At 40.1% G+C, this 57,671-nt stretch carries 41 protein-coding genes (2 of these 41 running past the window's edge); 20 read left to right on the forward strand and 21 right to left on the reverse strand.

Going from position 1 to position 57,671, the window contains the following annotated elements:
• The 3 genes from AACZ87_RS11035 to AACZ87_RS11045 all read right to left on the reverse strand — a co-directional run.
• Positions 1–211 carry the beginning of a TonB-dependent receptor gene (locus AACZ87_RS11035; RefSeq protein ID WP_339867146.1) on the reverse strand. It extends 3,308 nt beyond the left edge of the window, so only the first 211 of its 3,519 coding nucleotides appear in the window; its start codon is at positions 209–211; its stop codon lies beyond the left edge, outside the window.
• A 117-nt stretch (positions 212–328) separates the two neighbouring features.
• A complete protein-coding gene (locus AACZ87_RS11040) occupies positions 329–1,297 on the reverse strand; it encodes a FecR domain-containing protein (protein ID WP_339867148.1) in 969 nt (322 codons plus the stop codon).
• A gap of 109 nt (positions 1,298–1,406) precedes the next feature.
• Positions 1,407–1,994 carry a sigma-70 family RNA polymerase sigma factor gene (locus AACZ87_RS11045; protein WP_339867150.1) on the reverse strand — a complete coding sequence of 196 codons (588 nt, stop codon included), beginning with the start codon at positions 1,992–1,994 and terminating at the stop codon, positions 1,407–1,409.
• A gap of 723 nt (positions 1,995–2,717) precedes the next feature.
• On the opposite strand from AACZ87_RS11045, the gene AACZ87_RS11050 reads away from it, so the two are divergent.
• Entirely contained in the window at positions 2,718–2,888 is a 171-nt protein-coding gene (locus AACZ87_RS11050; RefSeq protein WP_339867152.1) for a hypothetical protein, read from the forward strand.
• 126 nt (positions 2,889–3,014) lie between these two features.
• Positions 3,015–4,310, forward strand: a complete 1,296-nt coding sequence (locus AACZ87_RS11055) for an erythromycin esterase family protein (RefSeq protein WP_339867153.1) — start codon at positions 3,015–3,017, stop codon at positions 4,308–4,310.
• Positions 4,311–4,537: 227 nt separating this feature from the next.
• Here the strand turns inward: AACZ87_RS11055 and AACZ87_RS11060 are convergent, their stop codons facing one another.
• Genes AACZ87_RS11060 through AACZ87_RS11070 form a run of 3 tightly spaced genes read right to left on the reverse strand, consistent with a single transcriptional unit; the run spans position 4,538 to position 10,979 of the window.
• Positions 4,538–6,121, reverse strand: coding sequence for a glycoside hydrolase (locus AACZ87_RS11060; protein ID WP_339867154.1), 1,584 nt, complete (start codon positions 6,119–6,121; stop codon positions 4,538–4,540).
• Between the two features lie 50 nt (positions 6,122–6,171).
• On the reverse strand, positions 6,172–7,869 hold the full coding sequence (locus AACZ87_RS11065) for a RagB/SusD family nutrient uptake outer membrane protein (protein ID WP_339867155.1): 1,698 nt from the start codon (positions 7,867–7,869) through the stop codon (positions 6,172–6,174).
• 11 nt (positions 7,870–7,880) lie between these two features.
• Complete coding sequence (locus tag AACZ87_RS11070) at positions 7,881–10,979, reverse strand: TonB-dependent receptor (protein WP_339867157.1); 3,099 nt, start codon at positions 10,977–10,979, stop codon at positions 7,881–7,883.
• A gap of 200 nt (positions 10,980–11,179) precedes the next feature.
• Between AACZ87_RS11070 and AACZ87_RS11075 the strand changes: the two genes are divergently transcribed.
• On the forward strand, positions 11,180–15,253 hold the full coding sequence (locus tag AACZ87_RS11075; RefSeq protein ID WP_339867159.1) for a two-component regulator propeller domain-containing protein: 4,074 nt from the start codon (positions 11,180–11,182) through the stop codon (positions 15,251–15,253).
• Between the two features lie 157 nt (positions 15,254–15,410).
• On the opposite strand, the gene AACZ87_RS11080 is transcribed toward AACZ87_RS11075, so the two are convergent.
• From AACZ87_RS11080 to AACZ87_RS11095, 4 genes are all read right to left on the reverse strand, one after another.
• Complete coding sequence (locus tag AACZ87_RS11080; protein WP_339867161.1) at positions 15,411–15,707, reverse strand: Dabb family protein; 297 nt, start codon at positions 15,705–15,707, stop codon at positions 15,411–15,413.
• Between the two features lie 16 nt (positions 15,708–15,723).
• A complete protein-coding gene (locus AACZ87_RS11085) occupies positions 15,724–16,587 on the reverse strand; it encodes a TIM barrel protein (protein WP_339867162.1) in 864 nt (287 codons plus the stop codon).
• A 69-nt stretch (positions 16,588–16,656) separates the two neighbouring features.
• Positions 16,657–18,351, reverse strand: a complete 1,695-nt coding sequence (locus AACZ87_RS11090; protein WP_339867163.1) for a GMC family oxidoreductase — start codon at positions 18,349–18,351, stop codon at positions 16,657–16,659.
• Positions 18,352–18,357: 6 nt separating this feature from the next.
• A complete protein-coding gene (locus AACZ87_RS11095; RefSeq protein ID WP_339867165.1) occupies positions 18,358–18,894 on the reverse strand; it encodes a gluconate 2-dehydrogenase subunit 3 family protein in 537 nt (178 codons plus the stop codon).
• A gap of 283 nt (positions 18,895–19,177) precedes the next feature.
• Between AACZ87_RS11095 and AACZ87_RS11100 the strand changes: the two genes are divergently transcribed.
• The gene (locus tag AACZ87_RS11100; RefSeq protein ID WP_339867167.1) at positions 19,178–20,278 is read left to right on the forward strand and encodes a glycoside hydrolase family 43 protein; all 1,101 of its coding nucleotides are present in this window, start codon (positions 19,178–19,180) and stop codon (positions 20,276–20,278) included.
• Positions 20,279–20,395: 117 nt separating this feature from the next.
• A complete protein-coding gene (locus AACZ87_RS11105) occupies positions 20,396–22,840 on the forward strand; it encodes a zinc-dependent metalloprotease (RefSeq protein WP_339867168.1) in 2,445 nt (814 codons plus the stop codon).
• A gap of 103 nt (positions 22,841–22,943) precedes the next feature.
• Here AACZ87_RS11105 and AACZ87_RS11110 read toward each other — a convergent pair whose 3' ends face one another.
• Entirely contained in the window at positions 22,944–25,292 is a 2,349-nt protein-coding gene (locus AACZ87_RS11110) for a patatin-like phospholipase family protein (RefSeq protein ID WP_339867170.1), read from the reverse strand.
• A 319-nt stretch (positions 25,293–25,611) separates the two neighbouring features.
• Here AACZ87_RS11110 and AACZ87_RS11115 point away from each other — a divergent pair, with 319 nt between their 5' ends.
• The 4 genes from AACZ87_RS11115 to AACZ87_RS11130 all read left to right on the forward strand — a co-directional run bounded on the left by AACZ87_RS11115 (position 25,612) and on the right by AACZ87_RS11130 (position 29,721).
• Entirely contained in the window at positions 25,612–26,607 is a 996-nt protein-coding gene (locus AACZ87_RS11115) for a c-type cytochrome (protein ID WP_339867172.1), read from the forward strand.
• 120 nt (positions 26,608–26,727) lie between these two features.
• Positions 26,728–27,081, forward strand: a complete 354-nt coding sequence (locus tag AACZ87_RS11120; RefSeq protein WP_339867173.1) for a hypothetical protein — start codon at positions 26,728–26,730, stop codon at positions 27,079–27,081.
• 62 nt (positions 27,082–27,143) lie between these two features.
• A complete protein-coding gene (locus AACZ87_RS11125) occupies positions 27,144–29,357 on the forward strand; it encodes a TonB-dependent receptor (protein WP_339867175.1) in 2,214 nt (737 codons plus the stop codon).
• 7 nt (positions 29,358–29,364) lie between these two features.
• Positions 29,365–29,721 (forward strand): heavy metal-associated domain-containing protein, encoded by a 357-nt coding sequence (locus AACZ87_RS11130; RefSeq protein ID WP_339867177.1) that lies wholly within the window; start codon positions 29,365–29,367, stop codon positions 29,719–29,721.
• 202 nt (positions 29,722–29,923) lie between these two features.
• Here the strand turns inward: AACZ87_RS11130 and AACZ87_RS11135 are convergent, their stop codons facing one another.
• Positions 29,924–30,673 carry a DeoR/GlpR family DNA-binding transcription regulator gene (locus AACZ87_RS11135; RefSeq protein ID WP_339867179.1) on the reverse strand — a complete coding sequence of 250 codons (750 nt, stop codon included), beginning with the start codon at positions 30,671–30,673 and terminating at the stop codon, positions 29,924–29,926.
• 188 nt (positions 30,674–30,861) lie between these two features.
• On the opposite strand from AACZ87_RS11135, the gene AACZ87_RS11140 reads away from it, so the two are divergent.
• The 5 genes from AACZ87_RS11140 to AACZ87_RS11160 all read left to right on the forward strand — a co-directional run bounded on the left by AACZ87_RS11140 (position 30,862) and on the right by AACZ87_RS11160 (position 36,588).
• Positions 30,862–31,545, forward strand: a complete 684-nt coding sequence (locus AACZ87_RS11140) for a peptidoglycan recognition family protein (protein WP_339867180.1) — start codon at positions 30,862–30,864, stop codon at positions 31,543–31,545.
• A 10-nt stretch (positions 31,546–31,555) separates the two neighbouring features.
• Positions 31,556–33,190 carry a family 10 glycosylhydrolase gene (locus AACZ87_RS11145; protein ID WP_339867181.1) on the forward strand — a complete coding sequence of 545 codons (1,635 nt, stop codon included), beginning with the start codon at positions 31,556–31,558 and terminating at the stop codon, positions 33,188–33,190.
• 10 nt (positions 33,191–33,200) lie between these two features.
• Positions 33,201–33,680, forward strand: coding sequence for a GNAT family N-acetyltransferase (locus AACZ87_RS11150; RefSeq protein WP_339867183.1), 480 nt, complete (start codon positions 33,201–33,203; stop codon positions 33,678–33,680).
• Positions 33,677–34,942 carry an MFS transporter gene (locus tag AACZ87_RS11155; protein WP_339867184.1) on the forward strand — a complete coding sequence of 422 codons (1,266 nt, stop codon included), beginning with the start codon at positions 33,677–33,679 and terminating at the stop codon, positions 34,940–34,942. Before AACZ87_RS11150 ends, AACZ87_RS11155 begins: the two co-directional genes overlap by 4 nt.
• A gap of 137 nt (positions 34,943–35,079) precedes the next feature.
• Positions 35,080–36,588, forward strand: coding sequence for a glycoside hydrolase family 3 N-terminal domain-containing protein (locus tag AACZ87_RS11160; protein ID WP_339867185.1), 1,509 nt, complete (start codon positions 35,080–35,082; stop codon positions 36,586–36,588).
• 286 nt (positions 36,589–36,874) lie between these two features.
• On the opposite strand, the gene AACZ87_RS11165 is transcribed toward AACZ87_RS11160, so the two are convergent.
• From AACZ87_RS11165 to AACZ87_RS11185, 5 genes are all read right to left on the reverse strand, one after another.
• On the reverse strand, positions 36,875–37,465 hold the full coding sequence (locus AACZ87_RS11165; protein WP_339867187.1) for a DUF4142 domain-containing protein: 591 nt from the start codon (positions 37,463–37,465) through the stop codon (positions 36,875–36,877).
• Between the two features lie 151 nt (positions 37,466–37,616).
• Positions 37,617–38,753, reverse strand: a complete 1,137-nt coding sequence (locus tag AACZ87_RS11170) for a hypothetical protein (RefSeq protein WP_339867189.1) — start codon at positions 38,751–38,753, stop codon at positions 37,617–37,619.
• Between the two features lie 64 nt (positions 38,754–38,817).
• On the reverse strand, positions 38,818–39,951 hold the full coding sequence (locus tag AACZ87_RS11175) for an aldose epimerase family protein (RefSeq protein WP_339867190.1): 1,134 nt from the start codon (positions 39,949–39,951) through the stop codon (positions 38,818–38,820).
• Between the two features lie 101 nt (positions 39,952–40,052).
• Complete coding sequence (locus AACZ87_RS11180; RefSeq protein WP_339867191.1) at positions 40,053–41,420, reverse strand: amidohydrolase family protein; 1,368 nt, start codon at positions 41,418–41,420, stop codon at positions 40,053–40,055.
• Between the two features lie 115 nt (positions 41,421–41,535).
• Positions 41,536–42,033, reverse strand: a complete 498-nt coding sequence (locus AACZ87_RS11185) for a gluconokinase (RefSeq protein ID WP_339867193.1) — start codon at positions 42,031–42,033, stop codon at positions 41,536–41,538.
• A 403-nt stretch (positions 42,034–42,436) separates the two neighbouring features.
• Between AACZ87_RS11185 and AACZ87_RS11190 the strand changes: the two genes are divergently transcribed.
• Both AACZ87_RS11190 and AACZ87_RS11195 read left to right on the forward strand, forming a co-directional pair.
• Positions 42,437–44,764 (forward strand): glucosamine-6-phosphate isomerase, encoded by a 2,328-nt coding sequence (locus AACZ87_RS11190; RefSeq protein ID WP_339867194.1) that lies wholly within the window; start codon positions 42,437–42,439, stop codon positions 44,762–44,764.
• A gap of 85 nt (positions 44,765–44,849) precedes the next feature.
• Positions 44,850–45,716 (forward strand): ROK family protein, encoded by an 867-nt coding sequence (locus AACZ87_RS11195; RefSeq protein WP_339867196.1) that lies wholly within the window; start codon positions 44,850–44,852, stop codon positions 45,714–45,716.
• A gap of 59 nt (positions 45,717–45,775) precedes the next feature.
• Here AACZ87_RS11195 and AACZ87_RS11200 read toward each other — a convergent pair whose 3' ends face one another.
• Both AACZ87_RS11200 and AACZ87_RS11205 read right to left on the reverse strand, forming a co-directional pair.
• The gene (locus AACZ87_RS11200) at positions 45,776–46,426 is read right to left on the reverse strand and encodes a bifunctional 4-hydroxy-2-oxoglutarate aldolase/2-dehydro-3-deoxy-phosphogluconate aldolase (protein WP_339867198.1); all 651 of its coding nucleotides are present in this window, start codon (positions 46,424–46,426) and stop codon (positions 45,776–45,778) included.
• A 225-nt stretch (positions 46,427–46,651) separates the two neighbouring features.
• Positions 46,652–49,129 carry a DPP IV N-terminal domain-containing protein gene (locus AACZ87_RS11205; RefSeq protein ID WP_339867199.1) on the reverse strand — a complete coding sequence of 826 codons (2,478 nt, stop codon included), beginning with the start codon at positions 49,127–49,129 and terminating at the stop codon, positions 46,652–46,654.
• 265 nt (positions 49,130–49,394) lie between these two features.
• On the opposite strand from AACZ87_RS11205, the gene AACZ87_RS11210 reads away from it, so the two are divergent.
• Both AACZ87_RS11210 and AACZ87_RS11215 read left to right on the forward strand, forming a co-directional pair.
• Positions 49,395–50,270 (forward strand): UDP-2,3-diacylglucosamine diphosphatase, encoded by an 876-nt coding sequence (locus AACZ87_RS11210; RefSeq protein WP_339867200.1) that lies wholly within the window; start codon positions 49,395–49,397, stop codon positions 50,268–50,270.
• A complete protein-coding gene (locus tag AACZ87_RS11215; RefSeq protein ID WP_339867202.1) occupies positions 50,267–51,382 on the forward strand; it encodes a glycosyltransferase family protein in 1,116 nt (371 codons plus the stop codon). The genes AACZ87_RS11210 and AACZ87_RS11215 overlap by 4 nt, the downstream gene beginning before the upstream one ends.
• Before the next feature lie 172 nt (positions 51,383–51,554).
• Here AACZ87_RS11215 and AACZ87_RS11220 read toward each other — a convergent pair whose 3' ends face one another.
• Together AACZ87_RS11220 and AACZ87_RS11225 are read right to left on the reverse strand one after the other, a co-directional pair.
• Positions 51,555–53,924, reverse strand: coding sequence for a M56 family metallopeptidase (locus AACZ87_RS11220; protein ID WP_339867204.1), 2,370 nt, complete (start codon positions 53,922–53,924; stop codon positions 51,555–51,557).
• A complete protein-coding gene (locus AACZ87_RS11225; RefSeq protein WP_339867206.1) occupies positions 53,921–54,289 on the reverse strand; it encodes a BlaI/MecI/CopY family transcriptional regulator in 369 nt (122 codons plus the stop codon). The genes AACZ87_RS11220 and AACZ87_RS11225 overlap by 4 nt, the downstream gene beginning before the upstream one ends.
• A gap of 306 nt (positions 54,290–54,595) precedes the next feature.
• Between AACZ87_RS11225 and AACZ87_RS11230 the strand changes: the two genes are divergently transcribed.
• Complete coding sequence (locus tag AACZ87_RS11230; protein WP_339867208.1) at positions 54,596–57,271, forward strand: glucosidase; 2,676 nt, start codon at positions 54,596–54,598, stop codon at positions 57,269–57,271.
• A protein-coding gene (locus tag AACZ87_RS11235) for a ribonuclease HII (RefSeq protein WP_339867209.1) crosses the window boundary here: on the forward strand, positions 57,243–57,671 show its 5' portion. Its footprint extends 174 nt past the window's final position; 429 of the gene's 603 nt are visible here — the first part of the coding sequence; the start codon lies at positions 57,243–57,245; its stop codon lies off the right edge, out of view. The genes AACZ87_RS11230 and AACZ87_RS11235 overlap by 29 nt, the downstream gene beginning before the upstream one ends.

Raw genomic sequence — 57,671 nt, forward strand, 5'->3', positions numbered from 1 at the left:
AATGAAATCTGAACTCTGTCTGCTTTTCCACGAGTCTGAAAAACTCCAACACTGAAGTTTTTTTCGACTGGATTGTAATCTGTGTCTTATTGAGCTGTTGCCCATAGGTGTTATTCGCTACAGCTAGACCACTGAAGCAATAACTCATCAAGAAGACTACCATGAGGCACTTGGATGTATCCCACATGAGTTGTAGTAATTTTTTTTTCATAATTTTGATAAGTAAAAGGTTGAGACCTGAAGTTGCCGCATCGCCAAAATTGTACAGCTTCAAGTCAGTTAAATCATTCGATCTTTCATCCGGTGGTTTTAGGAATCACCGGATTTTTTATTCACAGGAGTTAGCATGGATTGTTACATCGGCATCATCAATTTTATAGGTTAGGTTTAAGGTATAGCTGATTGTTTCTAGAATTTCATCCAAACTAGCTTGTGTAAATTCTCCACTGTAATGACAATTTTCCGCATTGCCTTCAACTTCGATATCTACTTTATACCATCTTTTCAGAGTTGATTTTATCACATCAATAGAAGCATTGTTAAAAGTTATTTTGCCTTGACGCCAACCAGGTAGTTGGTTGAGATCGAAAAGCTCAATTTCGGAAAGTCCCTCTTCGGCGGTCCAGCTGATCCGCTCACCTTTTAGTAGGTCTTCGGAATGGATGTGCGATCGATGATCGGCAAACCTCACCCTACCGGAATAAACAGACAGTTCAACACGTGTTTGATCATAAGATTTCAGGTTGAAGGATGTCCCAAGGACTTCCGTAGTAATAGAACCTGTGGTAATTTTAAAAGGTGACTTAGGATTAGGGATAACCTCAAAAAATGCCTCTCCAAATAGATTCACTTGACGATTTCTAGGAAAGTCTTCTGCGAACTCAACTGTAGAACCAGTACTCAACCAAACCTTAGAACCATCCGGAAGCAAAAAAGTGGACACTTTCCCTACCTCATTGGTGTAGAACCCAGATGCTATTTTGACTTTGTCAGCTTTTTCAGGCAGTACAGAATACAATCCATACCCTGCCCCACAAATACAAAGGAAGATTGCAGCTTTCCACATCCAGCTTCCAAAAAATGATTTGCTCCTTTTCGCATTTTTACTCTGAGGAATCTTTATTTCACTTTTGATCCTTTCCCAGGAATTGGACTTGATTTGGGCTAAATCAGTAGGCTTCGACAAAGTCTCTTGCAGGGACTCGTACCAGTGATTCAATTCCCCAATTTCTTGTTGGTTCTTCGCTTCTTTAGAAAAAAGATTCCTTAACTGATCTTTGATTTTTTGTGAATTCATAAACTGTCTCTTCCTACTAAAGAGACCCGATTCATTACTTTCATCTAGTAGAAACCAGTTATAGAATCATGAATTAAAAATTCTACTTGATAACAAAACGATAATAAAGTCAATGGATAATTGTGGCAAGGATTGCTAAAGCCATAAGGTTATTTTCAAGCTGAGCCTGGAGTTTAGAATTAGCTTGACTCAAATGATTTCTCACTGTAGACTCAGCAATGCTGTAAGTCTCTGCAAGCTCTTTAACCGTTTTATTTTCAAATCTATTCTGGATAAAAATCTGCCTACTTCTCACAGGTAATTCGTCAATTTTATCCATTAGAAAAGTATAGAGCTCATTAAACTCCATGATTTTGAACCCATCTGAATGATCAATACTAACAGAGTTTGGTACAACAGAATCAAGCTCGTCAAATACAATTTTCTCCTGATCAATCCACTTAAAAAATTGATACTTCATCATGGTAATCAAGTAGCTCCGTAGATTCTGAATCTCTCCAAGACTTTTTCTGTATTTCCAAAAATTAATAAATGTCTCCTGCGCCAGATCCTGAGCCAAGTCCTGAGATTTTGTCTTTTTGAGGGCATGAAGAAACAGCATTTCCCAGTAGCCATCAAATAGTACTTTGAAGGATGAATCATCATCCTCATTCTGGATTTTCAGGAGAAGCAGCTGTTCGTTTAGGAGAGCATTCATGCACTTGTGTTTGTAGTAAAGTTACCCTTAGATATGTTGACCTGAGAAATAATGATGTTAAGAATAGATTATCAATCAAAATCAGAAAACGATTGTTTTCAAATTAAAAGGCTCAGGTAAAGTGTAGGAAAATTTAAAAACGCAGAGGAAAAGCTGCCTTTAAAATCATCCTTATCCATTTATAAATACACCTTTACTCATTTGCACTTTTAGGCGCAACAATTTTGAACCCTACTTGTAAATGAGTATGTAAGTTTTTTACAAAACCATCTGATTATGTGGTCAGTAATAAAATTTCAAGGGACGGTTTTCATCAGCTTTTTTGCCATGATTGGCGCTTTGGGAGCAGAAAACCTCTTTTTGCTGTGGCATGGGGAATTTGGAGTATCTATATCGCCAACCTGCGGTCAAAAAAAAAAATAAAAGAGCTGGATAAAGAGCAACTTATCCTGTAAATATTGAACAAACTCTAAAATCCAAAAAGGAACTTCAAAGACGCGAAAGATCCCAATAGGAAAAAGAATATCGAATTAACGCTAACCATTGTAAAGCCCATTCTGGAGAGAAATGGCTTTTTCATGTGTGCGCTCTGGATGAGAGAAAGTGAAAATCCAGCACCAAGGAAAATGATTACTATAATTAGAGGTTCCAGCATAACGCATCAGCTTTACCCGAGGTTAACTCTTAAATGGTCAATGATTATTTCTATTATCATTATCCGCAATGATGCCAGACACCTTTGATACTTTGCTAATCAGGTTGGAAGACCGAAGACCGAAGACTCCCGCAGTGGCGGGACAGGCAGAAGTGGCCTCAAATCTTAAGTTTAACAGATCTTACATTGCTTTTGCCACCTTACTGGTAGAAAAGCGGATATACATAATTTCTATTTAATCCTAAATAACTAGCAGCAAACAATTATTGCTTGCTTATTCTTACAATTAGCCTATAAACTGAAAGTCGAAATTTCCAATACAATTATAACTTGCAATCATCGTTTCAACTTTTTAACTAAATTATATGAAGATAAAAAAATTATTTCTCATCCTATTTTTCCTGGGTCTAGGAATTTGGGGTGCGTATCGATTTTTTCAGATTGACATCTTATATCCTTATGACAAGGAATTTAAAAAATTCGTCATTGAATCGTCCTCACCAATAGAAAACATTGACCCTGGAAATGAAAACTATAATGGATTCGAGAAAATAGCTGCTGCCATAGGTGATTCAAAAGTGGTATTCCTCGGTGAACAAGATCATGGAGACGCTCCAACATTTTTAGCAAAAACCAAAATAATCAAATACTTACATGAAAAAATGGGTTTCAATGTACTTGTTTTTGAAAGTAACTTTTTAGGATTAAATAGGTCATTAGCTAATGCTGAGGAATTACTATTTTCAACAAGTGCTCAGTATAAAGACTTTATTTTTCCTATTTGGACTAATTGTAGAGAGTGTAGCGATTTATTTACTTATATAGACTCCAAAAAATCAACAGACAACCCAATTCTAATTTCTGGAATGGACCCACAAGTTTATTCTTCTGAAGAAGGACCTTTTCCTATAGACTACTTAATTTCTGACTTGGCCAGAAATAATGTTTTTAGGGATAGTACGGAGTGGAAAAATATAACAAGATTTCTTAAAACATTGGTACAAGACGATTATCAGGCTGCACTTAATTCTTCAGCAATAGATTCGCTGGAGAATTTCTTTCAAATAGCAGAAAGTAAATTTAAACCTGACTCTTATTTGCACCAGTCATTGCGAAGTCTTAGAGGATTCGCACTTTCAGCACTAGATACATCTAAGAGTAATAATGCCAGAGATGCACAAATGAGTGATAATTTTTTGTGGTTAAAAGACAATGTGTTCTCTGAGGAAAAAATAATTGTCTGGGCCAGCAACTCACACCTATTTAAAGGTTATAGAGATTTGACCTACTCCATTCACCCTAGCGACTCCATTAATGCAGGAACATTGATTGCAGACAAAATTGAGGATGAATTATATGTTCTGGGATTCACTTCAAATAGAGGGAAGGCAGGTAGGTTGTATAAAGAAAAATATGATCTACGCCCAACAAATAGAAATAGCTTTGAAGCATTTATGGAAGAAACTGATGCGGAGTATGCATTTATCGATTTTAGAGGAAATAGCTTTGATGGAAACCAAAACCCAAGGTTTTGGATGAAAAGTTTAATTCATACACCAAACAAATTCAATTGGACAAAAATGTTCGATGGCATCTTTTATATCGAGGAAATGTACCCGTGCACAGATGTTTTAGGCATTGATCAATTCGCAATTGAATAGATCACATTTAGCTGTTTGTATTTACGGTTTCGCTAGCTTGAAAGTCAAAAAGCTGGAATGATTGAATTTCTTGCAGATAGTCACACAAGCCAACCAAAGCGAATTGAACCCCAAATAAGGACGGTCTGAAGCTTGATTTTTAGGAGCATTTTTTGGATTCCAGACCTGTTATATAACGTGAAAATGGATGGAAGTGTAATTAGTTGCTTAAATCATCCAAGAGTCTTCTAATTCTTAATTACCGCAGTGACAATTGATCTAGCGGGTATTGTCACTTTCTCTGCGGGCGATTCTAACTCTAGTGATTGCAAATCCATATTTTTGGAAGTGATGTAAAGATTATCAATAGTATTTCCCCTGCCATCCTTAGACAGATTTACTTGCACCTCTTTTATTCCAGAATTCACTAAAATCACCACCATATCACCCTGATCTACAGATTGATAAGCAGAAACCAACAGGTCTGGGAATTGCTCTTTTTGGTCACCTATCTCTACTTCAACACGCTCATATCCAGGTCGGATAAACTTACTGTAATTCCCCAACGCCCAAAGCATTTTGCTCTCATAGAAATTACCATCTGCCTTTTCCTTGTCAATATAAATCAAGCCATCCTTATAATTATAAGGTGAAATGGCAATCCACCAATGCCATGCACTTGCATTGGAGATGGTCAGATCATTGTGGATCACCCTAGCCATATAAAGCGCTGGATCAATACCCAAATCTCTTCCACCGCCGTTTATTTCACCTCCGTTATCTCCCAAAATACAGTACTCACTCATCCAGTAACTTAAACCATCTATTGTATTTATGGCCGAATTGAGGTTAGTACGAAGTTGTACAGCCGATTCAAAAGGCGAAGTAGTAAAATAACTATGTGCGGAAATTGACCTACTTACATGCTTCAAATCCCCAATGAAATTTGACGATACAGGGCTGAAAAAATCCGCAATTTGTTGCCCTCTGCCTTCTTTATCAGCTTGCTCAAAAAGGTAATTTATTTTACCTGCTTCGGCTACATCAATTTTGGTAGTCAAATTATTTCTTTCCAATGCATCATCTACTGACTTAACTATTCCCGCTATTTCATTATTCCAAAACGGCGTTCCCTCCTGGCCCCCATCTGACCAATCCCACTGAGGCTCATTCACAGGGCTTACATAATCCACATGCAGTCCTTTCTCTCCCAATCCTTTTATAACCCGTGCTAGATACTCTCCAAAAGCGCCATAGTTTTCATCGGAAAGATTTGATTTTCCCTCATTAGCATATGCTTTTCCAGTCTTAGTCAAAGACACCGGTGGACTATTTGGGAAAACCAGTAATTTACCTACTCCAAATTCCTGAGCCGCTTTCGCAAACCAAACTTGACCGGCCTGCTTCGACCAATCATATGAACCATCAGCGTTCAAAAACGACTCAGCTCTCCTCCACTCATCCTTAATTCCACTTTGCTCCCCTTGCTCGGCGCTTCCTGCTCCTACGTTAAATCTCCATAGGGACAATCCTATACCTTTTGGATTTCCCTCAGTATCTAACTCGTTGCTAAAAAGCAGCTCGGCAATTGCATGTTTTTTTTGATCAGGCCAAAGTCCTACGAACTGGGTGGACCAAGCATCCGATGCGCCAAAATGCTCTATGGTCTGAAAGGTCTTATCAGTAAGGATATTTATTTGTATAGCTTCTTCAGTAATTGTATCGACTTGACTTTCCTGTCCTGAGGTCTGACATGCAAAGAGAAGTGCAAAAGATGAAAATAGACAAGACTTGAAAAAGAGTGATTTCCCTATCATTATTCTAGTTGTCATAAATTGAAATTTATAAAAAAGGGGAAGTTTTTGACTTCCCCTATAGTTGATTAATAGCCAGGGTTCTGCTCCAGCTGATTATTTGAAGCTAATATTTCAGCTCTAGGAATTGGCAACCAGTAATTCTGAGTTTCAAATTTCTTTCCGCTCAAAGATACTTTTCTCGTATAAGTCAAGCTACCATCGGCTGCTTTCACAATTTCAATACCATAAGCAGGTGTATTTTCCACTTCATCTGCCGTCATCCATCTTCTCACATCATAGTAGCGATGCTCTTCAAAAGCTAGTTCAATTCTGCGCTCATGATGGATCCTTTCTCTCATTTCATCTTGGCTCAAGCCAGTTGGTAAATCTGGCATTTCCACACCGTTTCTACTTCTAATTGAATTGATAGCATCATAAACACTTCCTTCAGGGCCCACAGCCTCATTTTGAGCTTCGGCATAATTCAGCAAAATCTCAGCATATCGGAAGTAAATCCAATTTTGAGTACCTGCTACCTCCCAAGGATTTCTAATAGGCAGATCTTCATTGATAAATTTCCTTAAATAATATCCTGTTTTACTCGTATTCCAATTAGATGGTCCACCTTGGCTATCTCTTCCATTCGGAAGAAAAGTCTCAACTTCTCTATCTCTGTAAGGAGCTCCGTTATACAAGATGCTTTCGTAAAATCTCGGATCTCTATTTTCATAGGGAGCACTTGCTTGCTCTTCATTATTCCAGTCGAACGGCGTGCCATCCATCATTTCATAATCATCGATCAGGTTTTGAAGCGGTACATTTCCTCCCCAACCGTCATATCCATTGGGACCATTGGCGATTTCCAGCGCAGTATGTCGCGCATTGATATTATAATATCTGGCGAAAATAATTTCAGAATTGCTCTGAGGAGTCAAGAATAAATCTCCATAACCACTCTGGTACAGACTATACTGACCAAGATCCATGACCGCTTTTGCCGCTTGGGCGGCTTCTTGCCATTTCTGCGCATCGCTACCGCCGTCGTTATACAAAGGACTTGCTGCATAAAGTAACAATCTGGACTTTAGCGCCAGTGCAGCTCCTTTGGTAGCTCTACCTTCTAGCCATGTACCACTATTCGTTTGGGGCAAAACCGCTTCAGCCTCATTCAATTGCTGTACAACATAGGTGATTGCTTCCTCTTTTGGCATTTTGTTGTAAAACGAGGGATCTGTAAAATCATCACCTAGTTGCGCTACGTTATCTCCCATGAAGACAATATCTCCATAGTTTTTGATCAAATCAAAGTAGCGGAATGCTCGAATAAACTTTAGCTCAGCGATCAACAGCTCTTTGCCTGACTCACTCATTTCAAGCTCACCGATATTTTCCAATGCATAATTGACCTCTCTGATACTTCTGTAAGATCTACCCCAAAAAGTCCCAGCTATCCCAGTATTTTGAGGAGAAAGCTGACCTTGCTGGATAAACCAGGTATTGTCATCGTTATTGTAAATGGACTCATCAGTAAGGGAGCTCCACATAGCGTACTCAAAACCACGCCCAAATCCTGGCTGGTAAGCATCTCCTTCTTTGTTGGTCAATCTCACACCTAAGTATCTATTGATGACATAAGCTTCAAATAGTGTAGAATCTGAAAGTATAGAAGCATCAGATACACGGTCAGTCGGCACTACATCGAGAAAATCCTCTTGACAACTGACCAGCAAAACGCTGCTTAACGCCAGCCCAATGAATGGTTTAAATATATTTTTAGTAGTCATTTTGGTTGGGTTTAGAATTGAATATTAACGCCAAGATTGATAATCTTCTGCTGCGGATAGAACTGACCGCTTTCGCTGGAACCTTCTGGATCATAGTCTTTCACACCAGTCAACGTGAAGAGGTTGAAGGCATTTGCATAGATCTTCAAGCTACTGATTGATAGCTTTTCCAATATCGGCTGAGGTACATTGTAGCCTAGCTGAATATTCTTCAATCTGGCAAAAGTGGCATCGTTCAACCAGAAATTATTGCGATATAGTCCGCCACTTACTGCTGAAGATGCTCTTTCGCTCACTCTTGGGTAAGTGCCGTCTGGGTTGGATGGAGAATACCTGTTATCAGCCCAGCTGCTATAGAAATTACCAACAGTTCCTGATTCAGGTAATACGTATTGATTCACTTGGGATTGTCCGGAAATAACGGCTGAGAAATCCCAATTTTTCCATGCTGCATTCAATGTGACACCAAAAGTGATCTGAGGGATATTACCATATTTCGTTCTGGTCATATCGTCTGCATTGATCTCTCCGTCTCCGTTAAAATCTTCATATATCAGATCTCCGACGATTGCACCCGGCACATGTGGCGTGTTATCAAGTTCTTCCTGGCTTCTGAAAATTCCAATTGCATTGTAGAGCAAATAGGTATTGAGAGAATTTCCTGTCTGGCGCTGGTAGTCCAACACGCCTGGAGCTTCATCTATGTAAACAATTTCATTTTTGGCATACGTAAAATTCCCCGCTACCCCAAAACTGAAATTGCCTTCATGCTGGTAACCTAAAGTGGATTCAAAACCATGGCTTTTCACTTCGCCGATATTTTCCGCTGGCACCAAAGACTCTGCATCGTATGGATTTACAATACCAGAAGATCCAGGAATTGAAGCATTTCTGATTGTCAAAATCTTGCTTCTATCCTGTTGGAAATAAATAAACTCAGTAGTGAATTTTTGTAACCAAACCGCATTGAATCCAATGTCAGTTTTGGTAGCGACTTCCCAAGTAATATTTGGGTTTGCCAAGCGGGTAAGATCTATACCTGTACGAACCACATCTCCAAGTACGTATCGGTTATTGAAAGAATAATTGTCAAAATATTGGAATTGACCTACGTTGTCATTACCAAGCTTACCGTAAGACGCTCTGAATTTCAAATCATCAAAAAAGCTTACTTTCTCTCTAAACCAAGTTTCCTCTGAGATTCTATAGCCTAGAGAAAGAGATGGAAAAAAACCATATCTGTTATCCGATGGGAAGTTAGAGGATCCATCAACTCTCATCTGTAGCTCCGCTAAGTACTTCTCATTATAATTGTAGGCAAACTTACCTAGGTAACTTTTTCTTGTGTAATTGTAGCTACTTCCCCAGTTGTCATAATCTGACGCAGCTGCACCACCCTGGGATAGTTCAGGAGTTTCTGCGGTAGGAAAATGAAGTCGGGAAGCACCCAAGGTATGAGTTCTATTTTCACTTTGCTCATAGCCCACAAACGCATCGATAAAGTGATCTCCAATATAATGCTTGAAGTTCAACCTGATATTCGATACCATCATAGACTGAGAATAGTGCTGTTCAGAAAGTGTCGGCTGCTGATCTGGCCCTCCTCCTACTACTACAGGATTATAGGAATCTGCCGTGCGATCATAATTATACAAGGTATAAGGCTTACTAAAGTTTCTTGATCTATCCGAACTTTCATCAACAGAGAAAAACCCCTCTGCAGAAAGTCCATCCAAGAACCCAAATTCATACTTACCTCTTAGGATACCATTAAAGACGTACTTAGGATTTTGATTTAATCCTCCTTGATCTGTGGCCATGATTACAGGATTGGAATTTTCTATACCTGTGGAAGGTAGGCCATTTGGATAGATTGCTGATGCTGTAGGGTAAGCTCTATAGATTGAACGAAAAATATCTCCTGCACCTGAGGTCGGATATTGTCTATCTTCTTTTCTACCAGCCAGAGACAATCCCACACTCAAACGCTCAGTAATATCCGCATCTACATTTGACCGGAAGCTGTATTGATCATATCGGGTGGCTCCATCATTGTACAAGCCATCCTGACCCGTTTTTCCCAAGGATAGGAAATAGGTCACATTATCCGAACCACCTCTGATGCTCAGATCATGTTGACTTTGCAAAGCTGTATTATTCAGTGCAGCAGCAGCCCAATCGGTATTTGGGTAGTTAAGCGGGTCAGATCCATCGCTGAACTTCGTCAATTCCTCATCACTATACACCTGATTCAATCCTCCTTGTGGATTATTATAGTAAGCTATTTCATTTCGAATCTGAGCGTACGTATTGGCATTAGCCATTTCCGGCAATCTTGTAGGAGAAGAGAACCCTTGATTAAAGCTGTACGATATCACCGGTTTTCCGGACTTTCCGCGTTTCGTAGTTACCAGAATCACACCGTTTGCAGCTCTGGCACCATAGATAGCCGCCGAGGCATCTTTCAACACCGAAATACTTTCAATATCGTTAGGGTTGAGACGCTCGAGACCGCCGATCTGTCCAGGCACTCCATCCACTACGACTAGTACATCATTATTTCCAGTGGTCGCAAGACCACGTATGCTGATACTAGACCCGTCGTATCCAGGTTCACCTCCACGGTTATTGGCGATCACGCCGGAAAATCTTCCGGAAAGGGAATTGGAAATATTAGGTTGGGGACTGCTCTGAATATCTTTGCCGTCAACTTGGGACACAGAGCCAGTAAGAGTTGCCTTTTTCTGTTCACCATACCCGACAACTACCACTTCATTAAGCGATTGGGAATCTGGTTCAAGTTCAATAGTGATAATGCTCTCACCTCCCTGGATGATATATTCCTGAGTGACGTATCCGATGAAGGATATACTTAAAATAGCATTTTCTTTGGAAGCATAGGACAAAGTAAAATTGCCATCCAAATCTGTCACAGCACCTGTAGTGGTGCCTTTCAGCAAAACGGAGGCTCCTGGGAGTCCTGTTCCGGTTTCGTCAAGTATTTGGCCCGAAATTTTCTCCTGTCCAAATGCATTGGGCACACTGCATATCATTAGTAGCATAAATGACATACAATACAGCCATGCCCTGGCTGGTAATTGTGTTAGCATGTTTTTTAGGTTTATTGTAAACTATTCACTCAATAGAAAAATAAGTGAGACGTATCACTTAGATCCTGCAACAATGTTCAAAAAAATACGATTGAACTAAGGGGCACAAATCAGCAATTTTAGGGGTATAAAATGAGCAAAACGCCTTCCCTTGGAATAATACTGGTATTTATGAATACATTTTTCGTCATTGTGAACTGATGAAACCCATCTATATAGCCATCACTCTTCTTTGTATTTCCCTTACGGGCTATGCACAAAAACTTAATTCGGAATCCATATTTTCGGATCAAAGCCATCTTACATTTTTCTTGCTGGATGTAGAAAACGGACTTTCCAATAACTACATCAACCACATCGAGCAAGATTCATTGGGCTTTATTTGGATCGCTACCATAGATGGGTTAAACCGCTACGATGGACATGATTTTTTAGTTTACAGGAAAAGCAATCTCAACCCTACCTCCGGACCCGCGAACAACTATATAGAACATATAAACCTTAGCCAAAACCAAAATCTTCAATTAGCCACCAACAAAGGCTTGAGCGAATACGATCCTAAGAAAGATTTTTTTCGTCATTTAGAAGGATCATCCCAAAATTCAATAAGTCATGTAATCAATCATCCCAATGGTGCACAAATCATAGCTAATTATGAAGGAGGCGTCGCGATCACAAAGTCTGACAGCATCATTGCGTTCTATCAGCATTCACCCGGCAATCCTAATTCACTTTCTTCTGCCCGAGTTTCATCATTGGCCCTTCAAGGCGATTCGATTTTGTGGGTAGGCCATTTTGACAAAGGGCTGGACAAAATTGATTTGCAGCAAAAATCACTAAGTAATGTATCTAGCACAAACCCTAAGTTCCCTGCAAACATAAACTCACTTTACACGGATGAAACCGGAAACCTCTGGATAGGATCAAACGAAGGGATCCATGTCATTACCAACAGTTCAGACACCTTGCAAATTAACTCAGCAAACTCACCTGAAAATGGATTGAGTGATGGTAATGTGCTTTGCTTCGAAAAAGACCAGCAGGGAAACCTATGGATTGGCACCCGAAATGGCGGTTTGAATATTCTGAATCCGACTCAATTCCTACAGGATCAATCACTACAACTTAAATGGTTTGAATCAAGGCAAGATGGATCTGGCGTATTTAACAGGACTGTATCTGCGCTTAAGCTCACAGCTGATGGCTATATGTGGATAGGAACAAGCACTGGATTAAACTTTGTAAACCCGCAAGGAGACCCGATAAAACTGATCCATAGAAACCTCTCCAAAAACCAAACTATTTCGCATGATAGAATCGGTTCATTAGCCGAAGCTAACAATGGAAGCATATGGATAGGAACAGATGGTGGCGGACTGGATCATTACTTCCCCAACACTGAAAAAGTACATAGCTACGTTCATGATCCAGCCAACCCGCAAAGTCTTTCCAACAATTACATCATCTCTGTATTGGAAGACAGTAAAAAAAATCTCTGGGTGGGAACTTACCAAGGCGGCCTGAACTTGCTAGACCCTGAATCAGGTAAAAGCAAGCACTACCTTCAGGGTAATCAGGAAGATGGGAATGATGTGCGCAAAATTTTTGAGGGAAAAAATGGCCAGATCTGGGTAGGCACGAATCGAGGTGGATTATATCGCTACCATCCTCCAATTGATGATTTTGACTACGTAAAGCAACTTGGGAAAATTGATATAAGAGATATCGCTGAAGATGAATTGGGCAACCTCTGGCTGGCAACATTCGGTGAAGGTATAATCCGATACAATTACCTCACAGGCGAGCAGGAGCTCTTCAATGAAAAAACTATTCCCGGATTTCCTGTGGAAGTAGTTTTTGGAATTGAGGTTCTAGATGATGGCGACGTGCTGGCCGGAAGTAGGTATGAAGGATTGATCAGATTAAACCCAAAAAGTAAAAAATTCACTCTTTTTACAGATGAAGATGGGCTCAGCAATAATTCTATCAACAGTCTGACAAAAGGAAAAGATGGTCAAATCTGGCTTGGAACCTATCGCGGCATCAGCTATTTCGATCCGAAGACGAATACAATTGGAAATCTCAATCCTTACAATAACATTCAACAAAGTGAATTTAACATCGGCGCTTCCTTGGTCACTCAGTCAGGAGAAGTATACATGGGAGGGAATAAAGGCATTAATGTCTTCAATCCCGTGACTTTGGAAAACCAACTAAAAACCTCCTACCCACTTATTTTCACAGATTTAAGGTTATTAAACAAAAAGGTGCCAGTAAAAAGCAATGCTGAAAACTTTCAGCTCAGTAGAAGCCTCCCTTACCTTAAAGAACTGAAACTAGACCATGATCAAAGTTTGATTTCTATTGACTTTGTAGCGCTCAAATTCCCAGTTGGAAAGGATGTGAGCTATGCTTATAAACTTGAGCCATTTCACAGTCAGTGGATAGAGACTAACCATACTGGCACGGCAAATCTAAGTAATATACCGCCTGGAGACTATGTTTTGAAAGTGAAGGCAAGTTCTGGCACCAGAGACATATCCGAAAATCAACTAGCAATCGTCATTGCACCACCTTTTTGGAAAACATGGCCAGCGTATTTACTCTACATTATTTTGCTTGTATCCTTGATCTCCATCGGAATGCGGTACTACGCGGAAAGATTAAGACTGAAAAATTCGCTCCTTTTCGAAAAAAAGCAAAGACTGTTAGAGCATGAACTTAATGAAGAAAGGGTGCAGTTTTTTACTGGTTTTTCACACGAGCTAAAAACACCACTAACACTTATCATCGCTCCGATAGAAGATTTGCTATTGGAAATCAAAAATTCAAAGCATCTCAAAGGCCTGAAATTGGTGCAAAAAAACGCGAAGTATCTTCATGAGATGATTTCCAAACTACTGGAATTCAGAAATGCTGAACTCAATGTAAATGAAATTAACCTTAAGCCCCAATCTATCGTCAGGCCATTAAAACAGTGGATTGAGCAATACCAACCACTTGCCCGTCATAAAGGAATAAAACTTAGTCATGAACTGCCGAAGACCGATTTTCTGGCAACTGTTGACCTTCAAAAACTTCACATCATTTTCAATAATCTGCTTTCAAACGCATTAAAATATTGCCAGGCAAAAGATCAAATCCTCGTCACAATTCAAGAAAAAACTGACCATTTCGAATTAAGTGTTAGTGACAATGGTCCAGGAATCCCAATTGAAGATCAAGAAAGAATATTCAACTGGTATTATCAAAGTGGAGAAAACACAAAAGAGCAGGGAGCTGGAATAGGCTTAGCACTTACCAAAAGGTTGGTAGAGGATCACAAAGGATCAATCAGCTTACTTAGCGACCCTGGAAAGGGTAGTACTTTTTCGATTTTGATTCCAAAAAAAGCAAATGAAATCATTTCTATTACTGCTGAGAAATCGGGGAATCATGAATGGATACCAGAGCAGGAGCCAGCAGAACTACACTCCACCGTCAATTTTGATCTGAAAGAAGACAAAGAGGTACTTTTGATCATAGATGACAACCCGCAGATACTTAACTATCTGAACAACTTACTGGGCGAGGAATATGATATCATCTATGCGAATGACGGTCAGAAAGGGCTTGATAAAGCGACCCAATTCATACCGGACCTGATCATCACGGATATTATGATGCCTGAGAAAAATGGGATTGATCTATGTGGGGTTTTGAAAGAAAGGCAGGGAACTACCCACATTCCTGTAATCTTACTTTCTGCAAAAGACAGCACCGAAAGCATTACTTCAGGTTTTGGAAAAGGAGCAGATGACTACATTACTAAACCATTTAATGGCCAAATTCTAAAATCCAGAATTAGAAATCTGCTTGACTCAAAAATCAGAATCCGATCCTATTATTTGGGCAAAGACCAGCAGGATACTAATCTTAGTCCTTCAGAAAAATTCGCTATTAATAGGGAAAAGACATTCTTAAAAGAACTGGAGAAGCATATACTAGCCGGGATCTCCCAGCATACCACCGATGTAGATACCATCTCGCAAGCAATGGGAATGAGCAGAACCTCACTTTTTAGAAAACTAAAGGCGCTTACCGGTCAAAATATCAATCAATACATCCGCACAGTGAAACTCTCAAAAGCTGCCTTACTGATAAAAGAGGAAAATCTTGGAGTAGCTCAAGCTGCCTATGAAGTCGGCTTTACCAGCACCAAGCATTTCAGGAAGTTGTTTAAGGAGCAGTTTGGCTATTTGCCTTCTGAAGTCAAAGAAAATGAAGTACTCTAAACTCAATAATTAATTCGATTTTACAATTTCAGGACACCAATTAAATCTCGGATACTACTCCTCGACTAGAGAAGGCATGCCATATCGCCTAAGACCAACTAAGTCTTTTCAAAACACCGAATTTACACCAGCAAAATCAGAAAGCACTTTTTATTATTCACCTAACCATTTCCTCGTAATCTATCTCCATAAAATTAGCTACACATTTTCCCCAATTGGCATTTACAAATTCCCTATGTTCAGGGTGCTGGTTATAACTATCATACTCTTCCTGACCGTCAAAATCCATAGTCAAGCCATAATCAAAGTCATTTTTGGAACTAAGCTGACGTAAAGGCCTGAAATTCTGAACACCCGGTATTTTCTCTAGCTTAGCAGCTGCACGAAGAAATTCAAGTTCTTCCGAAGATCCCTTGGGGAATTTAAGTTTGAAGAAAACTGAGTGAGTTAACATGATCCAATACTAGTCATTAGTAGGTTAAGCTTTTCAAATAAGCGATACTCCTAGGCAAATTCTCCAGCTCTTCGTCACTTTCATCTTCTATAAACATGTGCTTGATGCCAATCTTATTGGACTCCCGAAGGATGCCAGGAAGATCCAATTCGCCAGTTCCGAGCACCACGTCATTCTCTGGTCCAGTCAATCCTGTCATATCTTTTGGAGCCCCTTTTCTGAAGTCTTTCAGGTGTAGTGAAACCCACCTCTTGCCATATTTTTTCAACAAAGCAACTGGATCACCTCCACCAAAATGAGTCCACATTACATCCATTTGGTAGGAAACGTATTTCGGGTCAGTATTTTTCACGATATAATCGAACAACGTTCCTTTTTCGTAAGGCTGGAATTCATAGCCATGGACATGGTACATAAACGTGATTCCATTTTCTGCTAAGACTTTACCTCCCTCATTGAAAGCTTTGATAGCTCGATCTGCGTTTGCTTTGGTGAAATCTCCATTATGAGGCAGCCAAGCCACCATCACGTATTTGGCACCCAATTCTTTTACTTGGTCAGCAACTTTCTGAGGATCTAATTCCAAGGCTTCAAAACTGGTTCCTGTAGAAGGAATACTGATGCCCCTGGCTGAGCAAAGGGTAAGAAACTCCGCTGTCGAAGTTCCTCTTGGCGCTCCACCTTCCAGTTCAGTAAAACCCATTTCCTGAATAATATCCAAAGTAGATTCCACTCCATTAGCCCAGTGATTCCGGAAAGAGTAAGACTGTACACCTAGGGGCACCTGCAGAAGTGGATCTCCTTTTTTCTGTCCAAAACATGCTAAAGGAGCTATTCCCAGCATCAAAAGGACAAGTGGAATTAGTATAAGTTTTTTCATTTTAATTATAGAATTGGATAATTGAAATATTGGAAGATTAGCTTGAAACCTAGAATTCATGAATTCTTTTTATAGGTTCTGTCGATTCAACTCATCCACAGCAAAATTAGCAGCACGAGCTGTCAATGCCATAAAAGTCAAGGTTGGGTTCTGAGTACTCGTACTCGTCATACACGCTCCGTCAGTCACGAAGACATTTTTGCATTCATGCAGCTGGTTGTATTTATTCAAAAGTGAAGTTTTGGGATCATGTCCCATCCGAACTCCGCCCATTTCATGAATATCGGAACCTGGATCTGAATGTGAATCTTCAACTTTAATATTGGTAAATCCAGCTTTCTCATACATCAGTGTCTGTTGCTCCACGAAATCTGCCACCATCTTATCATCATTTTCTTTCCACTCTACAGAAAGTATAATTTGTGGAATTCCGTATTTATCTACCATATCAGTGCTTAGTCGCACGTGATTATCCTCGACCGGAACCGTCTCTCCTTGCATCCATGCAGCCATGTGCCAGATTCCGTACTTTTGATTGAGAAGATTATCGCGAAGTTCATCCCCAATCATGCTGGTATCCGAGCCTAAACCTCTCCCTCCAGACATGCCAATCGAATAACCCCGAAGGAAATCAGTGTCTTGCTTAAATACATTTCTGAATCTCGGCACATAGGCATGACCAGGATTTCTGCCATCATTGAATTTATCAGCAAAGCCTTCGAAGCTTGCATTTCCTTTTCCACGATAGTTATGACAAGCGAGGAATTTCCCCATCAGACCGTTTGCATTTCCTATCCCTTCTGAAAATGTGGAAGATTTAGAATTGAGTAAAATAGCATTTGAGGCTATTGTAGAGGCATTTACAAAAATGATTTTTGCATAAAACTCAATTGCCTCCTTGGTATTTCTATCTATTATTCTAACTCCTGTGGCTTTGCCTTTGGCATCGTCATAAATAATGGATTCCACCACTGCGTCAGGACGCACCGTAAGATTTCCGGTCTTTTCTGCCCAAGGCAACGTAGAAGCATTAGCAGAGAAATAGCCTCCATAGACGCAACCGCGATTACACATCGCTTGATGCTGGCATTTGTTTCGACCTTGTTGTCTATGGATTTCCTGCGGATCAGTCAAATGGGCACAGCGACCTTGAATCAAATAGCGATTGTCGAAATTGGAAGCCAGTTGCTCTTTGTAGTAATTCTCAATGCAACTCAGCTCGAAGCCTGGCATCACCTCCGAATCAGGAAGCTCGGCAAGCCCATCCTTGCTGCCCGCTATTCCTGCGAATTTCTCCACATAGGTATACCAAGATTCCAAGTCTTTATATCGAATCGGCCAATCCACTGCAAAACCATCACGAACGGGACCTTCATAATCAAAATCGCTCCATCGCTGTGTAGCTCTAGCCCATAGTAGGGACTTCCCTCCTACGTGATATCCACGAAACCAGCGAAATGGCTTCTCTTGAATAATCGGTTGCTCATCGTCAGCCAATGCCCAATGTGCGGTTTCCTCTCGCAACCAGCGTCCGCCACCCATTCCAGCGCGTTTTTCAACAGGAATTGCTCCTCGAAACTCAAAGTCATACGGAGCTTTGGATGCGGTGGGATAATCCTCAATATGCTTGACCATTCTTCCTCGTTCAAGCACGAGCGTTTTCAGGCCTTTTTCTGTAAGTTCTTTAGCAGCCCAGCCACCGCTAGCGCCTGATCCTATGACGATTGCATCGTAGGTTCTTTTCTCTTTTGAATCTTGTAACATCACAGGTTAGGTTTGGGCAGGTAAATCAACGCATCCATGGTAGTATCCAGGTGCCACTTTATAGTTTCTATAGTCAACCAATACTTCTTTCACTGTGGTAAAACCTGTGATCGTCTCTCGTTTCATCAACTCAAAAAACTCACTTTCAGCTTCACTTTCTGATGAATTCAACGCCATTAAAATGGCTTCCCGCTCTTCTTTATTAGCTTTCAAAAATCCCTTCTCATCCAGAGATGCTAGCTGAAGCTTGATTTTATCCTGATCTTCCTTTTCATAGCAATGCTCAAACACCTGCATCAGGTAAATATCAGTTCCTGTGCTTAACGCACCAATTGGCTTGGAATCTGGAGTGGGTATATTAGCGGGAAGTCCTTCCGGGATGATGGTATCAGCGATGCTGGATATCAGCTTTTCTTCTTTTGCTGTGAAAAAGCCTTCGTGACTCAAGCCATCGAGCAGCTGCCACTTCCAGTCAGCCAGCACAAGTCCAGCAATCCCAATGGCGGTACCGCCCAGGATTTTTAGGGTGTTTCTTCTATTCATAGGTTTGATTGGGTTATTATCGTTCTAATATAGGATTTTACATTTCATCCTACCAATCAAATCCATCAAAGGCATGAGTTAGACATCAGTGGAAATTTTTCCCAAGAATATTCCGTCATCACTTATGCTTCAGCATAATATTGCTCAAAACCGAATTTTTCACTCTATATTCAAAGTCAATTCAACAATCAAACCTATTTATGAAATCGAGCAGAACCTACTACTCCTTCCGGATTAACGAGTACTAATGCGAGATTCCATCTGACCATTAAAAAACAAACACATGAAAAACCTATTGATGTATTTACCTGTATACTGCACCCTATTTGCAGTTGCATCTTGTAGCAAACCTACAGAAACCACCGAAATCGCTACAGCAGCAGATGTGGTGGATACCACATCCAACTACCTCTCCCAACCCTTAATTTCTGATCACTACACAGCAGATCCTTCTGCCCATGTTTTTGATGGAAAAATCTACATCTATCCATCTCATGATGTGGAATCAGATGTACCCGAAGATGATCTTGGCGCACATTTCAACATGATGGATTACCATGTTTATTCTATGGATTCTCCTTCAGGTAAAATCATTGACCATGGAAAAGTATTGGGAGCAGATGATATTCCTTGGGCCAAAAGACAACTTTGGGCACCGGATGCAGCAGAGAAAGATGGTAAATACTACCTCTACTTTCCTGCAAAAGATGATAAGGATATTTTCAAAATTGGTGTGGCAGTAGGCGATTCTCCAATAGGTCCATTCACCGCTCAGCCTGAATCTATCAAAGGAAGTTACAGCATTGACCCCTCGGTATTCGAGGATTCCGATGGATCTTATTACATGTACTTTGGAGGAATCTGGGGCGGACAATTACAGAAATATAGAAACAATAAGTTCGATGATAAAGGAGCTGCCCCTACGGACGGACTTCCTGCAGATAACGAACCGGCTTTAGGACCTATCGTGGCAAAAATGAGTGGCGATATGCTGCAGTTTGCAGAGACTCCAAAGGAAATTAAGATTTTGGATGAGAACGGAAATCCACTGTTGAATGGCGACAATGACAGAAGATTCTTCGAAGCTGCATGGATTCATAAGTACATGGATAAGTACTATTTATCTTATTCTACAGGTGATACACACTTTATTGCCTATGCCACTTCAGATGATCCATACGGACCATTTACCTACCAAGGAGTAGTCCTAAATCCAGTCGACGGCTGGACAAATCACCATTCTATAGTAGAAGTGGACGGTAGTTGGTTTATCTATTACCATGACACCCAGCTTTCTGGAAAAACTCACCTTAGAAACATTAAAGTTGCGCCACTGACTCATTTGGCAGATGGCAGTATTCAGACAATAAGTCCAATGAAGTAGGGAAAGTAAAACCAAGATCTAACCCTTCATCCTATGAAAAGGGAGTCACCGAAAATGACTCCTTTTATTTTTTTGAGCCTTCCCCTACTTTGTTTCTGAAAACCAATTCAGAGATAAATGAGAAAAACCACTACACTACTCACTGCCATTCTTATGATGCTAAGCATAGCTAGCTTTGCACAGAAAAAGAATAAGAGGAATCCGAAGGAGGAACCTGCTCCACAAAATCAATCTGCTAAGTCTAGCAAAAAAAGTCCTTTCAAAAAGTATAGTGAAATCATATCTGATGACGCTATTTCTGATGATGGTCTTTTTAAGTCTCATATCATAGACAATAAACACTATTTCGAAGTACCCTTTGATTTATTTGATAAGGACATGCTACTCGTAAGCCGGATATCCAAACTAGCAGATGGTCTTGGGGGCGGATATACTACGGCTGGTTCTAAGTCTAATGAACAGGTGATTCATTGGACTAGACTTCAAAACAGTATTATCCTTAGATCTATCTCTTTTGACAATGTAGCTGCGGACTCTTTGCCGATTTTTTTGTCTGTCGAAGCCAATAATTATAATCCGATTTTGGCATCCTTCAAGATTGAAGCCTTCAATAATGACTCTACTGCTGCACTTATAGAAGTGACGGATTTGTTTCTTTCTGATATTCCTGCCCTCAGTGGACTTTCTTCCTCGATGCGGAAAGAATATCAAGTCAGAAATCTGGACAGAGAAAGAAGTTTTATCACCCGGATGGCCAGCTATCCTGAAAACATAGAGGTGCGTCATGATATGACATACAACGCTTCAACTCCCCCATCCAACTCTAGATCAGGCACTATTTCTATGGAAATGAGTCAATCCATGTACCTTCTTCCTGAGAATCCAATGCAGGCAAGATTGTATGATCAGCGTGTGGGATGGTTTACAATTCGCCAGATTGATTATGGTTCCGAAGCTCTAAAATCGGATGAAAAGACTTACATCAGAAGGTGGAGACTGGAGCCAAAAGATCCCGAAGCGTATGCAAAAGGAGAATTAGTAGAACCTGTAAAACCAATCGTATACTATTTGGATCCAGCAACTCCTGAGAAATGGAGACCATATTTCCGCCAAGGTATCGAAGACTGGCAGGTAGCATTTGAAGCGGCAGGTTTCAAAAACGCAATAATTGCAAAAGATGCTCCAACAAAAGAGGAAGATCCAGATTGGAGTGCAGAAGATGCGCGTTACTCTACTGTTCGCTACGTAGCTACAACCACCCGAAATGCCATGGGACCAAGCGTCTCTGATCCTCGCTCCGGGGAAATCATCGAAAGTGATATCGTTTGGTATCACAACCACTTGCGCTCGTATAGAAACCGCTACATGCTGGAAACCGGAGCTGCAAATCCTGCAGCAAGAACTCTCGATACACCAGAGGAAGAAATCGGTGAAATGATGAGAAGAGTAATTTCCCATGAGATCGGTCACGCACTAGGATTGCCACATAATATGAAAGCATCCTATGCCTATCCTACTGATTCTTTACGTTCTGCTACCTTCACCCAAAAATGGGGATTGGCAACAACCATCATGGATTATACCAGATATAATTACGTTGCTCAGCCGGGTGATGAAGGTGTGCGCTGGGTAAGAATGCTCGGCCCATATGACAATTATGCGATTAATTGGGGCTATAGATATATTCCAAATGCAAATTCCCCAGAAGCTGAGAAACCAATATTGAATAGCTGGATTAGAGAAAAAGCTGGTGACCCGATGTACCTTTTTAGTGGAGGTAATTCTTATGATCCAAGTTCTCAAACTGAATCCGTGGGTGATGATGCGATCAAAGCCAGTACTTATGGTTTGGCAAACTTGAAAATTGTTGCTCCAAATCTTGCAAAATGGACAGCTACAGATGGCGAAGGCTATGGTGATTTGGAAGAATTGTATGGAGAAATGATAGGTGTCTGGAGTCGATTTGCAAATCATGTGGTAACCAATATTGGTGGTGTGTATGAGCAATTAAAAACTACAGATCAATCAGGAGTTACTTATACCCCAACTCCCAAAGCTGAACAGGTAAATGCAATGAAGTTTTTGAATGAAAATGTATTTACTACACCTGATTGGTTACTTCAAAAAGAAATTTTGAATAACATAGAGCCTAGCGGTGCAATCTCCGCAATCGGAAGTCTTCAATCAAGATTGCTCAGCAGTGTATTGAGAATGGACAGACTGGAGCGTATGATAGAAAATGAGGCTTTGAATGGTTCTTCTGCCTATTCTATGACTCAAATGTTAGCTGATTTGAGAAAAGGCATCTGGTCAGAGCTTTCTGGCTCAAAAGAAATTGATGCTTTCCGAAGAAATCTCCAGCGTGCTCATGTGGAGCGTCTAGCTTCACTAATGTCTCAGGATGCAAGAAGTCGATCTGACGTCAGTGCAGCCGTTCGCGCAGAATTAAAAACCATTCAACGTTCTGCTAGAGCAGCCAGTTCTAGATACAGCGCTGGTATTGTTCAAAATCACCTTCGTGACATTGATGCCTTAGTGGACTCTTTGCTGGAGGCTGAATAAATTAATTTGTCATTGCCTTTCTCAGGAAAGGCAATGACATTTTTTATCCTTCTTTCTATTTTTTAACTCACCAGAGTATTAAATTCTATAAAAATTTTTAAATCTACCGATCCGAATAATTAAAGGAGAAGCCAATCGATATATAACTGCGGAGAGCACTATCCTTATTATTACCTCCTATGCCTGCACCGATTGGTCCTAAAATCGATTGGTAGGAAATATCTACTCCAAAACCTAGATAACTTTCCTGCTGAAATACATCGCTCAGAAATTTAGATTCATTAAATGGAATCTGGTCGCTGTATCCTAAAAAATTAGCACCAACTCTAACATAGATTTTATTAAATGGTATGTACTGGAATTCCGCGCCAAGCTTCATGAAATTTGCTGTCTGAACTTCTGCATAATTTAACCCCCAAAAACGTGTATCATTAAATCGCACATTTTGATACCCACCAATAAAGAAATCTGTGAACACTTTGCTAGCATCTTCTGAAGATAGAGTTAATCCTGCTGCAAATTCTGGATGAAATTGCACTTTAGAACTTACCCTTAGAAATTTTGAATATTTCCCATAAACTGAGAGGTAGGAATTGGGAACCAACCCATCGACATACTGCTCAAATTCATCTTTTGGAAATGGTATTTTCCCTATATCTGAATCAAGAAATAATGTATCAGTTCCTGGAGTTAGATTGATAGCCAACCAATCTTTAAAATGGAGTGTAGTTTCCAATAATGCCTCAGCACCTCTAGTAGGGTAATTCCTATCGTTTTGAGAGTTTCTGTAATATTTGAATCTGGTACCAAAATAGCTTTGTCTGCCATTTTTCAACCCCTCAGGAGAGCTTGATAAAAATCTAAATTTAGAAGTGAAGGAATCAAAAATCCCTCCAAAATAGAATGCTTGTTTGAGGGAATTAGTGGAAATCATCTGAGCTTCAATACGAGAATTTCGACTTATTTGAACCTCATCCTCTATGCCTTCAACGTAAGTAGGAAGTTCTTGCCGGAGGTAATTCATTCGCAGATTAAATGCAAATTTTTTCTTTACACCTGTATACTTATAATAATCCACCCGGAATTTAGGATTCTCCGAAATATCCGCCAGAATTACCGCACGGGAATTATGTCCGACAACCTCTCTAGCAGTGAAATTCAACAGGATTCCCGCAGAAAATTGATTGTCGTAATGAATAGACGTACTCAATAAATTGCTTGGTTTTTCTTTGATTCGTACCTGCATAGAATATCTATTCAGCGCCAACTGAGATAGTCTATAGTCCACCTTATAAAACCCATTCATTCCATAAATACTACGGACGGCAATCTCCATTTCTTCCCTGGTGACAAAATCTCCCTCATCAATATTCATCTTCGATCTGATCAGATCGGTGGAAAAAAGAGTATTACCCAAAATTTCAATTTTGTCAATTTGAATTGAGTCTGTTTCAAATGTCAAACCGGCTACAATATCATTTCTTCCTAGGCTGTCAGATAGGAAGGTAAACTGATCAAAGTACTTCTCACCTGTCTTTTTCCCAAGTTCCAAAATCTCATTATAAGAACTAAAGCTCCCCATAGAATATATACCAAGATCTGGCTTTATGTAAATATCAGTCGCTTCTATATTCTCCTTTGTGATTCTCAAGGAAGGCGCCATAGCGATCTGCATCAAAATCCCTCCGAATCCGCTCAGGTCTGCCGCATCCTTAAAATCCTCATCACTCACATTTATCCCAATAACAATGTCAGCCCCCATCTCCCGTACCAAATCCACAGGAAAATTATTGACCACCCCACCGTCCACCACCGAGGTGCTGTCCAGCTCGAAAGCTGAGAAAACAGTAGGAATAGCTATACTGGATCGCAAGGCATCTTGTAAATACCCTCGATCAAAAATGATAGCTTTACCTGTACTAATATCAGTAGCTACACATCGAAATGGGATAGGAAAATCATCAAAAGTATCGTAGGCATTTGCCTGCCAAGTATAATAATGTAATACGTCAGATAGTACTTGCCCTTGAATCAAACCTGAAGGAAAAGCTATTCTACCATTAACAATCGGGAATTCAACTAAATACCTATTGTAATACTCCTTTTCCTCAAAAGCAATTCCTTTGAAATTTACTCTATTGGAAATAAGCAAATCCCAATCAATACCTTTAATAATTTCCTCCAATTCATCGGCACTGTAGCCCAAGGAATAAAGTCCTCCTACAACAGCCCCCATACTCGTTCCAGTGATGTAATCCGGCCGGATTCCTGCCTCTTCCATTGCTTTGAGCACACCTACATGTGCTATACCTTTAGCACCACCACCACTAAGCACCAACCCGATTTTTGGACGATCATTTTTCGATGCTCCAGATTTAAGAGACTGAGCAAATGCATGATTAAAAGCTATACTTAAAAAAATCAGATAGAGTGTGAGAGGGATTCTAATCATACAGGCATTGATAAATGCAGATTAAAGCTGTGACTATTTATTCAAAACGTTCTTCAATTTCTCGAAAATTTGTCATTCAAATTTCATTTTAAACTCGCCAATTCCAAGGAAAATGGCCTAAGTTTATCGCTTAATGAGGATTTCAATATTTTCAAAAAAACACCTGCATTTACACAACCAATAAGAAATGATTAAATAACTTTTAAAAATATATCAAGATTTTTTTGAATAATTCCTTCTTAAAAAAAATTTTTTAACTGCTTTATAATCAGGTTACTAGAATAAACAGTAAATTTTCATATACCAAATACATTTTTATATGAAAAAGATTTTTAAAGTAGTAGCTTATTTGCTTGGAGTGGTTCTTATTTTGATTGTTTGTGGAGTAGCATTTGTAAACTTCACCTTTCCTAAAGTAAGTCCTGCCCAAGATTTAACCATTAACCACAGTCCCGACCGAGTAGCAAGAGGAGCTTATCTCGCTAATCACGTGACGGTCTGTGTAGACTGCCATTCTACAAGAGACTTTTCTTTACTATCTGGTCCAATTCAGCCGGGAACAATTGGATCAGGTGGAGACAGGTTCGATCAAAGTATGGGATTTCCAGGAGTGTTCTATGCAAGGAATATTACACCATTCGGAATTTCTGATTACACAGATGGAGAATTATACCGCCTCATCACCACAGGAGTGACTAATGAAGGTAGGGCCATGTTTCCCTTAATGCCATATCCATATTATGGCAAAATGGATCCTGAAGACATTTATGACATTATCGCTTATATCAGAAGTTTGGATCCAATCGAAAATGAAATCCCAGACTCAAAAGCTGACTTCCCGGTAAGCATCATTCTAAAAACAATTCCAAAAGACGCTGATCCTCAACCTAAGCCAGCAACGACTGACCAGTTGGCCTATGGCAAGTATCTAACAAATGCTGCTGCTTGCATGGAGTGTCATAGTCCTGTGGACGCTCAAGGGACTATTCTTGCTGGAAAAGAATTCTCTGGAGGTAGGGAATTTGCTTTTCCTGATGGATCTACAGTTAGATCTGCTAATCTAACACAGAATCAACAAAGCGGTATTGGAAGTTGGTCTGAGGATATGTTTGTTGGTAAATTCAAGCAGTATTTGGATTCTGGATATCATTTGCCAAAAGTTCAGCCTGGAGAATTCAATACAATAATGCCTTGGGTGATGTATGCCGGAATGAAAGAAGCAGATCTGAAAGCTATCTATGCCTACCTAAAGACAATAGACCCTATATCGAATCAAGTCGTGAAGTTCTCACCTCCAAGCGTATCTTCAGAATAAGTACCTATTTCAAAATAATTGAAACCTACCTCCTCACTTATCGTACAGGAGGTAGGTTTTTCTTTTTAGACAGAATTACCGATCTTTGCCCACAGTATGAAATTACTCATCTCATCATTAATGCTTCTATTTTTCCTGACTGGTCAGATCAATCTGACTTTGGCGGCGCATTATTGTGGCGATGAACTAAAAAGTACAGAGGTTTCTATCGCACCTGAAAAAACCGATTGTTGCGGAGCCAAAATGAACCAGGATCCTGATTGCTGTACGGATGAATATGCATCATCAGATTCAGATGATTACTTTGGCAAAGCTCAATTCCAGATTCAGTTATCTCCTGAATTTGTTTTGGCCTATGTACTTACAGTACCTGGAGTCCAACTGGAAACTATTCAGCTTTCCAATCCAGAATACCTATTCCCGGATCGACCAATTCCCGATCTGAATATCCTTCACCAATCCTTCTTAATTTAAGATCTGCTTGATTTTTATTCGCCTCCGGCGAACTGTAATTTCTTTACACACAAGCAATCTTTATGAACAAAATAATTCTATTTATAGGATGTCTCCTTGCACCAGCACTTCTATTTGCTCAAAGTAGCATCAAGGGTCAGGTACAATCGGCATCCAAGGAACCTCTCATCGGGGCAAGCATCAAGCTTCTTGACAAAGAACAAGGTTCTATTACTGATTTGGATGGTAACTTCTATTTAGAAAATATAGTACCTGCTGACCGATTGGTCGTCACCTATATTGGCTACGAACCAGACACCTTAGCACCTGTTTTCAACCAAATAATGCTCATCACTCTTCAAGAAAGTGGCGAAGCACTTGAAGGTGTGACCGTTCGTGCAAGATCCGAATCGGTGGTAGATGAAGCACCTTTTCTCAACATATTAATTACGGAAAATGAACTCCAGAAAGCTGCCTGCTGCAATCTTTCTGAGAGTTTTGAGACCAATGCCTCGGTGGATGTATCCTATGCAGATGCAGTCACTGGTACCAAAATGATCCAGATGATGGGCTTGGATGGCCGCTACGTCCTTATTAGCAGAGAAGGGATCCCGAATATCCGTGGTTTAAACTCCAGACTTGGAATGAATTTCGTCCCTGGCACCTGGATTCAATCTATCGATGTAGGAAAAGGAGCAGGCACAGTAATCAACGGCTACGAATCCATGACTGGGCAGATCAACGTGGATCTTTTCAAACCAGAATCCATGGATACTTGGTACCTCAATGGCTACCTAAATTCCTTTGGCAGAATGGAAATCAATGCAAATCATCAGATTCCTATCTCGGAAAAATGGAGCTCAGGTGTCATGTTTCATGCAAGTAATTTGAGCTCAGAAATCGATGGAAATGACGACGGTTTTATGGATCTTCCAAAAGCTAGACAGCTAAACTTTCTGAATCGCTACAAATATGAAGGTGATAGATTAATGGCTCAAATCGGCGTCAATTTATTTATGTCAGATAATGCAGGTGGACAAAAAGGCTTTGATTTCAATAGCGATTTATCCACTAGTAGTATGTATGGCTATGAGATGGACACAAGAAAAGCTGAGGTTTTTGGGAAATTGGGAATGATCTATCCCGATAAACCGACCCAGAGTTGGGGATTTCAATACTCCCTTTCTTATCAGGATTTTAATGGCGGAGCAGGAAGAAGAATCTACCAAGGCATAGAAAAGACAGCCTATGGAAACTTCATTTATCAAAATGTACTTGGATCAAGCTTTCATCAATACAAAACCGGAGCAAGTTTTCTATACGATGATTTTGAAGAAACCTTTGATTCCAATTCTCTGACGGGACTTGATACTGCCATGTACAGAACTGAAAAAGTACCGGGTCTTTTCTTCGAATATAACTTCATTCCAAACGATCGTATCACTGTAGTAGCCGGCGCGAGAACTGACTTTCATAATCTCTTTGGCACATACTTCACTCCTAGAGTTCATGCCAGGTGGGAGTTTATCCCAAACTGGACTCTGAGAGGGTCTGTAGGAAAAGGATACCGTACGCCGAATGCTTTAATGGAGAACAGTTCGGTATGGATATCAGCAAGAGAATTGGTTTTCAATGCTGAATTGAAACCCGAAGAATCCTGGAATACAGGCGTGAGTGTGGCAGGTAGTTTTATGATCGATGATCGGCCCCTGGGAATTGTTGCAGATTATTTCTACACAGATTTCATCAATCAACTGGTCTATGATCGAGATGTCAGTTCAGAATTACTTGTGATTAATAACCTGCATAGAGGTTCTTATGCCAATAGTTTCCAGATAGAAGCTAACTATCCAATCACCGAAAGGCTTGAAGCAAAAGCTGCCTACAAGCATTATGAAATGATGATGACCACAAATGGGGTATTGCAGCAAATGCCTCTTACTAGTCGTGACCGGGTATTTGCTAACTTATCTTATGCGACTTTGTATGACAAATGGAAAGCTGACATGACCGTGAACTGGAATGGTCCGATGCGGATACCAAATACAAGCGAAAGTCCTGTAGAATTTCAGCAGCCCAGTGAATCTCCGGATTTCTTTATGCTAAATGCCCAAATCAGCCGAGGTTTTCGCTGGGGTAGCATCTATCTAGGCGGAGAAAATATATTAAACTTCAAACAATCAAATCCTATAATAGATCCTGAAAATCCATTTGGCCAGAACTTCGATGCTTCCATGACCTGGGGGCCAATCGCTGGCCGGGTTATATATACAGGTATCAGATATAAAATAAACTAACGAAATAATGAAAAAGCTAATCTTAATCTTCTTTATCGCTGCTTTTGCATTTGCTGCACAAGCTCAAGTAAAAACTATTGGTATCAAAACATCTGCTATCTGCGAGATGTGTAAGGAAACATTGGAAAAGGATTTAACCTTCGAAAAAGGAGTTAAATCTGTGAACTTAGATTTGGAAACCAAGGTGCTGAACATTGCCTACCTGGATTCGAAGACAGATCCGGACAAGCTTAGAAAACGCATAACAATGGTTGGGTACAATGCAGACTCACTAAAGCGCGACCCAAAAGCATATGCTAAGCTTGACGAATGCTGCAAAGACGGCGCACATGATGACGACATCCCTCATAAAAAAGATAATTAAGTAATCGAAAGCTTCTCAGAAATGGGAAGCTTTTTTTGTGGTTTTTAACCGCTCAAGTTCACGGAGAATCCTTGGAAGACTCAATAGGATATCACTCTTTCAGGGTTTTTGAAAAAATCTGTAAGGGTTAACTATCTAAAATCACATCAACTCTTCGAGGTTGTTTATAAAACAACAATTTATTCTTAGACAAACTAAATACTCAAACCAGCACCAACTCAAATGGCCTAAACGAATCCAATAATGGATCTGAAGGATCGAGTTCAGTGACCAAAGTATGAACGGCACTCATATCGCAAGTCTTGTATTTCTGAACAGAATGGAGCTTGTCTGAAACTGTTAAAATTATTGTCTTTTTCGCGGCTCGGATCATCGCCTGCTTCACTTGTATCACTTCCCAGTCAAATTCCGTCAGGCCAAATTTCGCATCCAAATAGCCGGTACCAAGAATACACAAATCCACGCGAAGTTGAGAAAGCGCATTTACGACTGTACCTCCCACTGCAAATTTTGCATCGTGCAATAATTTACCACCAAGAAAAATCACCTCCACATTCTCGTGATCCAGCAAAGCCATGGCCACATGTAGACTAGGAGTAAAAACCGTCAGAACCAACTTTTTAGGAATTAACTTAGCTACTTCCATATTAGTCGTTCCTCCGCTCATTAAAATCACCTGCCCATCAGAAAGTAAGGAAACAGTTTTCTCAGCAATCGATATTTTCTTCGACTTCAAATAGATATTTCCGTCATCCTTGGTAAAAGTCATAAAGCCAAATGAAGTAGCCCCACCGTGAACTTTCTTAAGCTTTTTCTCTGCATCCAACTCTTTCACATCACGCCTCACCGTGTCAATTGACACATTTAACGAGTCTGACAAATCGTTTAATAAAACCCGATGATGCAGGTGCACCTGATCCAAAATATATTTCTGTCTTTCTTCTTTCAGCATGGAATAAATTCTTTCAGTTTGGGAAACTAATGAAAACAGCAAAAACTTGCAAAATTTTATAGAAATTAGAAAATACTTGCAAAAAAATGCGCTCAATCCTTGACTATCCTGCAATTTTCTGGGTAGTTTAGCTGTGAAAAGCAATGCTATTCTTCATTGAATTCGAATATCCTTTACACAAGAAAACCATGAAGTTCAATTCATTAAATACTATTTTCATTCTAGCTGGAGTCTGCATTCTTTCACTTTTTCAGAGTTCCTGCAGTCCAAAATCAACCTTCAGGATCCTAGACAAACCCATCACTTGGAACCAAGAACGAGAAGAACTTTCTCTTAAGTACCTCAAAGATCGTCATGGTTTGCAAAAGGAAACTGCATCCATAGACCCCAAGATGGTGGTAGTTCACTGGACTGCAATCAACAATATAGAAGTGACTTTTGATGTTTTTGACCCAGCAACATTGGGCGGAAGAGCAGATTTGACTGGGGCAAGCAATCTTAATGTTTCCAGTCAGTTTCTAATCGATCGGGACGGCACGATTTTTCGACTATTGCCGGACACTACTTTTGCCAGACATACTATCGGATTGAATTATCTGGCTATTGGAATAGAAAATATCGGAAGTGACGACATGCCACTTAACAAGAAGCAGCTGAAAGCCAACGAAGAACTAATTAGATATCTAGAAAGAAAACATGCAATAGACTATGTCATCGGCCACCATGAATATCAGAATTTTCAGTCCACCGATTTATGGAAGGAAGCTGATCCAGACTACCGAACTGTCAAAACAGATCCTGGAGATGCCTTTATGAAAAAACTCCGAAAAAACCTTTCTGACTTAAACTTGAAACCTGTACCAACGCTCTGATTACCCATTTATGAAATTCATATCGAGGCATCTCTTTATCATTTTGGCCTTTGGCCTCCTATTTTCTGCCTGTAAAACTCAAAAACCTACATCTACTGGAACCAGACCCTCAGGTACAATTGGCGGTTCACCGAACTCCCCAACAAATGGAGGAAACCTTCCAGTAAAATCCTTGCCCATGGCACCTGTGGCATTACAGCCATTGACTTTTCAAATGCCGGAAATGCCTCGGGAATTCCGTGGAGTTTGGATTGCTACGGTAGCGAATATCGATTGGCCAATTTCTCCTGATGATTCTTACGAAAAGCAAAAGCTTGATTTCCTGAATCTCTTGGACTATTACAAAAACCTGAATTTCAACGCTGTAATCGTTCAAGTTAGAACTGCTGGCGATGCTTTTTACCCAAGTAATCTAGCTCCTTGGTCTAAATACCTGACAGGTAAACAAGGTCAGGCTCCCAAAACTGCTGAGAACCCGCTTACCTGGATGATCAAAGAATCCCACGCTCGTGGTTTGGAATTTCACGCTTGGTTGAATCCTTACAGGGCTACCATGAATCTAAACACGGCAGACCTTAGCCCTGATCACGATTATAATTTGCATCGTGACTGGATGCTGAAATACGACACCAAGTATTATTACAATCCTGGTTTGCCTGAAGTAAAAAATCACCTTTTGGCTGTCATTAAAGAAATCGTAGATAACTACGATATCGATGCGATTCACTTTGATGATTACTTCTACCCATATAAGGTTGCTAAGCTGGACTTTCCGGATAAAACCACTTACAACAAGTACAAGAAGCCAGGACAATCCCAGGATGATTGGAGGAGGGACAATGTAAACCAATTGATTCTTGCTTTGAATCAAACCATCAAGCAAAGTAAGCCTTGGGTGCAATTTGGGATTTCCCCATTTGGCGTTTGGAGAAATCAAAGTATGGATCCCAAAGGCTCGCCTACTCGCGCTGGACAGACAAACTACGACGATCTATATGCTGATGTGTTACTTTGGATGAAAAATGGCTGGGTGGATTACATGATCCCACAACTCTATTGGAGCATGGACCATAAGCTGGCTTCACATAGAATTCTGAATGACTGGTGGGCAAAAAACCATTTCAATACCAACATTTACATAGGAAATGGCCCCTACAAAATCCGGGATGACTCCGACGCTGCATGGGACAATCCTCGTGAAATAAACAATCAAATTTCATACACTCGTACGCTTCCAACTATTCAGGGAAATGCTTTTTTCTCGGCAAAGTCCATGAAAATCAAAAATCAGGATGTTGCTCAATTACTGAAAAGTGAATTGTATAACGAGCCTACTTTGCCTCCATCATTCCAACCTAAAAGTCCATCAATTATAGATAAGCCGGTTGTATTCAGCGTGGAAGCAAATTCAGAGCTAACTTCGATCCGAATGGCAAATCCACTTGACCCTGCAATTCGCTATGCATTGATCCAAGGTGCAAACGATCTAAACCAGCTAGCTGATTCAGAAATTCACCCTGTCTGGGTAGGTGGAATGCGAGCTAGAACTTTGGAAGTAAAAAGTTTGAATACTGAATACCTGGCCATTCGATGGATAGACCATTACGGTAGAATCGTCCAAACACAAGTTTACCAAATCCCCTAAATCAACTCTTATGAAAGACATGCTTGTCCGATTGATCGGTTTGCCGGATGTTTCTCTTGAAGAAGCACGCCTGTTGAAAAAGGAGAAAGTTGTCTTTCGCAGAGCAATAGCGCCCGAGAAACACTTCGTGAGCACTTGGGTATTGGAGCATTTTGGTGAGTATTGGCAATCTGAGGTAGAAGTAGCGTTTAGTAGACAGCCTGTCGCATGCTGGCTTGCGCAAAGAGGAAATGAAATTCTAGGATTTGCCTGCTATGAGAGCACAGCAAAAAACTTTTTTGGTCCGACTGGCACACTGGAATCTGAGCGAGGAAAAGGAATTGGTAAAATTCTCCTGATAAAATCACTGGAATCCATGAGGGAAATGGGCTATGCATATGCTATCATTGGCGGTGTCGGACCGGCAGAATTTTACGAAAAGACAGTTAACGCGAAAATAATAGATGGATCAGAAGTCAGTATTTATGAAAATCTGATCCGAAAAGCATGAGCAAACCAAACAAAAAAACTCCTTGGATCTGGATTCCTTCCCTCTATATGACGGAAGGAATTCCGTATATCGTCATCATAGTCGTATCGGTAATTATGTACAAAAAGCTCGGTGTCTCTAATTCTGACATCGGGTTGTACACGAGTTTGCTTTACTTACCCTGGGTTATAAAACCTATATGGAGCCCGATTGTTGATCTTATTGGCACCAAAAGAAAATGGTTTCTAAGCATGCAATTAGTCTTGGCTCTTGTCTTTTTAGGAGTGGGACTGACTACTGCTGGCAGCAACTTTTTCTTTATGACACTAGCATTTTTCTGGATGGGAGCTTTTGCTTCTGCCACAAATGATATCGCCTCGGATGGCATGTATCTCATCGCTTTGAAACCTGAGCAGCAGTCTTTTTTTGTGGGTTTACGAGGTACTTTCTACAGAATTGGAATGATCACAGGGCAAGGTTTGATTGTAATGGTCGCCGGATATTTGGAAACTTCTTTGGGAGATAATACTAAGGCATGGTCCTTTACTATGATCATCGTGGCAGTTTTGATGATTATTCTGACCGCGATCAACTATTTCTCTACTCCAAAAGTAGAAGAAGAATCCAAAGAGAAAACTACACGGGAAGCCAGCTTTGGAAAAGTATTTACCACTTTTTTCACTAAGAAAAACATAGGAATCTCGCTGGCATTTGTACTTCTATATAGACTAGGAGAATCGCAACTAGTAAAGATGGCTTCTCCGTTTTTGCTCGATGTCAAAGAAAAAGGAGGATTGGCCTTAAGCACTTCTGAGGTTGGGTTTATGTACGGAACGATCGGAGTGATCGCTTTGCTCCTTGGGGGAATTCTAGGAGGAATAGCCATTTCCAGAGATGGCTTGGGCAAGTGGATGATCCCGATGGCCCTTTCACTTAACCTTCCAAATCTACTCTACATAGCCTTGGCATATTTTCAACCTGAAAATATATTCTTTGCTGGAACTGTCGTGGTCATTGAGCAATTTGGTTATGGTTTTGGGTTCGCTGCATACATGATCTTTCTGATTTATTTAGCCGAAGGCCTCTTCAAAACTTCCCATTATGCCTTAGCGACCGGCTTTATGGCGATGGGAATGATGTTTCCAGGAATGCTTTCTGGCTATATTCAGGAATGGCTGGGCTACACTGGATTCTTTATTTGGGTGGGAATTGCGATGATCCCAGCGCTGGCTATTGCCGCAAGTGTGAAGTATCCGAGGGAATTTGGGAAGAAACTGGACTAACTATTAAACCTCTCACGCTAGACACTTCGACATTCAGCCTTCTACGTTCATCATTCGTTATTGAAGTTCTAATTTAGAATGATGAATGATGAATTTAAAATAATGAAGTTTGAATACTCCCCACTAACTTAGAAAGAATGAATTTCCACCAAAAAATCGCCCAATGCTTCTCCCCTGCTGCATTTATACATGATTCGGAAGAGAATTACCAAGCACTAGAAAAACTGATTCTTGAGCAGGAAATCGGAGGTTTGACATTTTTTCATAGCCGCCACTCAGCAGCAGCCAACTTCGAAAAGCGGGCGGAAGTGCTGGATGTGAGCGGAACGCTGGAGAAGATGATCGCATTGATCAATCGCTATCAAGCTATTTCAAAAACTCCTTTACTGATTAGCATAGATGGAGAATATGGCTTGGCAATGCGCATTGAAAAGACACCTCAATATCCTTTTGCCATCACTCTAGGCGCAATTGAAAACCATGAAGCAGATCTTGTTGAAGAGGTTGGCTATAGAATTGGTCTGGACATGAAAGCTGCCGGCATTCATTTGAATTTAGCTCCTTGCTCCGATGTAAATACCAACCCAAACAATCCGGTGATTGGCTACAGATCCTTTGGCACAGATCCCCAAAAAGTTGCTGAGAACTCATTAGCAATGTATCAGGGTATGAAAAAAGCTGGAATTGGAGCTTGTTTGAAGCATTTTCCAGGACACGGAGATACGCAAACAGATTCACATTTGGGATTGCCTGTGATTCAAAAGTCAAAGGAAGAACTAAAAAAAGAAGAGCTTTTTCCGTTTCAGTTTGGAATCGATAATGGCGTAGAGATGATAATGGTGGGACATCTGGCGGCACCGGCATTGTCTGGAGGAAAGGAAATCGCTGCAAGTATCTCCCGTGAGATTATTACTGATTTACTAAAAGTCGAGATGGGTTTTGATGGAATTGTCATCTCTGACGCGCTTAATATGAAAGCAGTTGCTGACTTGTTTCCAGAGCCTGGCCAACTTGAATGGGAAGCCTTTCACGCCGGGAATGACATTCTCTGCTTTTCGGATCATGTGAAAGAAGGAATAGAACAAATTTCGAAAAATGCTGCCGAAGAAGAAATTGAAGCTGTATTTAACAAAGTCTGGGCACTCAAAGAAAAACTGGGTGTATTCGATTTTAAGAGCTTGGAAATGCCAGAATTTGATTGGAATAGTCATTCAGAATTTCAAGCCAACCTTGCGAAGAAATATGTATCTGTAATTTCCGGAAAAATTGATTCAGAGGAATTAAAAAGACTGGCTTCTCAAGGTAAGCTTTCACATCAGTGCTTTTTTGGAAATAATGACACAACCTTCTCGAAAATTCTAAATCAAAAATACGCTTCAGATATAACTAAAATCTCAATCGATAAGGCAGAGAAAGTGATTATTTCTCTTTTTGTTCCATCTCACAAACCGCTAAATCAGTTTGGAATGGATAAAGAGACTGTAGATAAAATTAAAAATCTAGCTCAAACCAAGTCCTGCATTTTGGTACATTTTGGAAATCCTTTGGCGCTAAAACACCTTGGCGATTTGGCAGACTTTGAAGCAGTGATTTGTGGCTATCAGGCTTTTGAGGAAGCTCAGGAGGTTGCCAGTCATTTTTTTTAACCGCAAAGCACACTGAGGTTTCGCAGAGATCCACAGAGAATAATAAACTTCAGGTTGTGTCTGCCTTTTCTAGAAAATTCACAAGACGAAATTTTATCAGACTGATTTGACTACTACCTCTGGATAAGCTGAACGACTATAGAACTAAGGTCTCTGCGTTATCTTCTGGACCCACTGCGGCTAAAAACAAATAAGCCGGCTCCCTTTCGGAAAACCGGCTCTAAAAGAAATCATCACGCATTTGCCGCTGGGTTAATCAGCTACAATTACATTCTGACTTCTTAAATTAAATACTTTCAAGATCTAATTCAGTTTTTACAAGGACAGCGTCTTCTTTTTGATCTTTTACTTTGCCCAATGTTTTATCAGCAAAATCCTTTAAAGAGTTATTCTCTCCATTGTCATTTTGATTTTCATACATCGACATGGAATCATTAAGCAGATCTATCTGAAACTCGATAAAAGCCTCGTCAAAGTCCTCTCCGCTCAACATCTCCAATTCATCATATTTAGCCTGCATAGCCGCAGAAAGATCATTTGAAATCTCCACATCAGTATCGGCCAACAAGCCCTCAAGCTCAGTTTTACTTTCTGTATTTTCAGAAGTAAGCATGGTTCCATACTCTAATACAGAGTCATCTTCTCCATTGTCCAATGCCAATTGTCCGAAACTGATCTGTGCATTTAAGTTTTCGGAGGAGGACATCGCAAAGTTTCTATCCTGCTGATTATAAGTATTCAGGATAGGATCATCATCGTCGTCCTCGCATGATGTCATTCCGACTAGGCAAAACGAAGAAAGCAGCACAGCTCCAGTAATCCTTGCTTTTCTACTAAAGGTGTTTGCTGCGGGTTGGTTTACATTACTTGTTCTCATAAGAAAATTAGTTGGTTTAGTGTTCTACCACTATTCTTACAAGTACCATTCCCATGGCGATTTTAGCAAAATAGAGCACTTTTCTCCATTTCGCATGTGTAATGCTTACTCAGTCTGTTGAAAGTATTGCGCTTATAGCAGACTCCTTACTTCACTTCTTCACAAGCTCCCAAATCTCAAATGGATAGTAGTCTAACTCCTCTTCATCATTAGCTACCTTCACAAGAACTCTGTTATTTGGAAGCGTCATTTGAATCAGTCCGGAAGGAATGGTCAACTCTCCAGGTAGCTGAACTCCGTTTTTAAAAAGTATTACTCTTTGAAACTCCGGATCGTTCATCCAAAATATCTTCCCCTCACTTTTCCTCAGTTCATTCGCTGCTTCTGAAATCTCCTTTACATAGATAAGTCCTAATAAATCGGAGTCAAAATTTAGGATTTTTTGGTTTCTCGAAAAAAGAAGTGATTTATTTGAAATACCCAAATTTGCCTCTCTAAGCGGAATATCATCTAAGGCTTTAAAAAATTCATGCTTGACTGGGATCCTTTGAATTACATTCCAGTTGATTGGATTATAAACTGTGATTTCATTATCAATAGAAGTGGTGAAAAACAAATTGCTATTCTGCGCATCAATCCTGAAAATTGGATTAACATTCACTGGAAACACTTCATCTTCTATTCCCTGAAATACTTTTCTACTTGACAATGGGATGGCCGATTGAATGGTTTTACTCGCTGCATCATAGTAGTCAATCATTTTAATTTCTTCGGGGGTTGCATCATTAAACACCGAATTATTAATGTTGGATCCATTTACTATAAATGAAACTTGATCCCCTCTAGTCAATGGAACAAACTTGGACCGTGGCCCAGAATACACGAAAATAGTACTCTTCGGATCAAACTTAACTCTAGTAATCAAATTGAACTCTAAGTCATATTTCAAAAGCTCAATTGAAGTTTGTACCCAGATATTCCCATCAGGAGAAAAACCCATAGTCAGTGCCGATGACCTATAATCTTCCGGCCCCTCTCCCTCACGCTTTTTACTTGCTAATATTTTTCCTTCTGAATCAAAAACAGCAAGTTCAACTCCCATTGACTCCTTATAAACATAGCCAGCATATATATCCCTTTTCGAGTCATAGTCTCTTATTCCGACTTGAGCAAGGCTCTCTACACGGATTTCCCTCACTTTTTTGAAGGTATATTCCTGAGCAGAAAGAGTGGATGATAAAAAAGTGGCACAAAAGAAAAGCGCAGTTTTAATAAGAAAGATTTTCATGGGTTTATGTGATTGAAAATCAATCTAATAAAATAGTTCTAAAAAACAGGGCGTAAACTCAAACTTATTTCTCAACTCCAAATCTATACACGATCTCATGCACGTACTTCTTGCCTGGAGCTAAGTTGGCCGATGGAAAGCTGGGCTTATTAGGACTATCTGGCCATGCTTCTGGCTCCAGACAAAGTGCCCAATGCGGCTGATAAGTCTTTCCGTCAGCTCCAGGAAAATTCCTTACATGATTAGCGGTGTAAAGTTGCACTCCTGGAGCAGTGGAAAATACTGTCATCACTCGCCCACTTCCTGGATGCTTAACTATTGCTATCTTCTTCAGCTCCGCGGAGTTTGCTCTTTTGGTGACATAATTATGATCAAAGCCCTCTCCCAGAGCATCCAATTGCCCCCCTAAGTTTTTTGGTGTTTGAAAATCAAAGGGAGTTCCGGTAACTGATTTAATTTCCCCCGTAGGAATTTGTCCTGGACCTGTTGGTGTAATTGCATCAGCAAAAATCTGCAACTCATGTTCGCGAACATCTCCATTGATTCCGCTGAGATTGAAATAGGAATGATTGGTCAAGTTCACGACAGTTTTCTTATCGGTAGTTGATTCAAAAAGGAGTCTCAATTCATTATTGCTCGTGAGTTCCATCCAAAGTGTAGTTGTTAGATTCCCAGGAAAGCCTTCTTCCCCATCCACACTAGTGTAGACCATTTTAACTCCTACAGCACCGTGCTTTTTGTAGATCTCCGGCTTCCATACTTTAACTCCAAAGCCCTTTGCTCCTCCATGAAGGGTGTTTTGTCCACTATTTTTTGTGAGGTGAAAAGTCTCCCCGTCCAACGTAAACGAAGCAGTTCCTATTCGATTAGCATATCTCCCAACTGCGGCTCCTAGGTATGGTCCATTCTTAGTAAAGTAATCCGGAATGGTTTCCAGTGCCAACACAATATTTTCCTGTAGGCCTTCTTTGTCCGGGGTGATTATTCGTGATATTATCCCACCATAATTTGTCAACTCCACCTGCATTTTCCCATTGTCAAGGGTATATCCAAAAACATTCTTACCATCCCAAGTCCCTACTTTTTCTCCTTTGATAGAAAGGCTTTCTTCTTTAATCACTGTCATTTTGGTTTGAGCTATACAGGCTGAACCTGAAATAACCAATGCTATAAATACTAGTTTGAATTTTAGGTTCATGTTTTATTATTTGAAAAATTTGAAGGTTGGAAAATTCGAAAATTCGTAGGAAAATTTGGGATCGGGGTGAATATAAATTCTATGGAGTCAAAAATCACTCCTCATCTTTTATGATTTTGTTCAATCTTCTCAAGCTGCATTTTGAGTTCTTTTTGGTCATAGACTTTTCCCTTCATCACCACCATAAATGGTTCTTTCAAGGTAGTCAGATCTTTCAATGGATTATTTTTCACCAATACAAAATCAGCTGAGGCTCCAACTTTAATAATTCCCCACTGCCCTTCTTTACCAAAATATTTTGCAGGATTTACTGACCCTGTTTTCAAGATTTCATAGTTTGACATTCCAGCTTCAGACATCAGCTCGATCTCATGATGAATTGAAAAACCAGGAACATTAAAGACCTGCGGTGAATCTGAGGTCATTAAGATAGGGACTCCAGCTTCGTGCAAAATCATGAATAATTCATTCCTGAAATCAAGGTAGGGTTGCACATTTTCTTTAGTTAACACCCCTCTTTCTTCATAGGGTGTCTTTGCATTGATCCAACTTTGGACTTGGGCAGCCGACATATATTTCATTTCAGGAATATTTCTATATTCTTCAGCTGGCTTGTAGCCAAAGTACCGATCAAAAAGTGTTAATGTCGGAGCCATCCAGGCCCCAGTTTTCAAAGTTAAATCCACCAATTCAGGTAGCCTGCTCCTATCCGCTTCTTTCACCAAAAGCATTGTAAATGGACCTGCCACAGCTTGATCCAAAACTTTAGAATAATCAGGAATCAATGCTTCCACATAGCCATCCATGTGCTCAACGGATTTGTAACCATTCTCCAAACTTGCTTTTAGCCCTACTGCCAAAGAAACATGTCCTCCGAAAGGTATTCCAAGCTCCTTTGCAGTTTTAGCTATTGCCAAGAATTCATCCATTTCAAGTCCTGGGTGCAGTTTCAAATGGTCATAGCCAGCAGCTTTCTCATCCCGAACCATTTGCACAGCCTGCTCAGGCGAAGAGACAGATGAACCACTAAAGGATGGTCCTGATAGAAAAAGTCTAGGTCCATCTAACTCACCAGCATCTATTCTAGCTTTTAGTTGTAAATGCGATGCATGGCCTATCATTCCCCTCACTCGTAAAACGCCATTTGCCAAATACAGCCACATGGCTTCTTCCTGCAGTTCCGTATTTCCATTTTGAGAGACAGGTATATGAGAATGAAATTCCGCTAAGCCGGGATAAATATAGAATCCACCTCCGTCTATTACTCGATTTCCCTTAAATTTTGGGGATTGAGACATGGGCATAATTTGGATGATTTTGCCATTCTCCACTTCAATAGACTGATTCAACTGTATCTGATCGTTCTCCATTGATAGGATATGAACATTGTTTATCAGAAAAGACTGTGAAAATCCCTGTGTAAGTGAAATGCAGATCAGGAGGAAAAAAACAAAGAGTGACTTATTCATAAATTGCTATTGATGAGTAAGTTTCAATTTCGTATTAAAAGTAACTTAAAGCAATCCTTGGTATAAATTAAGCATACCAGGAATTAAAGAGCATAACTAACTAGCTACCAAAAAATCACTCGTCTTTGCTCACTGAGACATTCAAATACCTTAAGGCTGTCTCGAGCATTTCTTCCGGAGTTTTACAAATAGACAGCTTTAAACCGTAGTTAGGTTCTTCCCATGTGGCAAATTGAGAATCAAGCATACTAGCTTTCATGTAGTGATTTTTACGTGCAAGCATCCTTCTCCATATTAAATCTCTCTCTCCTTTGAGATGAATCCACTTCACTTTATCATTTACTTTTAACAATTCACGATAGCTCTCTTTCAAGCCTGAACATGCCAAAACGGCTCCACCTGTGTTCTCACTCTTTACCAAAAGATCCGCCAAAGCCTGAAGCCACGGCATTCTATCCTCATCATTAAGCGGAATACCTTGGCTCATTTTTGAAATATTTTCGGCAGGATGGAAATTATCTCCATCAAAAAATGGTAAATCAAGAGCATCAGCAATGCCTGATCCAACTGTAGTTTTACCTGTTCCTGATACTCCTGTGACTATGATTAACATGACGAAAGTTAGTAAAAAAGAAACTCCCTTAGAAATGATCTGAATGTACGCAGATATATGGCCTTGAATTAGATTACAATGAATGGCTAGATTAAAACAAATTTTTAACCCCAAAAACTAACCTATGAAAATATCCATTTGAGGGAGAAACCTAATAAAATCGAAACCGATCAAGTTCAAAAATAAAACTTTTATAAAATTTTTATAAAAGATCGTATTATTAAAAAACATTTTTTAGATTTGTTTACGTTAATTGATGAAGTAAAAATAGTTGGGCTGAAAGATTCTCTGAAAGTTTCACAATAGATATTTCTTCCGAGAATTACCGTAACTAGTTGATTATATAATACTTGTAAAAGTAGCTAACATAAAATCGTCCCTTAATTAAACCTGTCCAAACAGTATGCTAAGTAAGTACCCGCTTTCAGATGTTGAAAAAAGTTTTCTTCAGGAATCTGGTGTAGAGAAGATCAGAACCCTAATTCCTTACCTTCAAGTTGACAATTTTCCAAAATTAGGACTGCTGACAGCATGTCGATTTTTGGAATGGGCTGCAGCGAACCCTGAAGGTGTAATCAGTTTACCTACAGGAAAAACGCCTGAATTTTTTATCAAGTGGACTCAGTTCCTGCTTGAAAACTGGGACAATAAAAAAGGAAAAGATGTCAGAGAAAAATATGGTTTAGGTAATACCAAAAAGCCTGTTTTGAAAGATCTGACTTTTGTGCAAATCGATGAATTTTACCCGATTTCTTCCAAGCAAAATAATAGCTTCTACGATTACGTTAACAAGTTTTATATCCAAGGCTTTGGCTTGTCTAAAGAAAAAGCCATTTTGATCAATTCAGATGAGATTCCTCTGGCAAATGGCTTGCATTTTAGCACTGTCTTCCCTGACTTAAAAGTTGATTTATCACTGAGATTCCGAGATCCTAAAAATGATCTTGAAAAACTACAGCAGCAATCCATCTACATGATCGATCAATGGTGTGGTGAGTACGAGCAAAAAATTAGAGATGCAGGCGGAATAGGTTTCTTCCTAGGCGGAATTGGTCCTGATGGGCACATTGCATTTAACACCAGAGGATCGCATTTATTCTCCGTTACTCGATTAACAGAAACCAACTTTGAAACTCAGGCAGTAGCTGCCGGTGATCTAGGTGGAATTGAAATTTCTTCGAATCGTCTAGTTATCACGATTGGACTAGATACAATTGTATACAATCCAGATGCGGTAGCTATTATAATTGCAGCAGGTGAAGCAAAAGCTGGAATCGTTAAAGATTCGCTGGAAACTCCACTTAATAACGTCTTCCCTGGTACAGTTCTTCAGAAACTGAAAAATGGCAGATTCTATGTTACCAAAGGTGCTGGAGTAAAGCTTACTGACTCGGTAGACGCTTACTATCAAAAAGGCGAGTGGACTTGGGAGAAAACAGAGCGTTCTGTAATTGACCTTTGTAAGAAACTAGGAAAGTATGGTCACAGAATTAAGTTATCCGATCTTAAGGCTGATAAATACACTAAACTCATCCCTGATCTATCTGAAGAGACAGTTAAACAGGTAATGACCAGTATTGAGAAGAAGCTAGCAAAAGGTTTAGAGCAGGAGAGCAATGAAGTATTACTTCATACAGGCCCTCACCACGATGATATTTCACTGGGTATTTTGCCGCATATCACCAATCAGCTCCATGAACCAAGTAACGAGGCGCACTTCTCGGTATTGACTTCAGGTTTCACTGCGGTGACAAATACCTTTGTGATCGATACACTTCAACACACCAAAAAGCTTCTTGATAATGGCCAGATTCAAATGGTTCATTTTGAAGATTTCTTTGAGGTAGGATATAGCCTTAAAACAGATAAGGATGTCTATCACTACCTGACCAATGTCGCTTCTGAGAATGCTGATCAGCGCTTGAGAGGACTTTGTCACAGAGTAGTAAGAGCGTTGGTGATAGTTTATGAAATTAAGAATAAGACTCAGCTACGCGAGACAATCAACGATGTAATCAGCATTCTGAAAAATAGCTATGACGGGGAGAAAAACTCCGCTAAAGTGCAAAAGCTAAAAGGAATGATACGAGAGTTTGAAGAGGAGCTTGTCTGGGCTCACTTCGGAGTACAAGTGAAAAATGTGCATCACCTGAGACTAGGATTCTATACTGGGGATATTTTCACAGAGCAACCAGACAAAGACCGTGACGTAGAGCCGATTGTCGAAATGTTCAGAAAAGTAAATCCTACAAAGATTAGTTTAACGCTTGATCCTGAAGGGTCAGGTCCAGACACCCATTACAAAGTACTTCAAGCAACTGCAGCTGCTGTGAAAAAGTGGGGAGAAGAAAAAGACATCAGCAAACTAAGGATTATTGGCTATAGAAACGTTTGGTTTAAATTTGAGCCGCATGAGGCCAATGTAATCGTTCCAGTATCTCTTGGCGATATGTCTGTAATGGAAGATTCTTTTGCAAACTGCTATTTAAGTCAAGTGAATGCATCCTTCCCAAGTTACTCTCACAACGGTAAATTCAGTACTGTAGCTAAGAGAATCTGGGTAGATCAATTGGACGCAATACAGCTTCTTTTGGGGAAAAACTATTTCTATCAGCATGACCGTGCTAAAGTTAGATCTAGCCATGGATTGATTTTCTTCCGAGATATGAATGTGGAAGAATTTCTAGCTACCGCAAGAGAACTAGAAAAGTCTATTGAAGGAATGCTCTAATATAAAAACCTGAACTACGTCTGCTAGCTAATACTAGTGGACGTAGCTTTTACAACAAACCTATCAACCAAATTAATTGTAGCGAATGGAAAAAGCCATTTTAGGGTTAGACATCGGAGGCACCGGCATCAAAGGTGGTGTGCTAATTAATGGACATTTGGAGGATATACGATCCATTGCTACACCTGCAAAAGAGAGTAAAGAGTTTATACTGGAAACTATCGCAGAATTCATTGAAACCTACCTGCCTTATGACATAATCGGCATTGGAGTAGGTATTCCTGGATTAGTAGATGTACGTGAAGGCATCGTTTTAGGGCTTTCAAATATCCCTGCTTTTCAACATGTTGAACTGAAAAAGTTTCTAACTGATCGTTTTGCTAAGCCAGTATTCATCAATAACGATGCTAATTGCTTTGCGTCTGGAGTACATAAATTCGGCGTTGGACAAAAATTCAATCATCTAGTCGGGCTCACGCTAGGCACCGGCATCGGAGGTGGCATAGTCATCAATGGCCATCTCTACAGCGGAGTGAATTCGGCTGCTGGAGAATGGTGTAGTGCTCCCTATTTAGACCATGACTATGAGCATTATTGTAGTGGTAAGTTTTTTGAAAAACATTACCGTAGCAAGCCAAAAGCGTTAGCCAAACTGGCGCTTGCTGGTGATGAAACTGCTATCAAAGCATTTGATGAATACGGACACCATTTAGGAGAACTGATTAAGCAAATATTATATGCCCTTGCACCTGAAGCGGTTATCTTGGGAGGATCAATCCGAAAAACATATCCCCTTTTCAAAAAATCACTTTTCAAATCATTATCCTCATTCAAATACCCAACTGTCATGGAAAGGTTTGAAATTTTACTTTCAGAAATGGACGAAACCGCAATTCATGGTGCGGTGGCACTTGTTGAATTAGAAAATGAAAACGAAGTGGTAAACAATTAGATATAAATTGGTTTGTAGTTTATTAAAGATGGCTTTTTTTGAAAAGCCATTTTTTTTTATCACCCGTTTATATATTCTGAAATCTCATTTTTAATGGATTTAAAGTGTTTTTTCAAACCTTTAAAGTCGCCTGCTTCCACCAACTTTTTATCAATCAATGAACTCCCCATTCCTACTCCGCATGCCCCAGCCTCAAAGAATGCCTTAATATTTGACTTAGAGATTCCACCTGTAGGTAAAAGCTTGACCTGATCAAGCGGCCCAAGTACATCTTTGATAAACTCTACACCAAGCTTAGTCGCAGGAAAAAGTTTCACAGCCGAAGCTCCCAATGACCAAGCTTTGTATATTTCTGTTGGTGAAAATGCCCCTGGGAAAATTGGGATATTTTCGTCTACAGCATGCTGAATGACAGTCTCATCGATAATAGGTGTTACAATAAACTGCGCTCCTGCATCAATAGCTTCCCGTAGATCTGTTAGATTACAAACCGTTCCAGCTCCGATATTTAGTGATGGAAATTCACTTCTTAAGATAGAAATCATGGATATTGCATCAGCAGTATTCATCGTGACTTCAAGTGTAGTAAGCCCTACTTCTTCGTAGACTTTAGCTATTTTCAGCACCACTTCAAGAGATTGTCCTCTAATGATCCCTACAATTGGCGCCGCTTTAAACCGTTTCCAAAAGAGTGAAGTTGAAGTTTCCATTTGAATTTGATTGGGTTATTTTAATTGATAGCAGATTAAAAACACAAGGTAATGCCTGCTTTGTAAAGTTCAAGGAATATATCTTTAGATCGATTGGAATACGAAAACCTCTTTTGAAATAACTTCAATTAACTCAACGAAAAAACCCGATCCTTTATAAGAATCGGGTTTTACTTGATTTTCCTTATCAACCATGGTTTTTATCGTCACAAACCACAGATTTCTCTATTTCGAAAGCGGCTTTTCCCGCTGCATCTCTACCATATCTACTGGAGGAGGAGTATTATCTCCCAATAAATGCTGCACAAAGTAATCTCCCATTTTCCAGAAGAAATACTCTGTCATATCGCCATAGCCGTGTCTCTGATCTGGCAAAACAACCAACTCAAATCGCTTTCCAGCTTTGATCAAGGCATTTGCCATTCTAGTGGTGTTAGCTGGGTGCACGTTATTATCGGCACTACCATGGGAAAGCATCAAGTGACCTTTTAGGTTCTTGGCAAGATCAGGATTCTTATCTATCTGGTAGATGAAAGTCGTGTCACCTTTTGCATTGATCTGCTCTTTTACTCCATGATGCTTCTCAGACCACCAGCGGTTGTAAACGCTATTGTCATGATTTCCTGCTGAGGAAACAGCTACTTTGAAGAAATCCGGATAAACCAACATCGCAGCTGTGGACATAAATCCTCCACCGGAGTGTCCGTGAATCCCCACTTTAGACTTGTCTATGAAGTCGTATCGATCTGCCAATTGCTCTACCGCAGCTTTTTTATCCGCCAATCCATAATCTCTTAGATCTCCGTACCCATAATTGTGATACCACTTTGAGCGACCTGGGTGACCACCTCTATTTCCTAGGGTAATCACTACAAAACCAAACTGAGCCAATCGATCTGTTCTGTCTAGTCTAGCAGAAAATGCTTTGTCCACAGCCTCCGTTTGCGGACCAGGATAGACATACTCGATGATTGGATACTTACGGGTGGAGTCAAAATCAAATGGCTTATACATTACTCCATATAGATCTGTGATTCCATCATCCGCTTTGAAAGTGAAAGGCTCAGGGAATTGATAACCGGCGGCAAAAAGATTGGATAAATCAACTGTCTCCAAATTCATCACATTATTTCCAGCCTTATCTTTCAAAACTGCAACAGGTGTGGTGTTCACTCTGGAATAATTATCTACAAAAAAAGTAGCTGCATCATTGATTTCGCTGGAATGGTTGAAATCACCTGAGTTCAGCAATGTAATTGCACCTCCATCCAGGCTCACACTATACAAATGCTCGTAGTATGGATCCTCGCCTTTCTCACGACCATTCGCCACAAAGTACAACTTTCTACCTTTCTCATCCACTCTCGCTACCCTGTCTGTATGAAATGCTCCTGAAGTCAATTGACGCTTATAGGTCCCATCATTTCCATAAAGGTAAAAGTGTCCCCAGCCATCACGCTCAGACCACCAGATGATTTCATTTCCTACAATCTCAGGTTTCAAAAAGTCGATGTACGAATTGCTCCGCTCTTCGATCACCACTTCCTTTTGATTGGTCGCAAGATTCCATCTGCAGATATCCACTTTTTTCAGATCTCTTGAAGTCACCGAATAATAAAACTCATCTAAATCTCCAAGCCAGGTAACTGGACGGAAATCATCGTCTCTGGAGCTTTCTAGGGAATTGGAATTATAGACGTTCAATGATTGATCTTTAAATGTGCCAACAGGAAGAGATGACAGCTCTTCAGTGTCAAAAGAATAATGTAGCAAATAGGTGATCGGCTGTTCCTTTTCGCCCGGCATTGCATACTTGTAAGTCTCAAGCGTTGGTCGTGGATTCTTAGTGCTGTGAATCACCCAAAGGTCTTTCACCTTTCGCTGATCAGTTCTAGTCATCACAAATTGCTTGGAATCAGCACTCCAATAGGCACCTGCCCGCTTTCTCTTATCTTTATTCTTTTCTGTCTCTTCGTTGTCCTCTCCTCTTCCGCTTGAGCCATATTCGAAGTTCTCCTCTCCGTCTTCAGTCAATTGATGCTCCACAATGGTGCTGTCTTTCTCATCTTTCACCGCTTTCAGGAAGTTCTCCTTATCCATCCAGTAGAGATTATTTTGCTTCGCAAAAAGAACCTTGGAAGAATCAGGAGCGATGTTTGCCCAGGACATGCGCTCTGGATCTTTTGGAGAATCCGTAATTTCAGTCAACTGCTGATTACCTATGTTGTAATGAAAGACAAAAGTCTTTTTCTCCATGGAGTCTTTGGCGCTTTTGTTCTTTTCTTTGATCTCCGCCCAGTCCTTTTTCAGCACTTCTTCTGTGCCTTTCACTTTGAATTTGATGGTATTCTCATCTTCGAGAAACTTCAAATCATCCAATTTCAAATGCTGACCATCTACCGGATCTTTAGTGATTTTCATAATCTCCATCGCCAGTTTATCGGTATCAAAAAGTTGACTCTTAGTTTTTCTCACCGGATCTACGATGTACCAGTTTTTGCCATTGCTGGTCTCGAATTCATACCAAAACCGGTCTGACTTCTTCAACCAATGCGGGTCAACTCGGGTGGAGAAAACCAATCTTTTCATTTTCTCCGGAGAGAATCTTGCTGCCAATTCATAATTACCTGAATAAACCTGCTCCTGAGAGTAGCTAATCTGAAAAAGTAAAATGAATGCAAATGCGAGTAAAGTGTGCTTCATAGTTGTTCTATTTGGGAAAACGAATCTAAATCAAAGTTTCCCGAGTACTAGAACCATTAATATAAAATTCATTGGCACTTTCAATCAACTTCTGGATTATTTGACCCTTCATCCCAAATTATCACTGTCAGAACAGGCTTTTTCATATGTTTTTAACACTGGGATGATATTGGAAGCCAAAGTCACTATAATCTTACTATTTTTTTAATAATCCACTGACGCTGAGTTCAATTGGAGGTTATACCTTTCAACCAAAACCAATAGAGTGAAAACCCAATTCAAAACAATCGTCGTCTCTGACGTACATCTGGGCACTAAAGGTTCGAAAGCCAAGGAAATCGCCCGATTCCTAAAGCAGTATAACTGCGAAAACCTCATTCTCAATGGGGACATTATCGACGGCTGGCAACTCAAAAAGTCAGGTTCCTGGAAGAGGAAGCACACCCGCTTCTTTAACCGGATTCTGAAAATGATCGAGAACCATAACACCAAGGTCTACTACTTACGTGGAAATCACGATGATTTCTTGGATCAGATTCTTCCTTTTCAAATGGGAAATCTATCCATCCAGAAAGACATGATCTACGAAAGTCAGGGCAAAAAGTACTTCATCACCCACGGCGATGTATTTGACAGCATTACAACAAACTTACGTTGGATCGCCTATTTGGGAGATATAGGATATACGTTCCTGCTTTGGCTAAATAGCGTGGTCAATCACTACCGTATCAAGCGTGGACTCCCCTATTTTTCTCTTTCTCAATATGTGAAAGGAAAAGTAAAATCAGCCGTTTCCTACATCGACCAATACGAGGAAGAATTGGCTAAAATGGCTAAGGCAAAAGGTTGTGACGGAATTATCTGCGGGCATATCCATAAGCCGGAAAACCGGGTAATCGACGGAATAGCCTACATGAATTCCGGAGATTGGGTAGAGACGATGAGTGCATTGGCAGAAGACCATGAAGGAAACTGGCAGTTGATCTACTACAATGAAATCAACTTCAAGGAAGCTACAGATGACAGCCTGAATCAATTCTTCATTGGTAGACCTGAACCAACTTCGATTCCATTTAAGGAGGTTTCATTTGAAGCACCAAAGGATGATCTAGAACCACCAGCATTTACTTCCTTCCAATGAAGTTCTTATTCATAGTCCAAGGTGAAGGCAGAGGTCATATGACTCAAGCCATCGCTTTTTCCAAAATGCTCAAAAAACAAGGGCATGAATTAACTGGAGTAATTGTAGGAAAAAGTAAGCGGAGAGCTATTCCAGAGTTTTTCATAAGAGAAATTTCTGCTCCGATTCATTTGGTAGAAAGTCCGAATTTTGCCTGCGACAAAGCTGAAAAGAAGATTTTGATTGGGAAGACAATCCGGCAAAATCTTGCTAAAGCTTCTACTTTTTGGCGAAGCCTAAAGGAAATTCATGAGGTAGTTCAAAGCGAGCAACCTGATATCATCCTGAATTTTTATGATTTATTGGGAGGTCTATACAATGGGATTTTTAGACCAGAAACACAATATTGGGTGATTGGGCACCAGTATTTGATTTATCATCCTGAATTCCAATTTGCGCCGGCTGCTGGTTTGAACAAGTTCTTCTTCAAGTTCAACACACGCATGACTGCTTTGGGAGCTACCGAAAAATTAGCGCTTTCCTTCTATGAGTTGGAATCTACAAATGAAATCACTGTAGTTCCGCCACTGCTCCGGGAAGATGTGAAAAAGCTGACTGCAACTCCAGGAGACTTTTTCCTGACCTACATGGTCAATTCTGGCTATGGAGCGGAAGTTATTGCTTTCGCGAAAGCAAATCCACACCTAACTATCCGTGCCTATTGGGATAAGAAAGATGCTGCTGAAACTGAGCAACCATTACCTAATCTCAGCTTTCACCGTGTTCATGACCAGAATTTCCTGAGAGATATGGCCACTTGCAAAGGACTTGTGAGTACCGCTGGATTTGAATCGATTTGCGAAGCCATGTATCTTGGAAAGCCAGTGATGGTGATTCCAGTAAAAGGGCAATATGAGCAGGCTTGCAATGCCCTAGACACACTAAAGTCAGGCGCAGGAATAGCCTCTGACGACTTTGACTTTTCCAAACTTGAGCAGTCCATTCAAACAGGATCAGGATCAATGAATTCTTTCCATACGTGGGAAAGCACTTGGCCAAATACCTTCCGAAAAATTCTCCCAGAAACAAAAATGACTGAACCAGATTTTATCCTGACTCAGTCATTTTCATGATTTATTAACATGGTTATAGGGAATGATGCCAAAAACCAATAGTTCTTTGCTCACCGGGCCAGAAGACCGATGAGATGACCGAAGCGGCCTAAATTTCAGTGTTAGTCAAAGCTTATAATGCTTTTGCTTCGTTACTGGTAAAAAAGCGGATATACATAGTTGTTATTTCAAACTAGCAATTGTTCAAAGCTCTTTGCTCTGGGGTGAACTCAGATACTGCTTTGAATACATTCTTTCCATTTTCCTCTACGCGGTAATAAGGGAAGTTGACCATTTTGACTTGTCTTCTCTCAGTAGCACCCATATTCAGGAATATAACTTGAAGCTCATTGTACATTAGAAACAAATTATTTCGCTCCTCCATGGATAAGGAAGCATCACTTCTGCCTTTATTACGCATCAATTCATATTGGTAAGAGACCTTTTTGTAGGACTCTAAAAGTTCTGCAGGAGTAGGTGGAGGAGGTGGTGGCCCCACTAAACTAAGCTCTTCAGCAGTTAGATCCTTTCCCTTTTTGTAATAAATTTCGCCTTTGGATGTCAATTTAATGTAAGGAACATAAGGAACCACTGCTCCCCTGACCTTTGGCTTGTCATGGAATGCAACCTGGAAGTACATACTTCTGAGTTCAGTATACATTTCGGTTAACTTCTCTTGCTCAGCTTTGCTTCTGTTTACAAAGTGCGGAGCTTGCTTTCGAAGCTTTTCGTAGGCTGCATAGGCATCTATGTATGATTCAAGATCATTCTTTATCTGAGCTGCTTTTACTGCTGGAGGCCATTTGTCTGCAGTTTCTTCTTTCTTATCTGCCACAGGATCCTTTTCTTTTTTTACCCAAGGCTTGCCAAAGTTTATTCTTTTGTCTTTTGGATAAATGTAAAATTTATCATCCTTATCCAGCGGGTTTCCTTTCCCGGATTTTTCTCCAAAAGCATTTTCATAAGCTTCCTCACTATACATATGAACCTGATGTTCCTGTGGGAAACGCTCAGAACGAGCATTTAGATGGACAAAACTGTTAAAGAAAAAAACGACATCTGAAATACTCATATTCTCTAATTGAGAATTTGAAATAACCTTACCATCCAGCCATAGCGCAAAATCTTTCGGATTTTTCCAAGCTTCAAAATCACTACTACTTGGTTTTTTTTTGGCAGGTGCTTTTGTAGGAGGCATCAAATGTATTTTTTCAGATTCAGATAGCTCATCATAAGATTTGGCTATTAATTCTCCAGCTTCATTCTCCACAAAAAATGAAGCATTCTTGTAATACTTTTCTTTCTCTTCAATTTGTTCGGCTGAAAACTTAGGTAATCGATCTTGGGTCACATCCTGATACTTATATTCTTCACCACCATTACTTTCTTGATCTTCAGCACCATAATAATAAATTCTGCGGATATCCAGATCTCTTAACATCGCCTGAAATTCACTCAATTCACCCATCGAAACTTCAGGATAAGTAATCAAATTAATAGTCAGGTTATTTTTAACTGGTTTTGTTTTTTCTATTAGGTCCTTTACTTCCTCAATAGTATATACTTCATCTTTTGATTTATAAACCCCATTTGGTTTCAAATCTAATGTTAGGTCAAAATCAACTTCTTCATCATTTGATGCATTTACGTAAACCACACCTATAATTTCGCTATCCACTTGAGCCGTCACTCTCTCAGAGAAAAAGTAAACTAACGCTCCCAAAATAGGAACCAAAGCAATCACCTTGATCCAGGTACTAGAATTCTTTGATTTTCTCTTCATCATTTCAAATCGTTTTTTGGTTAATGAAAAATTCAAACTGCTGGCCAAGCCATATCTCTGCTCGGAAAGCATCATAGCGAGGAGTTGACTTTCGTACTTTTCTATAGGAGTGCTACGCAAAGCTATTTGGTCCGCTATAAATTCATGATTGAGCTTGATGCTTGCTTTCGCCCAGTGTAATCCAGGGTGAAACCAAAGCGGCACAAGCAATGCCTCAATAAAAAGGTTATCCCAGCTGTGCTTTTCAGCCACATGCGTACATTCATGAGTAAATACAGCATCAGTGAATTTCCCATTTTCCAGATCGGACTCTGCCACAAAAATGTACTTGAGAAAGGAAAAAGGAAGGGAATCTTCTTTCAGTAAAACTAAGGTCTGACTACGGTAATTGATCTTAATATTTCGTTGAATCTTATTCACCAGAACCTTAATATTTCTCCCAAATCTATACAAGAAAACAAGGGAAATCAGGCCATAAATCCCAAATAGAAGGTATTCCCAATTAAATTGAGATTCAGGAACTGCCGCAAATCCCTGCTCCTGATGGAATCCTTCGCTTGCTGCTTCAAAGTAAACAGGCTCAGAATTCACTTCGATTGGAGAGGCTACTTCTTCTGCAGGAACTTCAATCGTATAAAGCGGAATCAGAAAGGATGCAACTACCGAAAACAGTAGAAAGAATCGGTTGAACCTATGTAAAACTTCACGCTGTAAAAGTACTCTGTGAACTAAAAGTAACACAAGTAAGCAGGCTATGGATTTGAGTAAGTAAACTATCATTTCTTCTGATTTAGCTGGTCTTCGATTATACGCTTAAGTCCTAACAACTCCTCTTCGGAGAGCTCTGTCTTTTTAGTGAAAAAAGACGCAAACTGTGCTGGCGAATCATTAAAGAAGTTTTTGATCAAGCCTTTCAAGTGCTTTGAAAAATAACTTTCTTTTGAAACCAATGGAAAATATTCCCGCAACTTTCCATTTGCTTCATATCCTACAAATTCCTTGTCTTGCATACGCTTCAAAAGCGTAGAAATGGTGGTAGAAGCAGGCTTAGGTTCTGGATATGAATCCATTAAATCTTTCATAAAAGCTCGTTTCAGCCTCCACAAATGATTCATTAGTTCTTCTTCAGCTCGGGATAGTTTCATTACCTTTGAATTAAATTACATCTACAAATGTAGAGTAAAAAATTTCATCTACAAGTGTAGAATAAAATTTTAACGTTAATTTCTGTGAATTACCGTTCTGAAGGCTTTCAATGAGTTATTTGATTGCCAAGAAAAAATAGTTACAATTGGAAACATCTGGTTTTCAGAATTTTCAACAATTGAACAAAAAGTAAGTTTGATTACCAAATCAAAAAAATAACACCACAATTCTAAACAGATTCCGGTTTATCAAGCTATAATTAATAGAAATTGATAATTTCGGAGAATGCCCAAGAGAGATTATACATGTCAGCTGAAAATATACGATTACAAGAAGATAGAAACTTTACCAAACATTGGAAAAAATGGGGGCCATACCTCACTGAAAGGCAATGGGGAACAGTAAGGGAAGATTATAGCCCCGATGGTTCTGCTTGGGAAAATGTAACGCACGATGAAGCCAGAAGTAAGGCTTATCGTTGGGGAGAAGAAGGTATTGGAGGAATCTCTGATAACAAACAAAAATTTTGTCTGGCCTGGGCCTTTTGGAATGGTAAAGATCCTTTTCTAAAAGAACGACTATTTGGACTAACAGGAAATCAAGGAAACCATGGCGAGGATGTCAAAGAGATCTATTATTACTTAGATTCTACGCCTACACATAGCTACATGAAGATGCTTTATAAGTATCCTCAAACTGAGTTTCCTTACCAGCACCTTTTGGAGGAAAATAACAAGCGGAGCAAATTAGATCCAGAATATGAGTTGATTGACACTGGGATATTTGATGAGGATAAATACTTTGACATCTTCATCGAGTATGCAAAGCAGGACATAGAGGACATTATTGCAGTAGCAACAATACATAACCGAGGTCCTGAGGAAGCCAAAATATGGGTGATGCCTACCCTATGGTTTCGCAAGACCTGGTTCACCGGGCATGAGCCTTTTATGCCAAAACTCACCAAAACAGGTGATAACACCATCAAAGCTTACAATCCAAAGTCAGGTAACTATTCTATCACATTTGATGGGAATCCAGATCTGAAGTTTTGCGATAATGAGACCAACCGCGAGCGGATTTATAACATTGGGAATGAGAAGAAATTCCTTAAAGATGCGATCAACGATTATGTGGTTCAAGGTGATTCCAGACATCTAAATCCAGCCAATAAAGGCACAAAAGCAGCGGCCATCTACGAGATCACTATTCCAGCTGGAGAAAGTAGACAAGTAAAACTTCGTCTACAGCATCAGGACGTAGAAAACCCACTAGAAATTTGTGACCAATGCCTTGAGCAAAGGAAAAGCGAAGCAGATGCATTCTATGCAAACCTACAAGAACGTGTAACTGATGATGATCTGGTAAATATTCAGCGTCAAGCCTACGCAGGAATGATGTGGTCAAAGCAGTTTTATTATTACGATGTAGAACGATGGCTGGAAGGAGACCCGGGGAGATTTGTGCCGCCTGTGGTGCGGAAGAAAGGCCGAAATAGTAACTGGCGCCACCTTCAGAATTATGATATTATTTCCATGCCTGATAAGTGGGAATACCCTTGGTATGCTGCTTGGGATCTTGCATTTCACTGTATTCCTATCGCGCGGATAGATCCGGAATTTGCGAAAGATCAGCTTCTTCTGCTACTCAATGAGTGGTATATGCATCCAAATGGGCAGATTCCAGCCTATGAGTGGAACTTCTCTGATGTGAATCCTCCTGTGCATGCTTATGCGGTACAACGGGTTTACCAAATTGATAAAAAAGCAAACAACGGAGTTGGTGACCATGAGTTCCTAGAGCGAGCACTACACAAACTGATGCTCAACTTCACCTGGTGGGTGAATCAGAAAGATAGTGATGGCAAAAACATCTTTGAAGGTGGTTTCCTAGGTCTTGATAACATTTCAGTATTTGATAGAAGTCATGCTCAGAAATATCACGGCAAGCTAGAACAAGCCGACGCTACTTCCTGGATGGCGATGTTCTCATTGAACTTGCTCCGTATTTCCCTTGATCTCTGTGAATTCAACACAGTATATCAATTCACCGCCACCAAATTCCTGGAGCACTTTCTCTATATCGCCGGAGCGATGAGCAATATTTCCGAGGAGCACATTTCCCTTTGGGACGATGAGGACAATTTCTTCTATGACGTATTTCACATTCCTGGCAAAGAGCCTAGAAAAATGAAAGTGCGTTCGATTGTAGGCTTAATCCCGCTTTTTGCGGTGGAGCCAATTCGCGAAGATCTTTTTGCAAAGCTTCCAGAGTTTAAAAAACGACTGGATTTTTTCCTCCGGGAAAAGCCCAAGTTGGCATCTCTAGTTTCTAGCTGGATTCAACCAGGCTATGATAAGCGCAGATTATTCTCACTGTTGAGAGGTCATAGAATGAAGAGTGTCCTGCAAAAAATGTTGGATTCCAATGAATTTCTAAGTGAATATGGTATCCGTTCACTTTCTAAATACCATGAGAAAAACCCTTATTCCATGAGAATTGGAGGAGAAACACTCACGGTGAAATACACTCCAGGTGAATCTGATACGGTGATGTTTGGCGGCAATTCCAATTGGAGAGGTCCAATTTGGTTTCCAATCAACTTCCTGCTAATAGAATCCCTTAAGAAATTTGATTTCTACTATGGTGGTGATTTCTCAATAGAATACCCAACTGGATCCGGTAAATATATGACCATGGACATCATAGCAAAGGAGCTTTCCCTTCGTTGTATGAAAATCTTCATGAAGGATGAGAATGGTATTCGCCCAGTATTCGGAGCAAGTAATAAAAAATATCAGGAAGACCCTCATTTCAAGGATTACATACTCTTTTATGAGTACTTCCACGGAGATAGCGGGGCAGGCTTAGGAGCATCTCACCAGACAGGATGGACCGGTTTGGTAGCCGAGATGATTCACAAGTTTTACAAAATCAGAGAAGACAAAGATCATGATTCTAAAACCCTTTTTAGAAGCTAATCGAATAGAAGCAGGATGTGATGAAGTCGGTCGGGGTTGCCTCGCCGGGCCTGTGGTAGCAGCGGCAGTAATTTTGCCTGCTGACTATGCAAATCCCTGGATCAATGACTCTAAAAAACTTGGCAAAAACCAACGGGAAGACTTGATCCAGGAGATTAAAGATAAAGCTTTGGCTTGGAAGATCGCCGAAGCAAGCGTAGCTGAAATTGACAAAATCAATATTCTTAATGCTTCTTTTCTAGCAATGACTAGAGCTGTGCAAGGGCTACCATTACTTCCCGAACATCTACTTATTGATGGTAATCGTTGGAAATCAAATTTGACCATTCCACACACTTGCGTCATCAAAGGCGATGGTAAATATGCCAGCATCGCTGCAGCTTCGATCTTGGCTAAAGTA

Source organism: uncultured Algoriphagus sp., assembly GCF_963974365.1.
Lineage (GTDB): Bacteria > Bacteroidota > Bacteroidia > Cytophagales > Cyclobacteriaceae > Algoriphagus.

What these genes read in the sequence shown, in the direction of transcription:
- AACZ87_RS11040 (WP_339867148.1), bottom strand. Translation starts at nt 1,297, where the DNA reads ATGAATTCACAAAAAATCAAAGATCAGTTAAGGAATCTTTTTTCTAAA.
- AACZ87_RS11045 (WP_339867150.1), bottom strand. Translation starts at nt 1,994, where the DNA reads ATGAATGCTCTCCTAAACGAACAGCTGCTTCTCCTGAAAATCCAGAAT.
- AACZ87_RS11050 (WP_339867152.1), top strand. Translation starts at nt 2,718, where the DNA reads ATGATGCCAGACACCTTTGATACTTTGCTAATCAGGTTGGAAGACCGA.
- AACZ87_RS11055 (WP_339867153.1), top strand. Translation starts at nt 3,015, where the DNA reads ATGAAGATAAAAAAATTATTTCTCATCCTATTTTTCCTGGGTCTAGGA.
- AACZ87_RS11060 (WP_339867154.1), bottom strand. Translation starts at nt 6,121, where the DNA reads ATGACAACTAGAATAATGATAGGGAAATCACTCTTTTTCAAGTCTTGT.
- AACZ87_RS11065 (WP_339867155.1), bottom strand. Translation starts at nt 7,869, where the DNA reads ATGACTACTAAAAATATATTTAAACCATTCATTGGGCTGGCGTTAAGC.
- AACZ87_RS11070 (WP_339867157.1), bottom strand. Translation starts at nt 10,979, where the DNA reads ATGCTAACACAATTACCAGCCAGGGCATGGCTGTATTGTATGTCATTT.
- AACZ87_RS11075 (WP_339867159.1), top strand. Translation starts at nt 11,180, where the DNA reads ATGAAACCCATCTATATAGCCATCACTCTTCTTTGTATTTCCCTTACG.
- AACZ87_RS11080 (WP_339867161.1), bottom strand. Translation starts at nt 15,707, where the DNA reads ATGTTAACTCACTCAGTTTTCTTCAAACTTAAATTCCCCAAGGGATCT.
- AACZ87_RS11085 (WP_339867162.1), bottom strand. Translation starts at nt 16,587, where the DNA reads ATGAAAAAACTTATACTAATTCCACTTGTCCTTTTGATGCTGGGAATA.
- AACZ87_RS11090 (WP_339867163.1), bottom strand. Translation starts at nt 18,351, where the DNA reads ATGTTACAAGATTCAAAAGAGAAAAGAACCTACGATGCAATCGTCATA.
- AACZ87_RS11095 (WP_339867165.1), bottom strand. Translation starts at nt 18,894, where the DNA reads ATGAATAGAAGAAACACCCTAAAAATCCTGGGCGGTACCGCCATTGGG.
- AACZ87_RS11100 (WP_339867167.1), top strand. Translation starts at nt 19,178, where the DNA reads ATGAAAAACCTATTGATGTATTTACCTGTATACTGCACCCTATTTGCA.
- AACZ87_RS11105 (WP_339867168.1), top strand. Translation starts at nt 20,396, where the DNA reads ATGAGAAAAACCACTACACTACTCACTGCCATTCTTATGATGCTAAGC.
- AACZ87_RS11110 (WP_339867170.1), bottom strand. Translation starts at nt 25,292, where the DNA reads ATGATTAGAATCCCTCTCACACTCTATCTGATTTTTTTAAGTATAGCT.
- AACZ87_RS11115 (WP_339867172.1), top strand. Translation starts at nt 25,612, where the DNA reads ATGAAAAAGATTTTTAAAGTAGTAGCTTATTTGCTTGGAGTGGTTCTT.
- AACZ87_RS11120 (WP_339867173.1), top strand. Translation starts at nt 26,728, where the DNA reads ATGCTTCTATTTTTCCTGACTGGTCAGATCAATCTGACTTTGGCGGCG.
- AACZ87_RS11125 (WP_339867175.1), top strand. Translation starts at nt 27,144, where the DNA reads ATGAACAAAATAATTCTATTTATAGGATGTCTCCTTGCACCAGCACTT.
- AACZ87_RS11130 (WP_339867177.1), top strand. Translation starts at nt 29,365, where the DNA reads ATGAAAAAGCTAATCTTAATCTTCTTTATCGCTGCTTTTGCATTTGCT.
- AACZ87_RS11135 (WP_339867179.1), bottom strand. Translation starts at nt 30,673, where the DNA reads ATGCTGAAAGAAGAAAGACAGAAATATATTTTGGATCAGGTGCACCTG.
- AACZ87_RS11140 (WP_339867180.1), top strand. Translation starts at nt 30,862, where the DNA reads ATGAAGTTCAATTCATTAAATACTATTTTCATTCTAGCTGGAGTCTGC.
- AACZ87_RS11145 (WP_339867181.1), top strand. Translation starts at nt 31,556, where the DNA reads ATGAAATTCATATCGAGGCATCTCTTTATCATTTTGGCCTTTGGCCTC.
- AACZ87_RS11150 (WP_339867183.1), top strand. Translation starts at nt 33,201, where the DNA reads ATGAAAGACATGCTTGTCCGATTGATCGGTTTGCCGGATGTTTCTCTT.
- AACZ87_RS11155 (WP_339867184.1), top strand. Translation starts at nt 33,677, where the DNA reads ATGAGCAAACCAAACAAAAAAACTCCTTGGATCTGGATTCCTTCCCTC.
- AACZ87_RS11160 (WP_339867185.1), top strand. Translation starts at nt 35,080, where the DNA reads ATGAATTTCCACCAAAAAATCGCCCAATGCTTCTCCCCTGCTGCATTT.
- AACZ87_RS11165 (WP_339867187.1), bottom strand. Translation starts at nt 37,465, where the DNA reads ATGAGAACAAGTAATGTAAACCAACCCGCAGCAAACACCTTTAGTAGA.
- AACZ87_RS11170 (WP_339867189.1), bottom strand. Translation starts at nt 38,753, where the DNA reads ATGAAAATCTTTCTTATTAAAACTGCGCTTTTCTTTTGTGCCACTTTT.
- AACZ87_RS11175 (WP_339867190.1), bottom strand. Translation starts at nt 39,951, where the DNA reads ATGAACCTAAAATTCAAACTAGTATTTATAGCATTGGTTATTTCAGGT.
- AACZ87_RS11180 (WP_339867191.1), bottom strand. Translation starts at nt 41,420, where the DNA reads ATGAATAAGTCACTCTTTGTTTTTTTCCTCCTGATCTGCATTTCACTT.
- AACZ87_RS11185 (WP_339867193.1), bottom strand. Translation starts at nt 42,033, where the DNA reads ATGTTAATCATAGTCACAGGAGTATCAGGAACAGGTAAAACTACAGTT.
- AACZ87_RS11190 (WP_339867194.1), top strand. Translation starts at nt 42,437, where the DNA reads ATGCTAAGTAAGTACCCGCTTTCAGATGTTGAAAAAAGTTTTCTTCAG.
- AACZ87_RS11195 (WP_339867196.1), top strand. Translation starts at nt 44,850, where the DNA reads ATGGAAAAAGCCATTTTAGGGTTAGACATCGGAGGCACCGGCATCAAA.
- AACZ87_RS11200 (WP_339867198.1), bottom strand. Translation starts at nt 46,426, where the DNA reads ATGGAAACTTCAACTTCACTCTTTTGGAAACGGTTTAAAGCGGCGCCA.
- AACZ87_RS11205 (WP_339867199.1), bottom strand. Translation starts at nt 49,129, where the DNA reads ATGAAGCACACTTTACTCGCATTTGCATTCATTTTACTTTTTCAGATT.
- AACZ87_RS11215 (WP_339867202.1), top strand. Translation starts at nt 50,267, where the DNA reads ATGAAGTTCTTATTCATAGTCCAAGGTGAAGGCAGAGGTCATATGACT.
- AACZ87_RS11220 (WP_339867204.1), bottom strand. Translation starts at nt 53,924, where the DNA reads ATGATAGTTTACTTACTCAAATCCATAGCCTGCTTACTTGTGTTACTT.
- AACZ87_RS11225 (WP_339867206.1), bottom strand. Translation starts at nt 54,289, where the DNA reads ATGAAACTATCCCGAGCTGAAGAAGAACTAATGAATCATTTGTGGAGG.
- AACZ87_RS11230 (WP_339867208.1), top strand. Translation starts at nt 54,596, where the DNA reads ATGTCAGCTGAAAATATACGATTACAAGAAGATAGAAACTTTACCAAA.